Raw genomic sequence first — 56,592 nt, forward strand, 5'->3', positions numbered from 1 at the left:
GCCGCCTTTTCCCAACGCTGTGGCAACCGGCCATGGCCATCGACTTAGCCGAAAACGACCTGTTCATAGGTAAACGGGCCATCGCGACAATCTGCCCTTGCCGCCACCCGGACGCCCTACCAGAATCGGCTCACGACCACGCTCCCTGAACAAGGATAAGAGTCATGATGCACGCGGATCTGATTGACCAGGACGACCTGCTGGGACAACTCCGGGCACTGGGTTTCGAAATGCCCGCAGGCGCCAGCGCCGAGCAGGCCTGCGAATGTGCGGTAAGGGGCTTGAGCGATGCACGGGCCAAGGCGCTCAAGGGCATGGTCGAGCAGATGCTCACCGGCAATGCGACCATCCTGCCTGCCGTACGCCAGGCCATCGACCGCCAACTACTGCCGGCCCTGGCCGAGTACCAGCAGCAAAAACGCGCGTGAACGCCCCCGGGGCCCGGGCGGGTTGCTAAAGTGGGTTTCCTCCACAAACCACAGGCCCGCTCATGACCCCCATTGAACCTGGTTCATCCGCCAACGCTGGCGGGTGGCTGCAATTGCGCCAGGGCCTATGGCCCGATTGCCCGCAGGATGAACACCAGGCCGAAATCCAGCAGATTCTGGCCGAGCCCCAGCGCTACGGCTGCTGGCTGGCCTGCACCGAGAACGGTGAGGCCGTGGGCCTGGCCGAGGCTGCATTGCGCCACGACTACGTCAACGGCACCGACAGCTCCCCCGTGGTCTTTCTTGAAGGCATCTATGTGGCCCCCGGGCATCGTCGCCAGGGCATTGCCCAGCGCCTGATCGAGCAGGTCGCCTATTGGGGGCAACAACGGGGATGCGTGGAAATGGCCTCGGACACCAGCCTCGACAACCTGGCCAGCCAGGATCTGCACCACGCGCTGGGTTTCGAGGAAACCGAGCGCGTGGTGTATTTCAAGAAACGCCTGTGACTACAGGCGCACGCTGGCGAAGGTCGATTCGTTGCGTGCCTGGCTCAGGGCCGACAATGGCCCGGACAGCGGCGCCAAAACCATGGCTTGCGGCAACGGCATCATCGCCACCTGCTGGGTGGTGTTGGAACCGATGCGCTCGTCACGCGGTGGAATGCCGAAGTACTCGCGGTAGCACTTGGAGAAGTGCGGCGTGGAGACGAAACCACAGACCGACGCCACTTCGATGATCGACATGGGAGTCTGCTTGAGCAGTTGCCGGGCGCGGATCAGCCGCAGCTTGAGGTAGTAGCGCGACGGCGAGCAATGCAGGTACTTCTGGAACAGCCGCTCCAGCTGTCGCCGGGACACGGCGACGTACACCGCCAGTTCATCGAGGTCGATCGGCTCTTCGAGGTTGGCTTCCATCAGGGCGACGATTTCCTGCAGCTTGGGCTGGTTGGTGCCCAGCATGTGCTTGAGGGGTACGCGCTGGTGATCCTGCTCGTTGCGGATGCGCTCGTAGACGAACATTTCCGAGATCGCCGCCGACAGCTCGCGGCCATGATCGCGGCTGATCAGGTGCAGCATCATGTCCAGCGGCGCGGTGCCGCCGGAGCTGGTGAAGCGGTTGCGGTCGAGGGTGAACAGGCGGGTGCTCATGGCCACCCGGGGAAAGGCTTCCTGCATCGACGCCAGGCATTCCCAGTGCACGCTGCAATCGAAGCCGTCCAGCAGGCCGGCGCACGCCAGGGCCCAGCTGCCGGTACACACCGCGCCCAGACGGCGCGACTGGCGGGCCTGGCTCTGCAGCCAGGACACATGTTCGCGGGTGACGGTGCGCTGAATGCCGATACCGCCGCAGACAATCACGGTATCGAGGCTGGGGGCTTTGTGCATCGCGGCATCGGGGGTGATCTGCAGACCGTCACTGGCCCAGACCTGGCCACCATCGACGCTGAGGGTGGTCCAGCGATACAGCTCGCGACCGGACAGTTGGTTGGCCATGCGCAGGGGTTCGACTGCGGAGGCCAGGGAAATCAGCGTGAAATTGTCCAGCAGCAGAAAGCCGATGGATTGAGGCGCACGGTTCTGGGGTTGGGCCCCGGAGTTGAACGACGTCATCGCGATATCTCCTCACACAAAGCGGGTGATGGCCTCAGGCGGAGGCTCTTTTTATGTGCCCTGTTCCTCAAGGGAGACGGGCTTGATATTCACAGAGCAATTGCCATGCCTAAAGTTGAATGGGCATTCAATAACTCCTGAAAACGACGTCGCGACGTGTCTACATAGCCCTTGTCAATGTGCGGATAAGAAGCACCGCCGTCGGCGTGCGGTGGCCAGGCCCAGAGAGCTGTGAGCAGTTAGGTAGCACTTGCGCGGCAGGCACTTCGCACAGGGGCGGGCGAGTGTCACTCAAAGCACAACCGGGCCACGGGCACGGGGGCTGCCCGGCCCGGTTGGCGACTTGTCTATTCACGACGCGCTAAAAGGTGGCGCGCCCCTGGGCATGTGAGCGATTTGTGCGCGCCGGCAATCAGCACTCCACGGCGCTGACCGCCAGGCCGCCACGGGAGGTTTCCTTGTATTTGTCGTGCATGTCGGCGCCGGTATCACGCATGGTGCGAATCACCCGGTCCAGGGAAATGAAATGCTGGCCATCGCCGCGCAAGGCCATTTGCGCGGCATTGATCGCCTTCACCGCGGCAATCGCATTGCGCTCGATGCACGGCACCTGCACCAGCCCGCCCACCGGATCACAGGTCAGGCCGAGGTTGTGCTCCAGGCCGATTTCCGCGGCGTTGCACAACTGCTCCGGGGTCGCCCCGAGAATTTCCGCCAGCCCGGCCGCCGCCATGGCGCAGGCCGAACCCACTTCACCCTGGCAGCCGACTTCGGCACCGGAGATGGAGGCGTTCTTCTTGCACAGGATGCCGATGGCCGCCGCGCCGAGAAAGAAATCCACCACGTTGGCGTCGGTGACGTCTTCGCTGAATTTCATGAAGTAATGCAGCACCGCCGGAATGATCCCCGCCGCGCCGTTGGTGGGGGCGGTGACCATGCGCCCACCGGCAGCGTTCTCTTCGTTCACCGCCAGGGCAAACAGGTTGACCCACTCCATGGCGCTAAGGGTGGAGCCGATCACATTGGGCTTGTTCAGTTCCTGCAAGCTACGGTGCAACTTGGCCGCGCGGCGACGCACGTTGAGCCCGCCAGGCAGGATGCCCTCGTGCTTGAGCCCCTGCTCCACGCAGTCCTGCATGGCACGCCAGAGCGCCATCAGGCCGCTGCGGATTTCCTCTTCCGAACGCCAGACTTTCTCGTTGGCCAGCATCAGTTCGGCAACCCGCAGGTTGTGCTTCTGGCACAGGCCCAGCAGTTCCACCGCACTGGAAAAATCGTAAGGCAGCTCGCTGCGGTCCAGGTCCGCCACACCGCTGTCGGCCTGGGCCTGGTCGACGACAAAACCGCCGCCCACCGAATAGTAGGTATCGCGGTGCAGCTCACCCTCTTCGCCCGCGGCCACCAGGGTCATGGCGTTGGGATGGAATGGCAGGTTGCGGTCCACCAGCTGCATGTCCCGGGCCCAGATGAAAGGCACTGGCAGCCGCCCGTCCAGCAACAGGGTGTCGGTTTCCCGCAGCAGCTCAATGCGCGTGCCGATCAGCGACGGGTCGATCGCGTCCGGCCACTCCCCCATCAGCCCCATGATCACCGCGTTGTCGCTGCCATGGCCGATGCCGGTGGCGGACAGCGAACCGAAGAGCTGCACCTCGACCCGGCGTACCTGCTCCAACAGTTGCCTTTCCTTTAATACCTGGACGAACAAAGCCGCTGCGCGCATGGGCCCGACCGTGTGGGAACTGGAGGGGCCGATGCCGATCTTGAACAGGTCGAAAACACTGATAGCCATTGCTGCGTAACTCCTGGTTGAGCACTGTCCGGGCGCCGGAAACGCCCTCTGACGGAGCTGCTACGCTCAAGCTGCAATCCGCCGAGAAGGGCGCATCATCAGGCTTTTGCCAAGGCCCGCGACGTCTGACACCGACTCACTCATGCCCACTAACGCCGCCAGGCGCAACGCAGGGGTTTTGGGCGTTTTTTGCGGCTCAGTTGTAGGAAAAATCGCTCGAAAACACTGTAAGCGACCTCACCGACACTGGATGCGACCCTCCCTGTACTGGATACGACGCACCCTGTAGGCGACAGATTTTCACTGGTACATGATCAGTCTCGACTCGATTGCAAGGCACGGTGGTAGAGCTGTTCCCGACACACCAACCGCCACACTTATAAGCGCGGTCCAAACGCCGCCAAAAAAACATCCAGGAGTCCCCCCTATGAAAGGTTCCCCGTCGTTGTTGTTGGCCGCCATGCTGAGTCTGCCGCTTCTGGCACAAGCCGCAGAACCGGCACAATGCAGCACCGTAAACTTCTCCGATGTCGGCTGGACCGATATCACCGTGACCACCGCCACCACCAGCGTCGTGCTCAACGCCCTGGGCTACAAGACCAAGACCACCATGATTTCCGTGCCCGTGACCTACAAGTCCCTGGCCGACGGCAAGAACATGGACGTGTTCCTCGGCAACTGGATGCCGACCATGGAAAACGACATCAAGCCCTACCGCGACGCCGGGACCGTGGCCACCCTGCGGGCCAACCTGGAAAACGCCAAATACACCCTGGCGGTGCCCGAGTCGCTGTACGACAAGGGCCTGAAGGACTTCGCCGACATCGTCAAGTTCAAGAAGGAACTGGACGGCAAGATCTACGGCATCGAGCCGGGCAACGACGGCAACCGCACCATCCAGACCATGATCGACAAGAATGCCTTCGGCCTGAAGGACGCCGGTTTCAAGGTGGTGGAATCCAGCGAGGCAGGCATGCTGTCCCAGGTCGAGCGCGCACAGCGCCGTGACACTGCGGTGGTGTTCCTGGGCTGGGAACCGCACCCGATGAACACCCGTTTCAAGATGAAGTACCTGACCGGCGGCGACGAGTTCTTCGGCCCCAACTTCGGCCAGGCCACCATCTACACCAACACCCGCAAGGGCTATGCCGAAGAGTGCAGCAACGTCGGCCAGTTGCTGAAGAACCTGTCGTTCACCCTGAACATGGAAAGCACCCTGATGGGCAACGTGCTGGACGACAAGATGAAGCCTGAGGCGGCCGCCAAGGCCTGGCTGAAGCAGAACCCTCAGGTGCTCGATACCTGGCTCGCCGGCGTGACCACCATTGACGGTAAACCTGGCCTGGAGGCCGTGAAAGCCAAGCTTGCACAAGCTTCAAATTAAGTAGTGCGCTTACGCCGGGCGGGCTCGCCCGCCCGGGCTGTTTTTCCCTTGCATGCGGACGTTCAATACCATGCTCACTGATCAGAAAATCCCCCTGGGCCAGTACATCGCGGCTTTCGTCGAGTGGTTGACGAAGCACGGCGCCAGCACCTTCGACGCGATCGCTACCACCCTGGAAACCATGATCCACGGCGTGACGTTCGCGCTGACCTGGTTCAACCCCCTGGCCCTGATCGGCCTGATTGCCCTGCTGGCGCACCTGATCCAGCGCAAATGGGGCCTGACCGCCTTTGTCGTGCTGTCCTTCCTGCTGATCCTCAACCTGGGGTACTGGCAGGAAACCATGGAAACCCTGGCCCAGGTGCTGTTCGCCACCCTGGTCTGCGTGCTCATCGGCGTACCGCTGGGCATAGTCGCAGCGCACAAGCCGCTGTTCTACACCATGATGCGGCCGGTGCTGGACCTGATGCAGACCGTGCCCACCTTCGTCTACCTGATCCCGACCCTGACCCTGTTCGGCCTGGGGGTGGTGCCCGGCTTGATTTCCACGGTGGTGTTCGCCATCGCCGCGCCGATCCGCCTGACCTACCTGGGCATTCGCGATGTTCCACAAGAGTTGATGGACGCCGGCAAGGCCTTTGGCTGCTCGCGCCGTCAGTTGTTGTCGCGCATTGAACTGCCCCACGCCATGCCGAGCATCGCCGCCGGCATTACCCAATGCATCATGCTGTCGCTGTCGATGGTGGTGATCGCCGCCCTGGTGGGCGCCGATGGCCTGGGCAAGCCGGTGGTCAACGCCCTCAATACCGCGGATATCGCCCTGGGCTTCGAAGCCGGCCTGGCCATTGTGCTGCTGGCGATCATGCTCGACCGCATCTGCAAGCAACCTGAAGCCAAAGTAGGAGGTGACGCATGAGCATTATCCGCTTCGACAAGGTCGACGTGATTTTCTCCAAGGATCCGCGCGAGCCCCTCAAGCTGCTGGACCAGGGCATGACCCGCAACGAGATCCTGAAGAAGACCGGGCAGATCGTCGGCGTCGAGAATGCCAGCCTGGACATCGAGAAAGGCGAAATCTGCGTGCTGATGGGCCTCTCCGGTTCCGGCAAGTCGAGCCTGCTGCGCTGCATCAACGGCCTGAACACCGTGAGCCGCGGCAAGCTGTTCGTCGAGCATGAAGGCAAGCAGATCGACATCGCCTCCTGCAGCCCCGCCGAGCTGAAGATGATGCGCACCAAGCGCATCGCCATGGTGTTCCAGAAGTTCGCCCTGATGCCCTGGCTGACCGTGCGCGAAAACATCAGCTTCGGCCTGGAGATGCAGGGCCGCCCGGAAAAGGAACGGCGCAAGCTGGTGGACGAGAAGCTTGAGCTGGTGGGCCTGACCCAGTGGCGCAACAAGAAGCCCGACGAACTCTCCGGCGGCATGCAGCAGCGCGTGGGCCTGGCCCGTGCCCTGGCCATGGACGCCGATATCCTGCTGATGGACGAACCCTTCTCGGCCCTCGACCCGCTGATCCGCCAGGGCCTGCAGGACGAACTGCTGGAGCTGCAGCGCAAGCTGAGCAAGACCATCGTCTTCGTCAGCCACGACCTGGATGAGGCCCTGAAGCTGGGCAGCCGCATCGCCATCATGAAAGACGGACGGATCATCCAGTACAGCAACCCGGAAGAAATCGTGCTCAACCCGGCGGACGACTATGTACGGACTTTCGTTGCCCACACCAACCCACTGAACGTGCTGTGCGGGCGCAGCCTGATGCGCAGCCTGGACAACTGCAAGCGGGTCAACGGCTCGGTATGCCTGGACCCGGGTGGCGATTCCTGGCTCGACCTGGCCGAAGGCAACACCATCAAGGGCGCACGCCGCAACGGCTCGCAGCTGGACCTGCAGAACTGGGTTCCGGGGCAAGCCGTGGAAGAACTGGGCCGACGCCCGACCCTGGTGGACTCCAGCATCGGCATGCGCGATGCCCTGCAGATCCGCTACCAGACCGGCAACAAACTGGTGCTCCACGACAACCAGAAAGTGGTGGGCATCCTTGGCGACAGCGAGCTCTACCACGCGCTGCTCGGCAAGAACCTGGGTTAAGCAGCAGACACAAAAACGCCGCGAGCAATCGCGGCGTTTTGCTTTGACGACACACCACCTTCTGCAGGAGCTGGCTTGCCAGCGAACAGGCCCTGAAGCCTTGCAGCGCCCTTGAGGACGCCTTCGCCGGCAAGCCGGCTCCTACAAGGATGGGGCCGTTTTCACTCAGCTATAGACACGGCCAAGGAGCTGCCGATGGCTTTCGAACTGATCGAGCACATCCCGGGTGATCTGCTCCTGGGTGAAGCCCATCAAGTCGTATTCCTGGCTGCCGTTGTGCAGATACACCTCGGCGCGGTAGAAACGGCTGCGCACTTCGCTGTCGGCCCCTTCCGGCTGGGTCGATTCGCTAGGCGTCGCCAGGTAGCCGTCCAGGCTCACTTCATAGACGAAGGGATTGCCTTCATCCATTTCCACGCGAAGGCCCAGCAGGTTCTTCGACTTGCCCAGGTTGGTCTGCACTTCCAGGCTCAGGTTGCGCAACTGCGCCGCCGCTTCCTGCAAGGCCGGGCTGACGTGCTTGTCCATGTAGCGCTGCACCACCGACTGGGTCGGTTGCAGGTCCAGCTGGCTCAGGCGCTCGCTGAAACCGCGGCGGCCACGCTCGGCCAGTTGCGCCTGCTCCTGTTCGATCTGCACGTCCTGGCGCATGGCCTTGTGCAAGCCGAACATGAAGCAGATCAGCACCACCGAGAACGGCAGGCCGGCCAGCACCACCATGGTCTGCATGGCTTCGAAGTTGCCGGCGAACAGCAGGCCGATGGTCACCAGGGTGATCACCACCGACCAGAAGATCCGCAGCCAGTGCGGGGCGTCTTCGTCGACGTTGCCGCCCTTGCACGAAAGGTTGGCCATCATCACCGCCCCGGAGTCGGCGGGGGTCAGGAACAGCACGAAGCCGACGAAGATCGACACACCGATGACAATCTTCGAGGCCGGGTAGTGCTCGAGCAGTTGGTAGATCGCCATGGACGGCTGTTCCAAAGCCGTCTTGCCCAACTCCACGGCTCCCTGATTGACCACCAGATCCAGAGCCGAGTTACCGAAGATCGACAGCCAGGCCAGGGTGAAGCCCAGGGGAATCAGCAATACGCCGGCCACCAGTTCACGCACGGTGCGACCACGGGAAATACGCGCGATGAACATGCCTACAAATGGCGCCCAGGAAATCCACCAGGCCCAGTAGAACAGGGTCCACAGGCCCAGCCAGCGATCGGACTTGGCGCTGTCGCCCTCATACACATAGAGGTCGAAGGTCTTGAGCACTACACCGTTCAGGTAATCGCCGATGTTCTGCACGAAGCCGTTGAGCAGGTGCAGGGTCGGGCCAAACAGCAGGACGAAGATCAGCAGGCCGCTGAACAGCACGATGTTCAGGTTGGACAGGCGGCGGATGCCGTTTTCCACACCGGACACCGCAGCGATGGTGGCCACCGTGCTCATGACGATGATCACGATCAGCAGGTTGGTGTTGCTGTGCTCCATGCCGAACAGGTTTTCCAGGCCGGAAGACACCTGCATCGAACCAATCCCGAGGTTGGTCACCAGGCCCAGCAGGGTCACGAACATGCCGAAACCGTCCACCGCGTGGCCGGCCGCGCCCTTGACCCAGCGCTCGCCCACCAGCGGGTACAACGCCGAACGCAGTGCCAGTGGCTGGTTATGCCGATAGGCGAAGTACGCCACCGCCAGGCCCACCAGGGCATAGATGGCCCAGCCGTGCAGGCCCCAGTGCAGGAACGTCAGCTGCAGCGCCTGGCGGGCCGCCAGGTTGCTGCCCGGTACGCCTTCCGGCGGGTTGAAGTAGTGGTCCAGGGGCTCGGAAGCACCGAAGTACAGCAACGAGATGCCGATGCCGGAGGAAAACAGCATCCCCGCCCAGGCGCCGTAGCTGAAGTCCGGGGTGTCCTGCTTGGTCCCCAGCCTGAGCTTGCCGTAGGAGGAGAACGCCAGGCCCACCACGAACACCAGGTAAGCGGCGATCACCACCATGTAGTACCAGCCGAAGCTGCGGGACAACCAGGCCTGGGCAATGCCCAGCAGTCGGCCGGCCTCTTGCGGGGCGATGATCAGAATGGCGGTCAACAACAGGATCAGCGCGGTGGAGGTGTAGAACACCCAACCGTTGACCCGCACCTTCTCCGGTGGGGTCTTTATAAGAGAGGCAGAACTCATTGCGCAGATGCTCCGGGCAGTGCGAGAGAAGGACACAAGGCAACACGGCACCCGACCAATCGGTTAGTTGGCAGCCGATCATCGGGTGTTATAAAGACACCCCGAAAACACCCGAAACCGCAAAAGCCGCGTTGCGCAACCGCATCCGGGGCCGGTGACGAACCTGCAGTTCGTCGCCTGGAACCCGGAGCGTCCTGCCCCTTCAACACGTGTGCTCTCTTGCCGGTCCACGCTATGCCGCGTGTAAGTTTCGGGCATTTTCGGAGGTCGTTTTTCCGCCATCTGCGAGCAGGAGAAACTCCCCAGGCAGCGACGATTTGTCGCAGATCTTATTCTTTGTTGATTGAACGTTCAATCAAAACAAAATAGACTGGCCCACAAGTCGACGGGCGTAATACGCCAATCGACAGGCCTAAGGAGAGGTATCAGATGCCCAAGGTCGGTATGCAACCCATACGCCGCCAGCAATTGATCGAAGCCACGCTGCAAGCGGTCGATCAGGTCGGAATGGGGGACGCCAGCATTGCGCTGATCGCCCGTTTGGCCGGTGTCTCGAACGGCATCATCAGTCACTACTTTCGGGACAAGAACGGCCTGATCGCAGCGACGATGGGTTACATCATGAGCATGCTCAACGAAGGCGTCAGAGCACGCCGCCAGGCCCTGACGGACGACAGCCCGCGCGCTCATCTGAAAGTGATCATCGAGGGCAACTTCGATGCCAGCCAGGTGAACGGCCCGGCAATGAAAACCTGGTTGGCCTTCTGGGCTTCCAGCATGCACCAGCCCGATTTGCACAGGTTGCAGCGGATCAACGACCACCGCTTGTATTCCAACCTGTGTTGCCAGTTCCGCCGTGCCCTGCCGCTCTACCATGCGCGCAAGGCAGCCCGCGGCCTGGCGGCCTTGATCGACGGTTTGTGGCTGCGTGGTGCCTTGTCGGGTGATGCATTCGACACCGACCAGGCGATACGGATCGCTTACGAATACATGGATCTACAACTGGCTAAGCAGGAGCGCTAGAGCACAAAAGAGACGCTCGGCCCCTGAACCGCCACTGATCAGCGCGCCCCGAACTTAGGGGCATGCCCGGTGGTCAAGCCCACTACTTAATGCACTTGCGAGGACACTATGGCCCGTTTCGAACTGCAAAAACTCTACATCGACGGCGGCTACACCGATGCCGGCAGCGACGCCACTTTCGATGCCATCAACCCGGCCAACGGTGAAGTTCTCGCACAAGTGCAGCGTGCGACCAAGGAAGACGTGGAACGCGCCGTGGTCAGCGCCGAGAAAGGCCAGAAGATCTGGGCCGCCATGACCGCCATGGAGCGTTCGCGCATCCTGCGCCGCGCCGTGGAAATCCTCCGCGAGCGCAACGACGAACTGGCCGCCCTGGAAACCCTGGACACCGGCAAGGCCTTCTCCGAAACCAAGTACGTGGACATCGTCACCGGCGCCGACGTGCTGGAATACTACGCAGGCCTGGTACCGGCCATCGAAGGCGAGCAGATCCCGCTGCGCACCACTTCCTTCGTCTACACCCGTCGCGAGCCCCTGGGCGTAGTGGCCGGTATCGGCGCGTGGAACTACCCGATCCAGATCGCCCTGTGGAAATCCGCACCGGCCCTGGCGGCCGGTAACGCGATGATCTTCAAGCCGAGCGAAGTGACCTCGCTGACCACCCTGAAACTGGCCGAGATCTACACCGAAGCCGGCCTGCCGGATGGCGTGTTCAACGTCCTGACCGGCAGCGGCCGCGAAGTCGGCACCTGGCTGACCGAGCACCCGCGTATCGAGAAGGTCTCCTTCACCGGCGGCACCGACACTGGCAAGAAGGTCATGGCCAGCGCTTCCAGCTCCTCGCTGAAAGACGTGACCATGGAACTGGGCGGCAAGTCGCCACTGATCATCTTCGACGACGCCGACCTGGATCGCGCCGCCGACACCGCCATGATGGCCAACTTCTACAGCTCCGGTCAGGTCTGCACCAACGGCACTCGCGTGTTCGTGCCGAGCCACCTGAAAGCCGCTTTCGAAGCCAAGATCGCCGAGCGCGTTGCACGCATCCGCATCGGCAACCCGGAAGACGAAAACACCAACTTCGGCCCGCTGGTCAGCTTCGCGCACATGGAAAGCGTGCTGGGCTACATCGCCAAGGGTAAAGAAGAAGGTGCCCGTGTACTGTGCGGCGGCGAGCGCCTGACCGACGGCGAATTCGCCAAGGGCGCCTTCGTTGCACCGACCGTGTTCACCGACTGCACCGACGACATGACCATCGTCCGTGAAGAAATCTTCGGCCCGGTCATGGCGATCCTGACCTACGAAACCGAAGAAGAAGTGATCCGCCGCGCCAACGACACCGACTTCGGCCTGGCTGCCGGCCTGGTCACCAAGGATCTGAACCGCGCTCACCGCGTGATTCATCAGCTCGAAGCCGGTATCTGCTGGATCAACGCCTGGGGCGAGTCCGACGCCAAGATGCCGGTTGGCGGCTACAAGCAGTCGGGCGTGGGCCGTGAGAACGGCATCAGCTCGCTGAACAACTTCACCCGCATCAAGTCGGTGCAGGTCGAGCTGGGCGACTACGCCTCGGTGTTCTAAGCAGCCGCTAGCAGCCAGCTACAAGCGGCAAGCCAAGGCAACAGCCTGGCTTGCCGCGTGCTCCTCATTCAATGCCAAGCCCGCTTCGCTGCCTTCTCTTGCAGCTTGAAGCTTGAGGCTTGCAGCTCTCCACGGAGGCTCCAATGGCCCAAGAATTCGATTACATCATCATCGGTGCCGGCTCAGCCGGTAACACCCTGGCGACCCGTCTGACTGAAGACGAAGGCGTCACCGTCCTGCTGCTGGAAGCCGGCGGCCCGGACTATCGTTTCGACTTCCGTACCCAGATGCCGGCGGCACTGGCCTTTCCACTGCAAGGCCGTCGCTACAACTGGGCCTACGAGACCGATCCAGAGCCACACATGAACGGTCGTCGCATGGAGTGCGGTCGCGGCAAGGGCCTGGGCGGCTCGTCGCTGATCAACGGCATGTGCTACATCCGCGGCAACGCCATGGACTACGACGGCTGGGCCAAGCTGCCAGGCCTGGAAGACTGGACCTACCTGGATTGCCTGCCGTATTTCCGCAAGGCGGAAACCCGTGACATCGGCCCCAACGACTACCACGGCGGCGAAGGCCCGGTCAGCGTGACCACGCCCAAGGCCGGCAACAACCCGCTGTTCCACGCCATGGTCGAAGCCGGCGTGCAGGCCGGTTACCCGCGTACCGAAGACTTGAACGGCTACCAGCAGGAAGGCTTCGGCCCAATGGACCGCACCGTGACCCCCAAAGGTCGTCGCGCCAGCACCGCCCGCGGTTACCTGGACACCGCGAAAAAGCGTTCGACCCTGACCATCGTCACCCACGCCCTGACCGACAAGATCCTCTTCGAAGGCAAGCGCGCCGTGGGCGTGAGCTACCTGCAAGGCAGCACTGAAGAGCGCGTGGAGGCCCGTGCGCGCAAGGAAGTCATCGTCAGCTCCGGCGCCATCGCCTCGCCGCAATTGCTGCAACGTTCCGGCGTAGGCCCCCGCGCCCTCCTGGAAAGCCTGGACATCCCGGTGGTTCACGACCTGCCGGGCGTGGGCGAGAACCTTCAGGACCACCTGGAACTGTACCTGCAGTACGCCTGCACCCAGCCGGTGTCGCTGTATCCATCGCTGCTGTGGTGGAACCAGCCGGCCATCGGTGCCGAGTGGCTGTTCAACGGCACCGGCATCGGCGCCAGCAACCAGTTCGAAGCCGGCGGTTTCATCCGTACGCGTGAAGAGTTCGAATGGCCGAACATCCAGTACCACTTCCTGCCGGTAGCGATTAACTACAACGGCAGCAATGGTGTGAAAGAGCACGGCTTCCAGGCGCACATGGGCTCCATGCGCTCGCCGAGCCGTGGCCGCGTGCAGCTCAAGTCCAAGGACCCGCGCCAGCACCCGAGCATCCTCTTCAACTACATGGCCACCGAGCAGGACTGGCAGGAATTCCGCGACGGCATCCGCCTGACCCGTGAAATCATGCAGCAGCCGGCCCTGGATCCTTTCCGCGGCCGCGAGATCAGCCCGGGCATCGAGGTGCAGACCGACGAGCAACTGGACAAGTTCGTCCGCGAGCACGCCGAGACCGCCTTCCACCCATCCTGCTCGTGCAAGATGGGCACCGACGACATGGCTGTAGTGGATGGCCAGGGTCGCGTGCATGGCATGCAAGGCCTGCGCGTGGTGGATGCCTCGATCATGCCGATCATCACCACCGGCAACCTCAACGCGCCGACGATCATGATGGCCGAGAAAATCGCCGACAAGATCCGTGGCCGCCAGCCACTGCCACGCAGCACCGCGGCCTACTACGTAGCCGGTGAAGCCCCGGTACGTGGCAAGCCGATGCGCGATGTGACTCCCGCCGCGCAGTAAGCCTGACGGGCGCCGACCGCAAGGGTCGGCGCCCTTTTTCTCTTCCCTTCATTCCCTCAGAACTACTTCCTTGATCGCAGCCTTCGGCAGCGGCTACAGTTCTGCAACTTGCACATCCCCTTTCGCCCCCGCGCCCATCAGCACCTATACCTGTAGGAACCGCCGGGCGGTGTTCCGTTTGCTGGCGAAACGCGTCGACCCGCTATCGCGCCTCACAAGGAGGTCCTCCATGTTCGACTTTCACCCCCAGCTCAAGCAGCGCTTCGCTGCCTTGCGCGCGGGCGCCGAATTCTTTTCCCTGCGTTATGTCCGCGAATCGGACCAGTACCTGTCGGTGCGCAAGAACGTCGCCGAGCCGCCGAGCCTGGGCCGAGACGAAGGGGCGATGCTGACCGTGCGGGTGCGCGGCGTGGAAGCCTACGCCGCCACCAACGACCTGTCGCAAAGCGGCCTGCAGGCCGCCCTGGAGCGCGCCGAGCAGCAGGCCCGGGTCATCGCCGCCCATGCCCTGCTGGACCTGCGTGAGCAACCGGTCTCCAGCCACCGCGCCGACTATTTCTCGCCCAACCTGGAGCAGCCCTTCCCCTCCCTCAGCGACTGCTATCAGCTCCTGGGCGATGAGTCGGCCTCGGTGCCCAAGGATGAACGCCTGGTGAACTGGCAGGTGGGCATCGGCGTGACCCAGGTCGAACAGATCTACCTCAACAGCGCCGGCGCCGAGCTGCGCCAGGCCCAGCGTTTCGTCTACCCGGGCCTGGACGTGACCGCCTACGACGGCAGCGACAGCCAGACCCGCAGCCTCGGCCGGGAGAACTTCGGCCAGCAGGGCGCCGGCGATGTGATCAGCCGCTGCGGCCTGCTGGGGGCCGCGCCGCGGGTCGCCGACCAGGCCCTGCAACTGCTGCTGGCGCCCAATACCCCCCAGGGCCCGCGGGACCTGCTGCTGATGCCGGACCAGATGATGCTGCAGATCCACGAATCCATCGGCCATCCCCTGGAGCTGGACCGCATTCTCGGCGACGAGCGCAATTACGCCGGCACCAGCTTCGTCAAACAGCAGGATTTCGGCCGCCTGCAATACGGCTCCTCGCTGCTCAACGTGACTTTCGACCCGCAGATCCCCGAGGAACTGGCCAGCTACAGTCACGACGACGACGGCACCGCGGCCAGCAAGCAGTTCCTGATTCGCGAGGGCCTGCTGGTACGCCCCCTGGGCAGCGCCCTGTCGCAATACCGCAGCGGCCTCGACGGCGTTGCCAACAGCCGCGCCAGCAGTTGGAACCGTGCACCGATCGACCGCATGGCCAACCTCAACATCGAGCCCGGCGACCAGCCCCTGGAGCAACTGATCGGGCACATCGAGCACGGTATCCTGATGTCCACCAACCGTTCCTGGTCCATCGACGATGCGCGCAACAAGTTCCAGTTCGGCTGCGAATGGGGCCAGTTGATCGAGAACGGCGAACTCCGCGGCGTGGTCAAGAACCCCAATTACCGGGGGATTTCCGCGCAGTTCTGGCGCAACCTCAGCGCGGTCGGCGACCGCAGCACCTTCCAGGTGCTGGGCACGCCCAACTGCGGCAAGGGCGAGCCCAACCAGGTGATTCGCGTCGGCCATGCTTCGCCGGCCTGCGTATTCAGCAAGATTGATGTATTTGGAGGAGACGCCTGATGACCAGGACAGCCGATCAGGCCCAGCCATTCAAGGCCTTGGTGCAGTGGCTCAAAGACGCGCTGCGCGAGACCGAGCAGTTCACCCTGAGCTACGCCGCCGAGGCCTCGGAGTTCATTCGCTTCAACCACGCCAAGGTGCGCCAGGCCGGGCAGGTGCAACAGGCCAGCGTGCATTTCAAGCTGATCGACAATGGCCGCCACGCCGACCTCAGCATCACCCTGAGCAATGACCCCGAGGTGGATCGCCAGCGCCTGGCCGATGGCCTGCAACAACTGCGCGAGACCCTGCCGCTGCTGCCGGCCGATCCGTACCTGATGCTCAACCACACCCATTGGCAAAGCCATCACGTGCAGGACCAGCCGCTGCCCGGCAGTGAGCAGGTGGTGGAAGAAATCGGTCGCGCCGGCGCCGGCCTGGACCTGGTGGGCATCTACGCTGCCGGCCCCATCAGCCGTGGCTTCGCCAGTTCCGGCGGGGCCTTCGGCTGGCACCAGGCCAACAGCTTCAACTTCGATTTCAGCCTGTTCCACGAAAACGGCGAGGCGGTGAAGGCCAGCTACGCCGGGCACGCCTGGGACAGCCAGGCCTTCGCCCTGCGCTTCCAGCAGGCCCGGGAGCAGCTGGAGTTCCTTGGCCAGCCACTGCGCACGCTGGCGCCCGGGCAGTACCGGGCCTACCTGGCGCCGGCAGCCCTGGAGGAGATCATGGGCATGCTGGCCTGGGGCGGCTTCTCGGCCCAGTCGATCGCCAGCAAGCACAGCCCGCTGCAGAAGCTCTATGCCGGTGATGCCGCGCTGAACCCGCTGGTGTCGCTCGACGAACAGGTCAGCGGTTCCCTGAGCCCGGCGTTTTCCGACGAAGGCTATCCGCGCAGCGACCTGTCACTGATTGCCGCGGGCAGCGCCAATGCCCAACTGATCAACTCCCGCAGCGCCGCCGAATACGGCCTGACCACCAATGGTGCCGGCAGCGGCGAGTACCCCAGCGCACTGAACATGGCCGCGGGGCGGTTGTCCCAGCAGGAGATCCTCAAGCAGCTGAGCACCGGGCTGTACATCAGCAACCTGTGGTACCTGAACTACTCGGACCTGCCCGCGGCGCGCCTGACCGGCATGACCCGCTTCGCCACCTTCTGGGTGGAGAACGGCGAGATCCAGGCGCCGGTGAGCACCATGCGCTTCGATGACAGCGTCTACAGCCTGCTGGGCTCGCAGCTGGAGGCCCTGACCGAGCAACGCGAGCTGCTGCTGTCGGCCAGTACCTACGGCCAGCGCCAGACCGCTTCGATGCACTTGCCCGGAGCGCTGGTCAGCCGCCTGACCCTGACCCTGTAGAAACCGCCCTCAAACCTGAACTCACCCAGAGGTCCCATGCCCGAACGCGCGCCACTCGATGCCACCACCGCCCGCTGGCTGCCCTGGGTGGTGGCCATCGCCTTCTTCATGCAGTCCCTGGACGGCACCATCCTCAATACCGCCCTGCCGGCCATGGCCCAGGACCTGGCGGAAAACCCGCTGCGCATGCAGGGGGTGATCATCGCCTACATGCTCACTGTGGCCCTCTTGATCCCGGCCTCGGGCTGGATCGCCGACCGCTTCGGCACCAAGCGGATCTTCTTCGGCGCCATCTTGCTGTTCAGCATCGGTTCCCTGCTCTGCGCCCTGTCCAACACCCTGACCCAGCTGATTGGCGCCCGGGTGATCCAGGGCCTGGGCGGTGCGCTGATGCTGCCGGTGGGACGGCTGGTGGTGCTGCGTGCCTACCCGCGTTCGGAACTGGTGCGGATCATGGGCTTCATCACCATTCCCGGGCTTCTGGGGCCGCTGATCGGCCCGACCATGGGCGGCTGGATGGTGCAGTACCTGACCTGGCACTGGATCTTCCTGATCAACCTGCCGGTAGGCGCCGTTGGCTGCTATGCGGTGTGGCGTTTCATTCCCGACCTGCGCGGCAGCGAGCGCACACGCTTCGACAGCCTGGGCTTTGTGCTGTTCGGCGCGGCGATGGTGCTGATCACCATCGCCATGGAAGGCCTGGGGGAACTGCACCTGCCGCACTTGCGGGTGATGTTGCTGCTGTTCGGCGGGCTGGCCTGCCTGGCGGCCTACTGGCTGCGGGCCGTGCACACCGACAACCCGCTGTTCGCCCCGTCACTGTTCAAGGTGCGGACCTTTGCCGTGGGCATTCTGGGTAACCTGTTCGCCCGCCTGGGCAGCGGCGCCCTGCCGTTCCTGGTGCCCCTGCTGCTGCAAGTGGCCCTGGGCTATTCACCGTCCCAGGCGGGGATGAGCATGCTGCCCCTGGCGGCCGCGGCAATGCTGGCCAAATCCATCGCCCGGCCACTGATCGAGCGCCTGGGCTACCGCATCGTGCTCACCGGCAACACCCTGGCCCTGGGCATCATGCTGGCCAGTATGGGGCTGGTCAGCGAACAGACGCCCTACCCGCTGCTGCTGGGCATGCTGGCGGTGCTGGGGGCGATCAACTCGCTGCAGTTCACGGCGATGAACACCGTGACCCTGATCGACCTCGACGATGCCGCCGCCAGCAGCGGCAACAGCCTGCTGTCGGTGGTGGCGCAACTGTCCCTGAGCCTTGGGGTGGCCTGTGCCGGCGCGCTGCTGGGCGGCTTTACCGCTGAGTTGGGCAACGATGGCGTGGACACCGTGCTCGGCGCCTTCCAACTGACCTTCCTCACGGTAGGCATCATGGCGATGCTGGCGGCGGCGATCTTCCTCCAGCTGTCGCCCAACGATGGCCGGCGCACGCGCAAGCTCGAGGAGCAGCACATCGAACACTGAACCCACGCACCTCCCCCCGTAGGAGCCGGCTTGCCGGCGAAGAGGCCCCCGAGCCCTGCGCCAACCTCGCGGCCGCTTTCGCTAGCAAGCCAGCGCCTACACAAAACCGCCCCTGCACAGCTGCTCGTCCAGAATTTGCAGGTTGTGGGAGCGGGACTGATACACTGCGCGACATTTTGTTTTGCAGGCCAGTCCCGTGACCACCATTGCCACCGCTTTTAATACTTTGCCCCTGTCTCCCGCCATGCTGGCTAACCTCGACTCCCTCGGTTATGCCCAGATGACGCCGATCCAGGCGCAGAGCTTGCCGGTGATCCTCAAGGGCATGGACCTGATCGCCCAGGCCAAGACCGGCAGCGGCAAGACCGCGGCCTTCGGCATCGGCCTGCTGAACCCGATCAACCCGCGCTACTTCGGCTGCCAGGCCCTGGTGATCTGCCCGACTCGCGAGCTGGCCGACCAGGTGGCCAAGGAAGTGCGCCGGCTGGCTCGCGCCGAAGACAACATCAAGGTCCTGACCCTGTGCGGCGGCGTGTCGTTCGGGCCACAGATCGCCTCCCTGGAGCACGGTGCGCATATCATCGTCGGCACCCCAGGGCGTATCCAGCAGCATCTGCGCAAGGGTTCGCTGGTGCTCGACGGCCTGAACACGCTGGTGCTCGACGAAGCCGACCGCATGCTCGACATGGGCTTCTACGACGCCATCGAAGACATCATCGAAAAGACCCCGTCGCGCCGCCAGACCCTGCTGTTCTCCGCCACGTATCCGGTGGGCATCAAGCAACTGGCGTCGAAATTCATGCGCGATCCGCAAACGGTGAAAGCCGAAGCGTTCCACGACGATACGCAGATCGAGCAGCGCTTCTACGAGATTTCACCGGAAGAGCGCATGAGCGCAGTGACCAAAGTCCTGCACCACTTCCGCCCGGCCTCCTGCGTGGCGTTCTGCTTCACCAAGCAGCAAGTGCAGGAAACCGTCGATCACCTGACCGCCAAAGGCATCTCCGCTGTCGGCCTGCACGGCGACCTGGAGCAGCGTGACCGCGATCAGGTGCTGGCGATGTTCGCCAACCGCAGCACATCGGTACTGGTCGCCACCGATGTCGCCGCCCGTGGTCTGGACATCGATGCGCTGGACATGGTGATCAACGTCGAGCTGGCCCGCGATTCGGAAATCCACATTCACCGCGTTGGCCGTACCGGTCGCGCTGGCGAGAAAGGCATCGCGGTCAGCCTCGTCGCACCGTCCGAAGCACATCGCGCGCAAGCCATCGAACAACTGCAGAAAGCCCCGTTGAACTGGGATCAGGTCGATAACCTCAAGTCCCAGGGCGGCGCCCCGCTGCAGCCACCGATGAGCACGTTGTGCATCGCCGGCGGGCGCAAGGACAAGGTACGTCCGGGGGATATTCTCGGCGCACTGACCGGCGACGCCGGCATCCCGGGCGCCCAGGTCGGCAAGATCGCGATCTTCGACTTCCAGTCGTATGTGGCGGTTGAACGCACCGTGGTCATGCAGGCGCTGCAGCGCCTGAACAACGGCAAGATCAAGGGCCGTTCGCTGCGCGTGCGTGTTTTGTAACTGATCTTCCATCCAAAGGAGATCCCCTGTGGGAGCGAGCCGGCTCGCTCCCACAGTTTGTTTTGTCGCGCCCCACCAAGAGGACACCGTTTTGCGTTCTACCGAAGTCGTGATCATTGGCGCTGGCGCCGCAGGCTTGATGTGCGCGCTGACCGCGGCCGGCCGCGGACGCCAGGTGCTGTTGCTGGACCACGCCAACAAGGCCGGCAAGAAGATCCTGATGTCCGGCGGTGGCCGCTGCAATTTCACCAACATGTACACCGAACCGGCCAACTTCCTGTCGCAGAACCCGCACTTCTGCAAATCGGCCCTGGCGCGCTACACCCAGTGGGACTTCATCGGCCTGGTGGCCAAGCACGGCGTGCCCTACCACGAGAAGAAACTCGGCCAGCTGTTCTGCGATAACAAGTCCAGCGACATCCTCGGCATGCTGCTCGACGAGTGCGATCAGGTCGGCGTGGAGCTGCGCCTGGACACCTCGATCCAGATCATCGAAAAGATCGAAAGCGGCTACCTGCTCGACACCACCCTCGGCCAGGTTCAGTGCCAATCGCTGGTGATCGCCACCGGCGGGCTTTCGATCCCGACGCTGGGCGCCACCGGATTCGGCTATCAGGTGGCCAAACAGTTCGGCCACGAACTGCTGCCGACCCGCGCTGGCCTGGTGCCGTTCACCATCACCGATCAGCTCAAGGAACTGTGCAGCGAGCTGTCGGGGACCTCGGTGGATTGCCTGGTGAGCTGCAACGACCAGAGCTTTCGCGAGAACATCCTGTTCACCCACCGCGGCCTCAGCGGCCCGGCGATCCTGCAGATTTCCTCCTACTGGCAGCCCGGCGACAGCGTCGAGATCAACCTGCTGCCGGACCACGACGCCCTGGGCTGGCTGCAACAGCAGCAGGCCGAGCGCCCCAACAGCGAGCTCAAGACCCTCTTGGGGGAGATCTTCACCAAGAAGATGGCCGGCCTGCTGGCCGACCACTGGTTCGTCTCCAAGCCGATGAAGCAGTACACCCCGGCGGAGCTGGCGGACGTAGCGCAGAAACTCGGCAGCTGGCAGTTGGTACCGGCGGGCACCGAGGGCTACCGCACCGCGGAAGTGACCCTGGGCGGCGTCGACACCCGTGAGGTCTCGTCCAAGACCATGGAATCGCTGAAGAGCCCGGGGCTGTATTTCATCGGTGAAGTGCTGGACGTCACCGGCCACCTGGGCGGCTTCAACTTCCAGTGGGCCTGGGCCTCGGGCTACGCGGCGGCGCAGTACGTCTGAGCCTGTGGCCAGGGCGCCGTAGGAAGGAGGAACAGATTTTGCTCAAGGATGTGACGACGGCATTGCGCCGTCGTCAATACTGGCTCAATTTAGCTGCATCGCCCCGGAAGGCCTGCCCTACTCCATGTCATCGACCTCTTTTCGTCAGTCCCTGCGCCGTCTCTGGGCGCTGGATAAATTCAGCTACAGCGTGCGGGTGTTCATCGCCCTGACCGGCAGCATGGCGCTGTGCTGGTATCAGGATGAAATGGCCCTGCTGATCCCGCTGTTCCTCGGCATCATCGCCAGCGCCCTGGCGGAAACCGACGACAGCTGGCAAGGCCGGCTCAATTCCCTGGCCGTGACCCTGGTGTGCTTCAGCATCGCCGCGCTGTCGGTGGAACTGCTGTTCCCCTACCCCTGGATCTTTGCCATTGCCCTGGCCCTGGCCAGCTTCGGCCTGACCATGCTGGGGGCGCTGGGCGAACGCTATGGCGCTATCGCCTCGGCGACCCTGATCCTCTCGGTCTACACCATGATCGGCGTCGACCAGCGCGGCGGCGCGGTGATCGATTTCTGGCACGAGCCACTGCTGCTGGTGGCCGGCGCCGCCTGGTACGGCCTGCTGTCGGTGCTGTGGCAGGCGCTGTTTTCCAACCAGCCGGTGCAGCAGAGCCTGGCCCGGCTGTTTCGCGAACTGGGTTACTACCTCAAGCTCAAGTCCTCGCTGTTCGAGCCCATCCGCCAGCTGGACGTGGAGGCTCGGCGCCTGGAACTGGCCAAGCAGAACGGCAAGGTGGTGGCGGCCCTCAACGTTGCCAAGGAAATCATCCTGCACCGGGTGGGCAACGGCCGGCCGGGGTCGAAGGTCAGCCGCTACCTGAAGCTGTACTTCCTGGCCCAGGACATTCACGAGCGCGCCAGCTCTTCCCACTACCCGTACAACGCCCTGACCGAGGCGTTTTTCCACAGCGACGTGCTGTTCCGCTGCCAGCGCCTGCTGCGCCAGCAGGGCAAGGCCTGCCGTGCCCTGGCCGAATCCATCCAGTTGCGCCAGCCGTTCGTCTATGACGCCACCTTCGCCGAGGCCCTGGGCGACCTGCACGCTTCCCTGGAACACCTGCGGATCCAGAGCAACCCGGCCTGGCGCGGGCTGTTGCGCTCATTGCGAGCCCTAGCGGCCAACCTCGGCACCCTCGACCGCCTGCTCAGCGACGCCAGCAACCCCGACGCCCTGGCGGACGCCACCGACAGCAGCTTGCTGGACCGTTCGCCACGCAACTTCAAGGATGTCTGGACCCGCCTGCGCACCCAGCTGACGCCAACCTCGCTGCTGTTCCGCCATGCCCTGCGCCTGCCCCTGGCGCTGAGCATCGGCTACGGCATGGTGCATTTGATCCACCCTTCCCAGGGTTACTGGATCATCCTCACCACCCTGTTCGTCTGCCAGCCCAACTACGGCGCTACCCGGCGCAAGCTGGGCCAGCGGATCATCGGCACCGCCATCGGCCTGACCATTGCCTGGGCGCTGTTCGACCTGTTCCCCAGCCCCTTGGTGCAGTCGCTGTTCGCCATTGCCGCCGGGGTGGTGTTCTTCACCAACCGCACCACCCGCTACACCCTGGCCACGGCGGCCATCACCCTGATGGTGCTGTTCTGCTTCAACCAGGTGGGCGACGGTTATGGGCTGTTCCTGCCGCGGCTGTTCGATACCCTGTTGGGCAGCCTGATCGCCGGGCTGGCGGTGTTCCTGTTCCTGCCGGACTGGCAGGGCCGGCGCCTGAACAAGGTGCTGGCCAACACCCTGACCTGCAACAGCATCTACCTGCGCCAGATCATGCAGCAGTACGCCGCCGGCAAGAGCGACGACCTGGCCTACCGCCTGGCCCGGCGCAACGCCCACAACGCCGACGCCGCGCTGTCCACCACCCTGGCCAACATGCTCATGGAACCCGGGCATTTCCGTAAGGAAGCGGACGTGGGCTTCCGCTTCCTGGTGCTGTCCCACACCTTGCTCAGCTACCTCTCGGGCCTGGGCGCACACCGCGAGACCCGGCTGCCGGACGAGGTTCGCGAGCACTTGATCGAAGGCGCCGGGGTCAGCCTGGCGGCCAGCATCGACGAGATTGCCCAGGGTCTGGCCAACAAGACCCCGATCGATATCCAGAGCGATGCCGAAGAAGCCCTGGCCAATGAGCTGGAGCAGATGCCCGACGAGGTCGACGAAGGCCAGCGCCTGGTGCAGACCCAACTGGCGCTGATCTGCCGTCAGCTGGGCCCGTTGCGGACCCTGGCGGCGCATCTGATCAAGGACACCAGCGACAACGCAAAACCGTAGGAGCCGGCTTGCCGGCGAAAGGGGCCGCAAGACTCATGCACGGTCCGGAGTCGCTTTCGCTGGCAAGCCAGCTCCTGCATCTTCGGTTACATGCCGTGCTGGCGCAGCAGGCGGTCGTAGCTGCCGTCAGCTTTCATGGCAGCGATTTCCTTGTCGAACCTGGCCACGATCTGCGCATGCTCGGGGTTCTTCAGGCTGACCAGGATATGCAGGCTGTTCTCGCTCAGGGGCTTGGGCAGGAACTCCACCGCATTGCGTACCCGCGGTGACTCCCGGGCCAAGTAGTAGCGGGCCACGTATTCGTCCTCCAGGGTCAGCTTGACCCGATCCGCCGCCAGCATGCGCACCGCCATGGCGAAGTTGTGCACCGGCACCTTCTGCAGGTCGGGGTCATTGTCGAATTCGGGGGAATAGGCGTAGCCACGCACCACTGCCACCGGGTACTCATGCAGCTGCTTGAGGTTGCTGTATTCCAGCGGCGCGTCCTTGCGCTTGATGAAGCGCACGCGGTTGACCATGTATTCCGCGGAGAACTGCCCCAACTGGGTGCGCTCTTCGTTGTACCAGGCATTCACCAGCACGTCGTAGCGCCCCTCGCCGATGCCCAGCAGGGCCCGGGCCCAGGGCACCTGCTCGAATTCGCTGGAATAGCCGGCGCGGGACAGGGCGGTGCTGACAATGTCGGTGGCCACGCCGCCATTGACCAGGGTCGCGTCGGTAAAGGGTGGCCAGGCATCGGCGACCAGCCGCAGCCTTTCGGCAAAAGCGCTCTGGCCCAGCAACAGCAATCCGATCAAAGCCAAAGCTCGATGCAGTCGCAGCATGCTAATAGATCCTTAGCGGGCCCTGGGCCCAGCGCGTTCCAACCCATACCCCAGGGTCGCGGCCTGTGCGGCACAGGTCGGCCCAGCTCCTAACATTAGCTCATCAGAACCCATGCACAGGTCTTGAAAACAGATTACACAAAGAAGACAAATACCAGTGATCTCAGTAGTGGCATTTTGACCCATCTCACAGAAACAATCTCTGCGTGACAACCGGCAAGACATCCCGTGGCGATGTGCTTACTATTTCGCGCAGCACTCAATACAGGATATGAAGATGACCATCGAATGGGTCTGCAAACACCACACCGACCTGGGCAAGGAACAGTTGTACGCGATTCTGCAATTGCGCACCGAAGTCTTCGTGGTGGAACAGAAATGCCCTTATCAGGAAGTCGACGGCCGCGACCTTGAAGGCGATACCTGCCACCTGATGGCCTGGGACGGCGACCAGTTGCTGGCCTACCTGCGCCTGCTGGACCCGACTTCCCAGGGCGGCGACGTAGTCATCGGCCGCGTGGTCATCGCTGAACAGGCCCGTGGCCAGGGCCTGGGCCACACCCTGATGGAGCAGGCGCTGAAGCAGGCCGAGCGACACTGGCCGCAAACGCCGATCTACCTCTCGGCCCAGGCTCATCTGCAGGCCTATTACGGCCGCTACGGTTTCGTGGTGGCGGGCGAAGCATACCTGGAGGACGGTATTCCTCACATCGGCATGCGTCGCTCCTGAGCCTCAGGGATAGCCCAGCACGGCCTTGATCTGCCGCAGGTTGGGCTCGATCCAGCCCTTGTCGATGGCGCCCCAGTTGTGGATCCGGTAACGCCCGGCATGGTTGCGCGCGCCGTCCTGCTGCTCGAACTCGCAGAGGATGTCCAGGTCCGCCAGGGCCGCGATGGTGTCCTGGGCGGTGCGCCGCGGCATGCCGGTGACCTCGGTCAGCGCCGGCACGCTGCTGGCCAGGCCGCTGTCGATCAGGTACGCCACATACAGGCGGCGGTAGAAACTGCTCTTGGTCTTGCTCACATCCATCGCCCACTCCTTGCCTTCAGGGGTTAATCCGGCGCTCCCGCCTTGCCTTGCAGGTCGCGCCAGGTCAGGTAGACCCGCAGGTCGAACTCCAGCTGGTGATAGCCCGGCAGCATATGCTCGCAGAGCTTGTAGAACGCCTTGTTGTGATCCGACTCCTTGAAGTGGGCCAGCTCGTGCACCACGATCATCCGCAAGAATTCCGGCGCCGCCTCCTTGAACAGCGAAGCGATGCGGATCTCTTTCTTGGCCTTGAGCTTGCCGCCCTGCACCCGGGAAACCGTGGTATGCAGGCCCAGGGCACGGTGGGTCAGGTCCAGACGGTTGTCGAACAGCACCTTGTCGATGGCCGGCGCATTGCGCAGGTATTCCTGCTTGAGCTCCAGAGCGTAGCTGTACAGCGCCTTGTCGCTCTGTACAGCGTGCCGGCCCGGGTAACGCTGGCTCAGGTAGTCGCCCAGGCGCTGTTCATCGATCAACTGGCGCACTTGCTGCTGCAAGGCAACGGGATAGGCCTGGAGGTATTTGAGTGCGGTCATGAAGGGGCAACGCAGGGCATAAAAGGCGCCAGTGTAGCGAATTCAGGCCTGTAGCGCGCTCCAGTCAAAGGGCTGGGCAAACTGGCTGGCGATACTGGCGGTCAGCGGCCGAGCCACCAGGAAACCTTGCACATACTCGCAGCCATTGGCCTTGAGCCACTGGTATTGCTCGAGGGTTTCCACGCCCTCGGCGATCACCAGCAGGTCGAACTGCTTGCACAGGTCGATCACGCAGCGGGCAATGGCGGCATCCCTTGGCGAGGTCAGCAGGCGGGCAATCAGGTGGCGATCGAGCTTGAGGGTGTCCAGTTGCAGGTCACGCAGGTAGGCCAGGCAACAACTGCCCGAGCCGAAATCGTCCAGGGCCACCCGCACCCCCAGCTGACGCAGGAGCTGCAACTGTTTGCGGGTGTCATCCAGGTTCTGGGTCAAGGCGGCCTCGGTAACCTCCACCTCCAGTTGGCGCGGTTGCAGGCCATGGCGCGACAGCACCTGACGCAGCTCGGCCACCAGGTTGGGCATGTTGAACTGGGTGGCACTGAGGCTGACGCCCAGCACCAGGTCGGGGCTGAACACCTGCTCCCAGTCCTTGCGCTGGGCCGCGCCCTGTTGATAGATCCAACTGCCCAGGCGGCTGATCAGCCGTGCCTCCTCAAGCAGGGGCAGGAACAGCCCCGGAGGCACGTCGCCCACACTCGGATGACGCCAGCGCAGCAAGGCTTCGAAACCGCGCAGGCGCCCGTCGGCAATGGCCACCTGGGGCTGGTACACCAGGGTGAATTCCTTGCGCTCCACGGCGCTGCGCACGCTTTCCTCGAGCATCAGCCGCGAACGGGCGCGGCCATTCATCTCGTGATCGTAGTAGCGGTACTGCTGGCGGCCGGCGCGCTTGGCTTCGTACATGGCAATGTCCGCCGCCCGCAACAGGCCGTCCAGGTTGGAGCCGCAGTCGGGGTAGATGGCGATGCCGATACTCGCCCCCAGCACCACCTCCAGGCCATCGATCTGCTGGTTGATGGACAGGCGTTCGATCAGTTTCTCGGCGATCTTCGCCGCTTGCTCGGGGAAGCTCAGCTCCAGCAGCGCGGTGAATTCGTCGCCGCCCATGCGCCCGAGAATGTCGAAGGAGTGCAGGCAGTCCTTCAATTGCTCGGAAACCCAGCGCAGCACCCGGTCGCCGGCGTCGTGCCCCAGGGAGTCGTTGACCCGCTTGAAGCCGTCGAGGTCCAGGTAGAGCAGGACCAGGGACTTTCCCGAGCGGTCGCTGCGCAGCAGGATGTTTTCCACCGTCTGATAGAAACCGCGGCGGTTGAGCAGGCCGGTCAGCGGGTCGGTCACGGCCTGGTATTCCAGTTGCTGGTGCAGGTGACGCACTTCGGACATGTCCAGCAGGGTGACCACCATTGCTTTCTGGTCACTGGGCAAGGGCGCACAGGACAAGGCCACGCTGATCAACTGGCCGGGCACGGTGCGCATCTGAGCGTCGTGCAGGCGATAGGTTTCGCCCCGGCGATAACAGGCGTAGAGCTCGGAGCCGCTCCAGTCGGGAACGTGGGGCTTTTGCAGGTAGTCGAGAAAGGGCGAGCCTTCCAGTTCCTTGACCTGGGCATTGAGCAGGCGCGAGACCGCCGGATTGGCGAAACGCACGCACCCGCCCTCGTCCACCACCAGGATGCCCTCGGCAGCGTTGTCCAGCACCGAGGCATTGAAGGCCCGTGCCACCTCCAGGTCGTGGCTGAGGTGCTGCAGGGCCCGGCGGTTGCGCTGATGCTCCAGCAGGGCCTGGACCTTGGGCTTGAGAATCTGTGGGTCGAACGGCTTGAACAGGTAGTCCACGGCGCCACTGGCATAGCCCTTGATCACAGCGTCCTGAGACTGTTCGTTGGCGGTGAGAAAGATGATCGGGGTCAGCCGGGTACGTTGGCTGCCACGCATCAGGCGGGCGACTTCGAAGCCATCCATGCCGGGCATCTGTACATCCAGCAACACCAGGTCCACTTCATGTTCGAGCAGCAGGCCCAGGGCCTCGACCCCCGAGGCGGCGGTCATCACCTGCCAGTCCTGGCGCTGCAACAGAGCACGCATGCTGAGGAGGTTTTCAGGATAGTCATCGACGATCAGAAGAGTGGAGTGGCCTTCGGCTGGCTCTGGTTGCACGCATTCCATGCTGCTTCTCTTGTCTGTAATAAGACTGAACGGGTGTAAAAACCCGGTAAAACCTAAGGTTTCACTCTAGACCCGGATCCTCAAAAGCAGAAGCTGCCAACACGCCATCACTTCGCCAATGGGCACGACTCCCGACTAACGGTCACAGAGTTGCCGCATAAAAACCGGGATAGATGGCATTTCGACATTTTGCTGACGCCATATATCCGCCATACGGGCCTCGCCAAGCACCGCTTCTGCGCTATAAAGACCCCCTAAGAAGCGCAGGCTAAAGCCTTCGGCCACCTGCATCAGTCATGCCTTGCGGAAAACCACCATGATCGACCTGGCAACCTGGAACCTCAGCGTTCCCGTCGGCAGCCCGCCGGCGACCATCGACACCCCGACACTGGTCAAGGGGTTCAAGGACCAGTATTTCCACTCCGATACCGGCACCCTGTTCTTCTGGTCGCCGGTGACCGGCTCGAAAACCGAGAACGCCATCTACCCGCGCACCGAGCTGCGCGAGACCTACTCCAACGGCACCTTGCGCAACTGGACCTACCCCGAAGCGGACAACCTGCTGTACGCGACCCTGGCGGTGAACCAGGTGCCCTCCTCGGGCAAGATCGTCATCGGCCAGATCCACGCCTACAACAGCACCAAGCCGCTGGTGAAGGTCGAGTACCAGTACAAGACCAGCAAGGGCAGCGGCAACATCGTGGCCAAGGTGCGCCTGCACCCGGACGACGAGGAAGGCCGTGTCATCACCATTGCCGAGAACGTGCCCATGGACCGGGAGTTTTCCTACCTGATCCACCTGAGCCCGGGTGGCGCCCTGGGCGTCAGCGCTGCCGGCTATCAGTGGGACAGCCAGTTGAGCGCGACCTGGCGCGACAAGCCGCTGTACTTCAAGGCCGGGGTTTATGTGCAGGACAACACCGGCTATACCAGCGAAGGCGGCAAGGTGACCTTTTCCAAGCTGGACATCGACCACAACAAGACCTGACCCCCCTCCCTGCGTAGGAGCCGGCTTGCCGGCGAAGGCAAGAGTTCCGGATACAAAAAAGCCCGCATCGCTGCGGGCTTCTTCGTTTGACGCTTAGGCTCAGTTGACCTTGGCGTTCAGCTCACCCTTGAGGTAACGCTGGAACATGGCTTCCAGAGAGATCGGCTTGATCTTCGAGGCGTTGCCGGCGGTGCCGAAGGCTTCGTAACGGGCGATGCAGACATCGCGCATGGCGGTCACGGTGGCGCCGAAGAACTTGCGCGGGTCGAACTCGCTGGGGTTGGTGGCCATCAGGCGGCGCATGGCACCAGTGGACGCCAGGCGCAGGTCGGTGTCGATGTTGACCTTGCGCACGCCGTACTTGATGCCTTCGACGATTTCTTCAACCGGCACGCCGTAGGTTTCCTTGATGTCGCCACCGTACTGGTTGATGATCGCCAGCCACTCTTGCGGCACCGAAGAGGAACCGTGCATCACCAGGTGAGTGTTGGGGATGCGCTTGTGGATTTCCTTGATACGGTCGATGGCCAGTACGTCGCCGGTAGGCGGCTTGGTGAACTTGTAGGCGCCGTGGCTGGTACCGATGGCGATGGCCAGGGCATCCACCTGGGTCTTCTTGACGAAGTCCGCGGCTTCTTCCGGGTCGGTCAGCATCTGGCTGTGGTCCAGCACGCCCTCGGCGCCAATACCGTCTTCTTCACCGGCCATGCCGGTTTCCAACGAACCCAGGCAGCCCAGTTCGCCTTCTACCGACACGCCGCAGGCGTGAGCCATGGCTACGGTTTGCTGGGTAACACGGACGTTGTATTCGTAGTCGGTCGGGGTCTTGCCGTCTTCACCGAGGGAGCCGTCCATCATCACCGAGGAAAAGCCCAGTTGGATGGAGCGCTGGCAGACGTCAGGGCTAGTGCCGTGGTCCTGGTGCATGCACACCGGGATATGCGGAAACTCTTCGATGGCAGCCAGAATCAGGTGACGCAGGAAAGGCGCGCCGGCGTATTTGCGGGCGCCGGCCGAAGCCTGGACGATCACCGGGGAGTCAGTCTTGTCAGCGGCTTCCATGATGGCGCGCATCTGCTCAAGGTTGTTGACGTTGAAAGCTGGAACGCCGTAGCCGAACTCGGCTGCGTGGTCCAGCATCTGGCGCATGCTGATGAGTGCCATTGTGTGTATCTCTCCCGGTCGAGGGTCGTTAATCGTGCAAGCCTGCCGTAGCGGCGACTGCTATTCAAGTGATTGCAGATCGGGGGTCAACCCGCTCTGTTCCATCCGTTAAAACCAAATTTCTACAGCCATGCAGGAGCCGGCTCGCCGGTGAAAGGGGCCTTGAACCTTGCACAGGTCTGGAGGCCGCCTCCGCTGGCAAACCAGCCCCTACATGGCCTTGCAGCCGCGGCCGATCAGGTCATTGGTAGCGACCCAGTAGACCAGGCCTTCCTCACCCTTGACGTGAAACGCCAGCATGTCGTCGCTGTACAGCGAGCCCGAACCGCTGGGCTCAAGCTTCAGGCGGCGTACCTGGTCGTCGCCCCCCAGGCGCACGTCGACGGCCTTGCGGCTGTCGTCGGTGTAGCGCCAGAGCACCTGGGCCTGGCTGTCGCAGGTCCAGGTAGTCCAGTTGTCAGTGGTCGGCGACTGGAGCAGGTTCAGGTTGGCACAACCTGCCAACAAGCCCAGCATCGCCACGGCGATCAAACCTTTCATCAATGTTCCTCGGCGGGCGGCCAACAGGCCCCGGCGCGTTGCGTTAACCCATCTGACCCGTCAAGGGCAACCCTGTTCCCTGGCCTTTGACGGCGTCTCGTACTTCTCCAGGCCCTCAGGGCCCAGGCGCTTGTTGATCACCGGAGCCGTCTCGGCCTGCCAGTCAGCCTGGTAGCAGCCTTTCTGCACCTCGCCGGCATCCTCCGCAGGCGTTGCCTTGGGGGCACTGGAGCAGCCCGCCAGCAACGCCACGGCGATCAACAGTGGCAACGTCTTGACCATCAGAACACTCCTTTGCCCGGCCAATCGAGGCCTCAGGCCTTGGCCCGGGCTTCCAGGACTTCAACCGCCGGCAGCACCTTGCCCTCGACGAACTCGAGGAAGGCGCCGCCACCGGTAGAAATGTAGGAGATCTGCTGGGCTACGCCATATTTGTCGATGGCTGCCAGGGTGTCGCCGCCGCCGGCAATGGAGAACGCAGCGCTGTCAGCGATGGCCTGGGCCAGGACCTTGGTGCCATTGCCGAACTGGTCGAATTCGAACACGCCCACCGGACCGTTCCAGAGGATAGTCCTGGAGGATTTCAGCAGTTCGGCGAACTGCGCGGCAGTCTGCGGGCCGATGTCGAGAATCATGTCGTCATCGGCCACATCGGCGATCAGCTTGACGGTGGCCGCAGCGCTCTCGGCAAACTCCTTGGCCACCACCACGTCCACCGGCAGCGGTACGCTGACCTTGGCGGCGATGGCGCGAGCGGTGTCCAGCAGGTCCGGCTCGTACAGCGACTTGCCCACCGGATGCCCGGCAGCGGCGAGGAAGGTATTGGCGATGCCGCCACCGACGATCAACTGGTCGCAGATCTGGCTCAGGCTGTTGAGCACGTCCAGCTTGGTCGACACCTTGGAGCCGGCAACGATGGCCGCCATCGGCTTGGCCGGGTTGCCCAGGGCCTTGCCCAGCGCGTCCAGCTCAGCGGCCAGCAAAGGACCAGCAGCAGCCACTTTGGCGAACTTGGCCACGCCATGGGTCGAACCCTCGGCGCGGTGCGCGGTGCCGAAGGCGTCCATCACGAACACGTCGCACAGGGCAGCGTATTGCTGGGCCAGCTCGTCGGCGTTCTTTTTCTCGCCCTTGTTGAAGCGCACGTTCTCGAACAGCACGATGTCGCCGGCCTTGACCTCGACACCACCCAGGTAGTCGGCCACCAGCGGTACTTCGCGACCCAGGGCGCGGCTCAGGTAGTCGGCTACCGGCTTGAGGCTGTTCTCGGCGGAAAACTCGCCTTCGGTCGGGCGGCCCAGGTGCGAGCAGACCATCACTGCCGCGCCTTTTTCCAGGGCCAGCTTGATGGTCGGCAGCGAAGCCAGGATTCGCGCATCGCTGGTGACAACACCGTCCTTGACTGGGACGTTGAGGTCTTCACGGATCAGCACGCGCTTACCTTGCAGATCGAGGTCGGTCATCTTCAACACGGTCATGGGTCGCAATTCCTGGGTTACTGTTCTTCAGAAACAGAGAGTTGAGTGTCAGTGCGTGGAGCGGCTGTGTGCAGGTAGTGCCCAGCTACGTCCAGCATTCGGTTGGCAAAGCCCCATTCGTTGTCGAACCAGGCCAGGATGTTCACCAGCCGGGGGCCGGAAACACGGGTCTGACTGGCATCGACGATCGCCGAATGGGGATCATGATTGAAATCACAGCTGGCATGCGGCAGCTCGGTGTAGGCCAGCAGGCCCTTGAGCGGACCGCTGGTGGCGGCCTCGCGCAGGATCCGGTTGACCTCGGGGGCGTCGGTATCGCTCACGGTCTGCATGGTGATGTCCAGGCAGGACACGTTCACCGTCGGCACCCGCACTGCTTTGGCCTGAATTCGCCCGGCAAGTTCCGGCAACAGGCGCTCGATACCCCGCGCCAGACCGGTGGACACCGGGATCACCGACTGGAAGGCCGAACGGGTACGCCGCAGGTCTTCATGGTGATAGGCGTCGATCACCGGCTGGTCGTTCATTGCCGAGTGAATGGTGGTGATCGATACGTACTCCAGGCCAATGGCCTGATCCAGCAGGCGCAACAGCGGCACGCCACAGTTGGTGGTGCAGGAGGCGTTGGACACCAGCCGTTCGTCGCCGCTCAGGCAGTCCTGGTTCACCCCATAGACGATGGTGGCGTCGACATCCGCCTCGCTGGCCATCGGCTGGGAGAACAGCACCCGCGGCGCGCCGGCGTCGAGGAAACGCTGGCCGTCTTCGCGGGTGTGGTAGGCACCGGAGCATTCCAGCACCAGATCGACGCCCAGGGACGCCCAATCGATGCCTTCGGGGGTGGCACTGCGCAACACTTTCACGCAGTTGCCATTGATATGCAGACAATCGCCATCGACCTTCACCTCACCGGGAAAACGCCCGTGGGTGGAATCGAAGCGTGTCAGGTATTCAACGCTGGCCATGTCGGCCAGATCGTTGATGGCAACGATCTCGAACCCGGCCGCAGCCCCTCGCTCGAACAGAGCACGCAAGACGCAACGACCAATCCGGCCGTAGCCGTTGAGTGCAACTTTGTAGGGACGCGGTTGAGGCATGGGGTTCTCAATGACCGGTGGTGAAACCATCAGCTTCGTGCTGCCTGCGCCATCGTCATCGCGAGCAAGCTCGCCCCCACAAGGACGGTATACATCCCTGCAGGAGCGAGCTTGCTCGCGATTGCGTCAGTACAGACAACCCGGCTTCCGGGTTTAGTCTTCCAGCAACTCTTCGGCCTGGCCCAGGATGTTGTCCAGGGTGAAGCCGAACTCTTCGAACAGTGCCGAAGCCGGAGCCGATTCGCCGTAGGTGGTCATGCCGATCACGCGACCTTCCAGACCCACGTACTTGAACCAGAAGTCGGCATGAGCCGCTTCGATCGCGATACGTGCGCTGACCTGCAGCGGCAGAACCGATTGCTTGTAGCCAGCGTCCTGAGCATCGAACACGCTGGTGCAAGGCATGGAAACCACGCGCACCTTGCGGCCTTGCTCGGTCAGTTTGTCGTAGGCCTGAACGGCCAGGCCGACTTCCGAACCGGTGGAGATCAGGATCAGTTCAGGCTCGCCTGCGCAGTCCTTCAACACATAGCCACCGCGGCTGATGTCGGCGATCTGGCCGGCATCGCGGGTTTGGTGCTGCAGGTTCTGACGCGAGAAGATCAGCGCCGAAGGGCCGTCTTTACGCTCCAGCGCGTTCTTCCAGGCCACCGCCGATTCAACGGCATCGGCCGGGCGCCAGGTGTCCAGGTTCGGCGTGGTACGCAGGCTGGTCAGTTGCTCGATCGGCTGGTGCGTCGGGCCGTCTTCGCCCAAACCGATGGAGTCGTGGGTGTAGACATGGATCACACGCTTCTTCATCAGCGCCGACATGCGCACTGCGTTGCGGGCGTATTCCATGAACATCAGGAAGGTCGCGCCGTAAGGCACCAGGCCGCCGTGCAGGGCAACGCCGTTCATGATGGCGGTCATGCCGAACTCGCGCACGCCGTAGTACATGTAGTTGCCGCTGGCATCTTCAGCGCTGACACCCTTGCAACCTTTCCACAGGGTCAGGTTGGAACCGGCCAGGTCGGCCGACCCACCAAGCACTTCCGGCAGCAGGGGGCCGAAAGCATTCAGGGTGTTCTGGCTGGCTTTGCGGCTGGCGATGGTTTCGCCCTTGGCGGCCACTTCGGCGATGTAGGCGTCGGCCTTCTCGGCGAAGTCGGCAGGCAGGTCACCGCTCAGGCGACGTACCAGTTCGTTGGCTTCGGTTGGGAAGGCAGCGGAATAGGCCGCGAAACGCTGGTCCCACTCGGCTTCGGCGGCGCGACCTTTTTCCTTGGCATCCCACTCGGCATAAATGTCGGCCGGGATTTCGAACGGACCGTAGTTCCAGTTCAGCGCCTGGCGGGTCAGGGCGATTTCCGCGTCGCCCAGTGGGGCGCCGTGGCAATCTTCCTTGCCCTGCTTGTTCGGCGAACCGAAACCGATGGTGGTCTTGCAGCAGATCAGGGTCGGCAGCGGGCTCTTGCGCGCGGTGTCGATGGCGGTCTTGATCTCTTCCGGATCGTGGCCGTCGACGTTGCGGATCACTTGCCAGTTATAGGCTTCGAAACGCTTGGGCGTGTCGTCGGTGAACCAGCCTTCGACTTCGCCGTCGATGGAGATGCCGTTGTCATCGTAGAAGGCGATCAGCTTGCCCAGGCCCAGGGTGCCGGCCAGGGAAGCGACTTCGTGGGAAATGCCTTCCATCATGCAGCCATCACCCAGGAACACGTAGGTGTGATGGTCGACGATGTTGTGGCCTGGACGGTTGAACTGCGCCGCCAGGACTTTCTCCGCCAGGGCAAAGCCCACAGCGTTGGCCAGGCCCTGGCCCAGCGGGCCGGTGGTGGTTTCCACGCCTGGGGTGTAACCGAACTCCGGATGGCCCGGGGTGCGGCTGTGCAGTTGGCGGAAGTTCTTCAGGTCATCGATCGACAGGTCATAGCCGGTCAGGTGCAGCAGCGAGTAGATCAACATCGAGCCGTGGCCATTGGACAGCACGAAGCGGTCGCGGTCGGCGAAGGATGGGTTGCTCGGGTTGTGCTTCAGGTAGTCACGCCAAAGTACTTCGGCGATATCCGCCATACCCATAGGGGCACCTGGATGGCCGCTGTTGGCTTTTTGCACGGCATCCATGCTGAGGGCACGAATGGCGTTGGCACGCTCACGACGGCTTGGCATCGCTGATCTCCTGGGGATTGAATAAAACGAAACGGAAAAAAGGCCTGCATTTTCCCTCAGGCGTCAGGCGGGGGCAATGACAGATAGTCACTCAGGCATGTTTTTCCCCTGTTGAAGACACAATCCATTGATGAAACCCCTTCGCCGCTCGTTGACTGTAGAAGCAGAGGCTCTGGAAAAGCCCCTACAGGCACCAATATCAAAACTTTTTGATATTGGCCTTGCGAGCATTTGCGGGCATCTCTAGACTGCTGCCCCATGAACCTGCCCGCGCCTGCCATCAGCCATGACGATTGCGACGAACTGGCGGCCCTGTGCAAGGCCGGCGGCGACCCCCTGCGGCTGAATGTATTGCGCGCGCTGAGCAACGATTCGTTTGGTGTGCTGGAGCTGGCGCAGATCTTCGCCATCGGCCAGTCGGGCATGAGCCACCACCTGAAGGTCCTGGCCCAGGCCAGCCTGGTGGCGACCCGCCGTGAAGGCAATGCGATTTTCTATCGCCGCGCCCTGCCCCATACCGGGCTCCTGGGCGGCAAACTGCACGCAGCCTTGCTGGAAGAGGTCGACCAACTGAACCTGCCGGGCGAGGTACAGGCCCGGATCAGCCTGGTGCACCGGCAGCGGGCTGCAGCCAGCCAGGACTTCTTTTCCCGGGTGGCGGAAAAATTCCGCGCCCAGCAGGACCTGATCGCAGGACTGCCCCAGTATCGCGACAGTGTGCTGGCGCTGCTGGACAAACTGAGTTTCGACCCAGTGGCCACGGCCATTGAAGTCGGCCCCGGCGACGGTGGATTTCTCCCCGAGCTGGCCCGACGCTTTGCCCGGGTTACCGCGCTGGACAACAGCCCGGCGATGCTGGAGCTGGCACGCCAGCTGTGCGAACGCGAAACATTGGCTAACGTCAGCCTGCAATTGGCCGATGCACTGAACGGTGTACAGCTGCAGGCCGATTGCGTGGTGCTGAACATGGTCCTGCACCATTTCGCCGCGCCGGCCGAGGCCCTCAAGCAGATGGCCCAATTGCTGCAACCAGGCGGCAGCCTGTTAGTGACAGACTTGTGCAGCCACAACCAGAGTTGGGCCAAAGAGGCTTGCGGCGATCTCTGGCTAGGGTTCGAACAAGATGATTTGGCCCGTTGGGCCACCGCTGCGGGACTGACTCCCGGGGAAAGCCTGTATGTAGGCTTACGTAATGGTTTCCAGATCCAGGTTCGCCATTTTCAGCGACCGGCTGGCGACACTCACCATCGGTAAATTTAGGAAACCTTCAAGATGAGCGAATACTCCCTTTTCACCTCCGAGTCCGTGTCTGAAGGGCATCCGGATAAAATCGCTGACCAGATTTCCGATGCGGTGCTGGACGCCATCATTGCCCAGGACAAGCACGCCCGCGTAGCGGTCGAGACCCTGGTCAAGACTGGCGTGGCCATTGTTGCCGGCGAAGTCACCACCAGCGCCTGGGTCGACCTGGAACAGATCGTTCGCGATGTGATCTGCGATATCGGCTACACCAGCTCCGACGTCGGCTTCGACGGTGCTACCTGCGGCGTGATGAACATCATTGGCAAGCAGTCCCCCGACATCAACCAGGGCGTCGACCGCGCCAAGCCGGAAGATCAGGGCGCTGGCGACCAGGGCCTGATGTTCGGCTACGCCAGCAACGAAACCGAGGTGCTGATGCCGGCGCCGATCACCTTCTCGCACCAACTGGTCCAGCGCCAGGCCGAAGCCCGCAAATCGGGCCTGCTGCCTTGGCTGCGCCCGGACGCCAAATCCCAGGTCACCTGCCGCTACGAAGGCGGCAAGGTGGTCGGTATCGATGCCGTGGTGCTGTCGACCCAGCACAACCCCGAGGTGTCCTACAACGACCTGCGCGAAGGCGTGATGGAGCTGATCGTCAAGCACGTGCTGCCTGCCGAGTTGCTGAGCAAGGACACCCAGTTCCACATCAACCCGACCGGCCAGTTCATCATCGGTGGCCCGGTAGGTGACTGCGGCCTGACCGGCCGCAAGATCATCGTCGACAGCTACGGCGGCATGGCCCGTCACGGCGGTGGCGCGTTCTCCGGCAAGGATCCATCCAAGGTCGACCGTTCCGCCGCTTACGCCGGTCGCTACGTGGCCAAGAACATCGTTGCCGCCGGCCTGGCCGAGCGCTGCGAGATCCAGGTGTCCTACGCCATCGGCGTGGCCCAACCGACCTCGATCTCGCTGAACACCTTCGGCACCGGCAAGATCAGCGACGACAAGATCATCAAGCTGGTACGCGAAGTGTTCGACCTGCGCCCCTACGCAATCACCACCATGCTCGACCTGCTGCACCCGATGTACCAGGAAACCGCCGCCTACGGTCACTTCGGCCGGGCTCCGCAAACCAAGACCGTGGGTGACGACACCTTCACCACCTTCACTTGGGAAAAGACCGACCGCGCCGACACCCTGCGCGCCGCTGCCGGCCTGTAAGCTTCACCTGGCAACATCCAAAGCCCCGCCCGGCTCGCCCGGCGGGGCTTTTTTGTCGCCTGAGGTTTCTTGCTCATCCCGCAAACCGCTGCTGGTACGGGGCCGAGCGAGCAAGGACACAGGTGTTCCCTGACGGGGAAACACCTCGCAACCACCTTCGTCCCGGCCGTCAGCCAATCCCCTCTAGCCTTTAGCGCATGACCCATAGAGCAAGGATGCTCCCCATGCTGCCAAGAGCCGTTGTGCTGCTGAGCCTCACTCCATTCTTCGCCCAGGCCGCCTGCCCCGACTGGCCTGTTCCCCGTGCCACCGATGAAATCACCGCCCTGCAGCAGCAACTGCAGCGCTGGGATAGCAGCTACTACCGTGACGGCCGATCACTGGTGGCGGATGAGCTCTACGATCAGGCCCGCCAGCGCCTGCTCACCTGGCGCCAGTGCTTCCCTCAGGCTCCCCGGGCAATGGACCAGCCCCTGCTCGGCGCCGGGGGCAGCATCCGCCACCCCATCCCCCACACAGGAGTGGAAAAACTCGCCGATGCCAATGCCGTGACGGGGTGGCTCAAGGGCCGCGACGACATCTGGGCGCAACCCAAGGTCGACGGCGTAGCGGTGACCCTGATCTACCACCAGGGGCAGTTCCAGCAAGCACTCAGCCGTGGCGACGGCGTGCATGGCCATGACTGGACCCGTGCAGCCTGGCAAATCGAGGCCATACCCAAACGACTGTCACGGCCCGTCGACCTGTTGCTGCAAGGAGAGCTCTATCTGCGCCTGGAGCAGCATGTCCAGGCTCGCTCCGGCAGCCTCAAGGCGCGCAACCGGGTGGCAGGCTGGATGGCTCGCAAACAGCTGACAGCGGCGGAGGCCGCGCAGATCGGGCTGTTTGTCTGGGACTGGCCCCAGGGCCCGGCTACATTGAGCGAACGCCTGGAACAACTGGCAGCCCTGGGTTTTGCCGAACCCCGCGAGTACAGCCGACCCATAGGCGGCTTCGCCGATGCACAACAGTGGCGGGCCCGCTGGTATCGCTCGCCACTGCCCTTTGCCAGTGACGGCATCATCCTGCGGCAAAGCCGGCGTCCCGCCGCCGAACGCTGGCAGGCCAAGGCCCCATACTGGATTGCCGCCTGGAAGTATCCCTACGCCCAGGTGCTGGCCAGCGTTCGTCAAGTCGATTTTCGTATCGGCCGCACGGGGCGCATCACGCCCCTGCTGGAGATCGAGCCGGTGACCCTGGACGACCGGCAGATCCGCCGTGTCAGTCTCGGCTCACTGCAACGCTGGCGATCCCTGGATATCGTTCCCGGCGATCAGGTAGCCATCAGTCTCGCCGGGTTGAGCATCCCGCGCCTGGATGAAGTGGTACTCAGAAGCACCCTGCGCCAGAGCATCCAGCCTCCGCGAGAAGCCGACTTTCACTTCCTGAGTTGCTGGCAGCCATCACCCGGCTGCGAGGAACAATTTCTGGCCCGACTGACCTGGCTCAGCAGCAAACAAGGCCTGAACCTGCAGAATATCGGCAGCCGGACCTGGGCCCGGCTGGTTGAAACAGGCCGTATCAAAGGCCTGCTGGATTGGCTGACCCTGGATCAGGCAGAGCTTGCTAACATTGCCGGCTTTGGTGATCGCAGCAGCAAGCGTTTGCTCGAGAGCCTGCACAACGCCAGGCAACAGCCCTTCCCTCGCTGGCTCAAAGCCCTCGGCATCCCGCCCAGTGGCTCGGCCGACCTGAGCGGGCCATGGCAGGCCCTGGCCATGAAAAGCAGCCTGGACTGGCAGAATGAAGCCGGTATCGGAGCGGAGCGGGCCGCACAACTGGTGGCGTTTTTTCGCGCTCCAGAGGTCCTGGCCTTGCAAGGCGCCCTGAACAGCGCCGGTATCGAAGGTTTTTAGCCCGATGGCACGTGGAACCACCCAAGCCGGAATACGCTCCAACAGCCCATTCCCGGTACAACAGTCAGTATTTTTATTGGTTATTTCTTGATCTTTTTCACCTGGAGCCTTCAATGAAACTTTTTCCATCGCTCGCCACCCTGACCCTCTGCAGCCTGATGAGCGCGCCACTGCTGGCCGCCGAGCAGGCCCCCGAGTTGACCGGCTGCGCCGCCAAGCGCCAGGCCATCATGAACCAGATAGAACAGGCCAAGGCCCACGGCAACAGCAATCAGCAGGCCGGCCTGGAGCGCGCCCTGAGCGAAGTGACCGCCCACTGCACCGACGCCTCGCTGAAGAAAGAGCGGGAAAACAAAGTGCTTGAGGCCAAGCATGAGGTCAGCCGGCGCCAGGCCGACCTGGAAAAAGCCATGAAGAAAGGTGACTCGGAGAAGATCAACAAGCGCAAGGACAAGCTTGCCGAGTCCCGCAAGGAACTGCAGCAAGCCCTGGACGAACTGGACAAGTAAGCAACCTGATGCCGCGGCCCTGCTCAGCAGAGCCGCCAATCAGTGATTGCGAAACTCTTTGTGGCAGGCGCTGCAAGCATCCTCGACCTTCTGCACCGCCGGCCCCAGATTGCTGGCCTTGTAGGGCTGGACCTGGCTGATCGTCACCAGCTCACCGGTGGCGGCTTCCAGGGTGCGGGCCAACTCCTGGAAACGCGCCTGCTTGCGCCAGACGTCATCGGTGGCGCTGCTGTGATCCTCTTCCTTGACCTCGGGGAAGTGCTTCCACGGCTCATGGGACAGGCTGTCGAGTTTCACCGCGCCTTCGGCAAAGCGCGCGCCGTCGAAAGGAATCCGCCCACGCAGCATGCCCCCCAGGTCCTCGCCGGTCTTGAGCATCTGCTTGAAGATCGCCTTGCGCTGGCCCAGGGGAGAATTGGGATCGACACCGCCACAGGCGGAAAGCGTCAGGCAGGCCAGCAATACAACAGAAAGTCTTTTTAGCGTCATGGTGGCTTCAGGTCTGGTCACGGAAACGGCGGCCAGTATCCTCGCCTCCCCGGCAAAGACCAATAGCCCTATTAATAATATGGGTTGTCCCCCATCACCAATGCGGCGGGCAGCCTCTCAAGGAAATACAGCATGAACCCGAGCCCGCTCCGCTGGCCTCGCCATCTGCTCTGGGCCCTGCCGGCCCTGGCGCTGCTCGCTGGCTGCAACGGCGGCGACAATACCAAGCCAGCCCCCACCCACGCCCTGGCCACCTACAACAGCGCCACCTGGGACGCCCTGCCCAGCGTCGCCGACAACGACCTGCTGGCCGGTTTCGGCTCCTGGCGCAGCGCCTGCACCCGCCTCAAGGCCGACCCGGTGTGGGGCGCCACCTGCGCGGCAGCCACAGCGGTGCCGCAAACCCCCGAGGCCATCCGCGGCTTTCTCAAGGAGCACCTGCAGGTCTACGGCCTGCGCTCGGGCAACGGCAGCAGTACCGGCCTGATCACCGGCTACTACGAGCCGGTCTATCCCGGCAGCCTGACCCAGACCCAGGTGGCCAATGTGCCGGTATACGGCGTGCCGGAGGACATGATCATCGTCGCCCTGGACAGCCTCTACCCGGAGCTCAAGGGCAAGCGCCTGCGTGGCCGGCTCGAAGGCCGGGTACTCAAGCCCTATGACGATGCGGCGACCATCGAAAGCAAGGGAACCAAGGCCCCGGTGATTGCCTGGCTGACCGACCCCATGGACCTGCAATTCCTGCAGATCCAGGGTTCCGGGCGAATCCAGCTGGATGACGGGCGCCAATTGCGGATCGGCTATGCCGACCAGAACGGCCACCCCTACCGTCCCATCGGCCGCTGGCTGGTGGACCAGGGCGAGCTGAAGAAAGAGGACGTGACCATGGGCACCATTGCCGCCTGGGCCAAGGCCCACCCGGCACGGATTCCCGAGCTGCTGGGCAGCAACCCCAGCTACGTGTTCTTCAACCGCAACCCGGATAGCAATGAAGGCCCGCGGGGCTCGTTGAACGTACCGCTGACGTCAGGCTATAGCGTGGCCGTGGACCGCAAGGTGATCCCCCTGGGCAGCCTGCTGTGGTTGTCCACCACCCGCCCGGATGGCAGCAGCCTGGTACGGCCGGTAGCCGCCCAGGACACGGGCGGCGCAATCACCGGTGAAGTGCGCGCCGATCTGTTCTGGGGCACGGGCGATGCGGCGGGGCAACTGGCCGGAGACATGAAGCAGCAGGGCCAGATCTGGATGCTCTGGCCCAAGGGCGTAGCGCTGCCCAAGGTGCCGGAAGTGCCCGACGCCCCTTGAGCCCCTGCAGGAGCCGGCTTGCCGGCTCCTGCAAAAGGGTGTCTCAGACTGAAACGAAGAAGAAACTGGCGATCAGGCCCATGCCCACGAACCACACCAGGGACCGCAGGATCGCCCAGTCCGCCAGGTAGCAGATCATGTACAGCAGGCGGCTGGTGATAAACAGCACCGCCAGCACGTTGATCGTCACCAGCTCGGCGTTACCTGCTACATGGGCGATGATCACCGCCGCAGCGAATGCCGGGGTCACCTCGAAACCGTTGAGCTGCGCGTTGTGGGCACGCTTGGGCAACCCTTCCAGAGTACTCAGGAACGCCCGTGGGTCATGGTTGTAGCGAAGCCCGTATTTGCCGGCGCCCTTGGCGATGGCAGTACAGAGATAGGGCAGGATGATTGCAATCAACACACACCAGAAAGCGACAGTCATGGAGCAAATCCTTTTTTAGAGTTTTTAGGGAGCCTTCAGAACTTCATCACCAACATGCCAATCAGCACCAGTCCACAGGCTAAGAGCCGTGCCCGGCCGAAAGGTTCTTTCAGGTAGCGCATGCCGAACAGCACCACCAGGATCACACTGATTTCACGCAACGCAGCCGCTTCGGCGATCGATCCCAGTTGCATGGCCCAAAGCACCAGAGCGTAGCTGAACAACACGCAAAACCCGACGCTCAGCCCGAGGCGCCACTGCTCGCGCCAGAACAGGGCAAAGGCCGGGCGCTTCCAGACCACCGCCACCAGCGGAAAGGGCCAGGCGCTGAGCAGCGTGACCCAGGTCAGATAATCCAGCGGGTGCGACCAGCGGCGCAGCGCCTGGCCGTCAATATAGGTGTAGCAACCGATGCACAGGCCGATCAGCGCCACCACCGGCAGCATCGACCAGGGCAACCGTGCCCCACCGCCGCCCTGCCAGAGCAGGCAGAGCATGCCGAAGGGAATCAGCAGAATGCCTAGGACCTGCTGAGTGCTCAGCGCCTCGCCGGCGAAGACCAGGGTCAACGCCAGCACCACCAATGGCGAAAGTCCGCGCATCAACGGGTACACCAGCCCGAGATCCCCCACGCGATAGGCCTGGATCAGCAAATATCGATACAAGAGCTCGAATGCCGCCGAGGCGATGATCCAGGGCCAGATCTCCAGTGGTGGGGATTCGAGAAAAAACAGCATGATGGCCACGAACAGCAGGGCCACGGTGTCCATGCAGGCCACCACCAGCAGTCGCTCGCCACTAAACTTGATCAGGGTGTTCCAGGCTGCGTGCAACAACGCCGCCACCAAAACCAGACTTGTCGCCAGCACCTTGCACTCCCTGCTTGCCTGAAAAAGCCGGATACCGCACATCCGGGCAGAAGCCGGGAATCCTCGCATGCCTGCGGCCCTGCTTGCACGGGCTACCGGCGCATTTGGCAGTGCCAGCAGCCAATTCGGCAACATGGGCATGTTCGAGGTACTTTTCCCCAAGTGCCTGCAACGTCGGGTCGAGGCTGTGGTCAATGGCTGCGGTCAGGCGACGATGGCGAAAACTGTGTCCCTCGCCGACGCCGATACATCAAACCCTTAGCCTGAAAGCATTCAGGTCGCTTTTTCTGTAATCATCCAAAGGAGTCCGGATGCTTGAACTTGTCGCTGCCTTTATCTGCCTGACGACGCTGCTCACCTACGTCAACTTCCGCTTTATCGGCTTGCCACCGACCATCGGCGTGATGGTCACCGCCCTGCTGTTCTCGCTGCTGCTGCAAGGCCTGAGCTACCTGGGCTACCCCGGCCTGGAAGAACATGTGGAAGAATTGATTGGCAAGATCGACTTCGGCGATCTGCTGATGAACTGGATGCTGTCGTTCCTGCTGTTCGCCGGCGCCCTGCACGTCAACCTCAACGACCTGCGCAGCTACCGCTGGCCCATCGGTCTGCTGGCCACGGTTGGCGTGCTGATCGCCACCTTCGTCATCGGCAGCCTGGCCTACTGGATCTTCGGCCTGTTCGGCTGGCACGTCAGCTTTCTCTACTGCCTGCTGTTCGGCGCGCTGATTTCCCCCACCGACCCGATTGCCGTGCTGGGTGTGCTGCGTACCGCCAACGCTTCCAAGCCACTGAAGACCACCATCGTCGGCGAATCGCTGTTCAACGACGGCACCGCGGTAGTGGTGTTCACCGTGCTGCTGGGCATCGCTCAACTGGGGGAAACCCCGACCGTGGCTGCCACGGCCTGGCTGTTCGTGCATGAGGCCATTGGCGGCGTACTGTTCGGCGGGCTGATCGGCTACCTGGTGTATCTGATGATCAAGAGCATCGAGCAGCACCAGATCGAAGTGATGCTGACCCTGGCCCTGGTCATCGGTGGTTCGGCGATGGCCAGCGAGCTGCATGTCTCGGCGCCGATTGCCATGGTGGTGGCCGGCCTGATCATCGGCAACCTGGGACGCAACCTGGCGATGAACGACATGACCCGGCGCTACCTGGACGGTTTCTGGGAGTTGCTCGACGACATGCTCAATGCCCTGCTGTTCGCCCTGATCGGCCTGGAGCTGTTGCTGCTGCCATTCAACTGGCTGCACCTGGCGGCTGCCAGCCTGCTGGCCGTGGCCATCGTGCTCTCTCGCGTGCTCACCGTGGCCCCGGCAATCCTCCTGTTGCGGCGCTGGCGCAGCGTGCCCCGGGGCACTATCCGCGTGCTGACCTGGGGCGGCTTGCGCGGTGGCGTCTCGGTGGCGCTGGCGCTGGCCCTGCCCCTGGGGCCGGAGCGTGACCTGGTGCTGAGCATCACCTACATCGTGGTGTTGTCGTCGATCCTGCTGCAGGGTCTGACCATCGGCAAACTGGTGCGCCATGTCACCCAGGATGCCCCGGCGGCCAAGGCCGAGGCCCACTGATCATTTCTTGATCTGCCGCGGATCGGGCGCCGGTGCCCGGTCCGCGTTCCTGTTCGGCTTGCCACTTTCACTACGCACCTGGGCATGGCTGATCAGGGCGAAGATGAAACTGCCTCCAATGATATTCCCGGCCAGGGTCGGCCCGGCGAACACCATCCAGAAATCCCGCCACGGCAACTCGCCGGCAAATACCAGGTAGGACACTTCCGCCGAGCCCACTACGATGTGAGTGAAATCCCCCAGCGCCATCAGATAGGTGATCAGGATGATGATCCACAGCTTGGCGCTCTCCATGGACGGGATCATCCAGACCATGGTGGCAATCATCCAGCCGGAGATGATGCCCTTGGCGAACATCTGCGCTCTGTCGTTCTCCATGACCTTGCGGCCGATTTCCAGAAAAGCCTGATCGGTCTTGCCGTCGAAAATCGGTAAGTGCAGCATCACATAGGCCACCAGCAGGGTGCCGCACAGGTTGCCCACCAGCACCACGCCCCACAAGCGCAGCAAGCGCCCGAAGTTGTTCAGGCTCGGCTTGCTCATCACCGGCAGCAGGCAGTCAGGGTGTTTTCCGTGAACAGTTGCTGGCGCGCCAGAATCACCGCCAGAAAGCCCGCGCAGTAGCCAAAGCTGGCAATGACCTTGAAGGCCTCGCCGTCGGGCAGGCGGGAGTTGAGCAGGCCCATGCCCATCAGCGACAGGCCCATGGTCAGGCCGGCAGCCAGGGCCGACCACCAGAGGGCCGCGACACTGCGCTCCAGTTCCTGGTCGCCCTGGGTGCGGATGATTTCATGCAGGACCGCAGCTCGGGGCGGCTGGTTATGGTCGACCTCATGCTGCTCTTGAGCAGAGAGGCCGGGGGTCTTGCCATCTTTTTGCGCGTCCATAAGGCTCCTGAACCAGGCGGGTCATTTAGCTACGACACGCTGGGCTCAGAGCTGTTCCTTTCTGCGCAAGGCATCAGGCGTCGCAAGCGTCATCCTTGAACTGGTCTTTGACGTATTTGATTTCGGTGCGGCCGTGAGGCGCCGGCAGGCCGTCTTCCCCCAGGTTGACGAAGACCATCTTCTCCACCGTGAGAATGGATTTGCGAGTGATCTTGTTGCGCACTTCGCACGTCAGGGTGATCGAGGTGCGACCGAACTCGGTGGCGGTGATACCCAGCTCGATGATGTCGCCCTGGCGCGAGGCGCTGACGAAGTTGATTTCCGAGATGTACTTGGTCACGACTCGCTGGTTGCCCAGCTGGACAATGGCGTAGATCGCCGCTTCTTCGTCGATCCAGCGCAACAGGCTGCCGCCGAACAGCGTGCCGTTGGGGTTGAGGTCTTCGGGTTTTACCCACTTGCGGGTGTGGAAATTCATATGCACTCCTGACCGTCCTGCCAATTGATGCCCGGCATAATGGCAGACCGGGCAGTCATGCTCTATGCAACATCGACTATGGTCGCGATTAACGATCTTCATCCAGGTGACATAAACACTTTTGGAAGTCTGGCTCAGGCGGCTATAATCGCCACCGTTTCAAAACGGTCATCTGCACTTGATACCGTTTTCCCGCCACCTGTCCGAGGGGCGCTGCAGCAGGCATGGCCTGTCAGGCTCGGATGGGGCGTTGTTGGTACAGGGCTCCCTGTATGGACACTAAACGCACAACGGCGCCCATTCGCACACTACGAATGGAGGCTCTTGATGAGCGCTGTAAACACGCCTGCAGGTTTTACCGACTACAAAGTCGCCGACATCTCCCTGGCTGCCTGGGGTCGTCGCGAAACCATCATCGCCGAATCGGAAATGCCGGCCCTGATGGGGCTGCGCCGCAAGTACCTGGCTGAACAGCCACTCAAGGGCGCCAAGATCCTCGGCTGCATCCACATGACCATCCAGACCGCCGTGCTGATCGAAACCCTGGTTGCCCTGGGTGCCGAAGTACGCTGGTCGTCCTGCAACATTTTCTCGACTCAAGACCAGGCCGCAGCCTCCATCGCCGCTGCCGGCATTCCTGTGTTCGCCTGGAAAGGCGAGACCGAGGAAGAGTACGAGTGGTGCCTGGAGCAGACCATCCTCAAGGATGGCAAGCCTTGGGACGCCAACATGATCCTCGACGACGGCGGCGACCTGACCCAGCTGCTGCACGACAAGTACCCACAGGTACTGGACCGCGTTCACGGCGTGACCGAAGAAACCACCACCGGCGTGCACCGCCTGCTGGACATGCTGGCCAAGGGCGAGCTGAAGGTTCCTGCGATCAACGTCAACGACTCGGTGACCAAGAGCAAGAACGACAACAAGTACGGCTGCCGTCACAGCCTGAACGACGCCATCAAGCGCGGCACCGACCACCTGCTGTCCGGCAAGCAAGCGCTGGTCATCGGCTACGGTGACGTGGGCAAGGGCTCGGCCCAGTCCCTGCGTCAGGAAGGCATGATCGTCAAGGTTTCGGAAGTGGACCCGATCTGCGCCATGCAAGCCTGCATGGATGGTTTCGAGCTGGTTTCGCCGTTCATCGACGGTATCAACCACGGCACCGAAGCCAGCATCGACAAAGCCCTGCTGGGCAAGATCGACCTGATCGTGACCACCACCGGTAACGTCAATGTTTGCGACGCAAACATGCTCAAGGCCCTGAAAAAGCGTGCCGTGGTCTGCAACATCGGCCACTTCGACAACGAAATCGACACCGCTTTCATGCGCAAGAACTGGGCATGGGAAGAAGTGAAGCCACAGGTGCACAAGATCCACCGCACCGGCCCTGGCGATTTCGATGCACAGAACGACGACTACCTGATCCTGCTGGCCGAAGGCCGCCTGGTGAACCTGGGCAACGCCACCGGTCACCCAAGCCGCATCATGGACGGTTCGTTCGCCAACCAGGTCCTGGCACAGATCTTCCTGTTCGGCCAGAAGTACGCCGACCTGTCGCCGGCCCAGAAAGCCGAGCGCCTGACTGTTGAAGTACTGCCGAAGAAACTCGACGAAGAAGTGGCCCTGGAAATGGTTCGCGGCTTCGGCGGCGTGGTCACTCAACTGACCAAGCAACAGGCTGAATACATCGGCGTAACCGTCGAAGGCCCGTTCAAGCCAGACGCCTACCGCTACTAAGAGCAGCTGCAGGCGGCAAGTTATCAGCGGCAAGCAAGGAGCCAAAAGCTCTGCTTGCTGCAACTGACCTGGTGCTTGTCCTAATCGCTATAGCAGTTTCAAGCAGCAGGCTGCAGGCACAAGAAACCAGCGCACCTCCGCTTTTTCTTGGCGCTTGCCGCCTGTTACTTGCAACTGGAGGTCCCCTCCATGTCCCAAGATCGTCGCTACAGCTTCGAGTTCTTCCCCACCAAGACCGATGCTGGGCATGAAAAACTGCTCGCCACTGCCCGTCAGCTGGCCGGCTACAACCCCGATTTCTTCTCCTGCACCTACGGTGCCGGCGGCTCGACCCGTGATCGCACAGTCAACACCGTGCTGCAACTGGAGAGCGAAGTTAAAGTCCCTGCGGCGCCGCACCTGTCCTGCGTCGGCGACAGCAAGGACGACCTGCGCGGCCTGCTGCAGCAGTACCAGGCAGCCGGCATCAAGCGCATTGTCGCCCTGCGTGGCGACCTGCCTTCGGGCATGGGCATGGCCAGCGGTGAACTGCGCTACGCCAATGACCTGGTGAGCTTCATCCGCGAGGAAACCGGCAGCCACTTCCATATCGAAGTCGCCGCCTACCCGGAAATGCACCCGCAAGCGCGCAACTTCGAGGAAGACCTGGTCAACTTCGTGCGCAAGGCCAATGCCGGTGCCGACAGTGCGATCACCCAATACTTCTTCAACGCCGACAGCTACTTCTACTTCGTCGAGCGCGTGCGCAAGATGGGCGTGAACATCCCGATCGTGCCGGGCATCATGCCCATCACCAACTACAGCAAGCTGGCGCGCTTCTCCGACGCCTGCGGCGCAGAGATTCCGCGCTGGATCCGCAAGCAGCTGGAAGCCTATGGCGATGACAGCGCCAGCATCCAGGCCTTCGGTGAACAGGTAATCAGTGACATGTGCGAACGCCTGCTCCAGGGCGGCGCACCCGGGCTGCACTTCTATACCTTGAACCAGGCCGACCCGAGCCTGGCGATCTGGAACAACCTCCAGCTGCCACGCTGACAGGCTGCAACCCAAGCTCCGGGCCCTGGTGAAAACCGGGGCCTTTTTGTTTGCAGCAGCCTTGAGCTAGAGCGTCCGGAACTGCCTCTAGCAATTGCATGATCTCTCGTCGTAATCTCCAGCAATGTCCGTCATAGCCCGGTTGCTGACCGCCCTTCTCTGCACTTGCCTGAGCCTTGCCGCCCATGGCGAGAAGCTGCGCATTGTCACCGAACCCTGGGCACCCTATGTCTATGAGGAAAATGGCACGGCCAAGGGCCTGGACTACGAAACCACCGCCATTGTCTTCCAGCGCCTGGGCATAGAGGTGCAGTGGCAGTTCCTGCCCTGGAAACGCTGCCTGGCGATGCTGGAAACCGGCCAGGCCGATGGCGCCCTGGACATCTTCCACAGCGACCAGCGCGACGGCACCCTGCTCTACCCCAACGAACCGCTCTCGGACGTGGAGTTCGTGATGTTCTATGCCAACCAGCGCCCATACCCGTTCAAGCGCCTGAACGAACTCAAGGGCCTGACCATCGGCACTTCCCCCGGCTATCTGTACAGCGACGATTTCAGCAACTCGACCCTGTTCAACCGCGAACCGGCCCCCACCCACGAAGCCAATTTCGGCAAGCTGCTGCTGGGGCGGATCGACCTGCTGATTACCGACAAACGGGTCGGCCAGCACCTGCTGGACAGTCTGGGGCTGCGTGACCAGGTCAGCCAGAACCCCACTGTCATCAGCCGCCAGAGCCAATACCTAGCCGTGCGCCGCAATGCCGGCATGGACCTGCTGGTACAGCGCTTCGGCGCCGAACTGAAGCGCTTCAAGCGCGAACCGGCCTACGCCCAACTTAGTGCCAAGTACGGTGCTGAACCTGCTCTGCCGCCGGTCAGGTCTTCATCAACCCGCGAGTCAGAAAAAACCGTTGAGCAGCAGGAAAGCAGCGCACACTGATTGCTCTGTTATACTCCGGCCTCCCGCCAGGCTCACGCCCGGACGCTGGACCCTGTTCAAGGCCTCTCCACCCCGCTACGGCGCAGCCAACCGGCCCGCGCGAGCCGCCGGTGAATGACCCTTCAGGCCAGCAGGACCGGACGGGATAGCGTCCTCTTAAACGCCATTCACGCCCGGCAAGATTATCCCTTTGGGCCAAGCCCTCACTAAAACAGGATTACTCATGTCCTTTGCTTCCCTCGGTCTCTCCGAGGCTTTAGTCGGCGCCATCGAAGCCGCCGGCTACACCCAGCCTACTCCGGTGCAACAGCGGGCCATTCCCGCCGTGTTGCAAGGTCGCGATCTGATGGTCGCGGCACAGACAGGTACTGGTAAAACCGGCGGTTTCGCCCTTCCGATCCTGGAACGGTTGTTTCCCAACGGTCATCCGGACAAATCCCAGCGTCATGGCCCGCGCCAACCCCGCGTACTGGTCCTGACCCCCACTCGCGAGCTGGCCGCGCAAGTGCATGACAGCTTCAAGCTGTACGCCCGCGACCTGAAGTTCGTCAGCGCCTGCATCTTCGGCGGCGTCGGCATGAACCCGCAGGTTCAGGCCATGGCCCGTGGCGTCGATGTGCTGGTGGCGTGCCCCGGCCGTCTGCTGGACCTGGCTGGCCAGGGCAGCGTCGACCTGTCCCACGTGGAAATCCTGGTTCTCGACGAAGCCGACCGCATGCTCGACATGGGCTTCGTCCATGACGTCAAGAAAGTCCTCGCCCGCCTGCCCGCCAAGCGCCAGAACCTGCTGTTCTCCGCGACCTTCTCCAAGGACATCACGGACCTGGCCGGCAAGCTGCTGCACAACCCCGAGCGCATCGAAGTGACCCCGCCGAACACCACGGTGGAGCGTATCGAGCAGCGGGTCTTCCGCCTGCCGGCCAGCCACAAGCGTGCCCTGCTGGCGCACCTGATCACCGCCGGCGCCTGGGAACAGGTCCTGGTGTTCACCCGGACCAAGCACGGCGCCAACCGCCTGGCCGAGTACCTGGACAAGCACGGCCTGAGCGCTGTGGCGATCCACGGCAACAAGAGCCAGAACGCCCGTACCAAAGCGCTGGCCGACTTCAAGGCCGGCGAAGTGCGGATCCTGGTCGCCACCGATATCGCCGCCCGCGGCCTGGATATCGACCAACTGCCTCACGTGGTCAACTTCGAACTGCCTAACGTCGACGAAGACTACGTGCACCGTATTGGCCGTACCGGCCGTGCCGGTCGCTCCGGCGAAGCCATCTCCCTGGTGGCTCCGGACGAAGAGAAACTGCTGAAAAGCATCGAGCGCATGACCAAGCAGAAGATCGCCGACGGTGACCTGATGGGCTTCGATGCCAGCGCAGTGGAAGCCGAGAAGCCGGAAGTGCGCGAGCGTCCGGATGTGCGCAACCCGCGCAATCCCCGTGGCCCACGCGGCGATGGCCCGAACGGCGGTGGCGGTGGTGGCGGTCGCAAGGACAAGGGCAAGGACAAGGGCGGCAAGGAAAAACCCGCCCGTGGCGAACGCCCGGCCCGCGAGCAGAAGCCTCGTGAAGGCACCCCGGCCCGCGAACAGCGTCAACCGACGCCCCGTGCCGATCGCGCACCGGACGAGTTCCTCGACGACGACGTGGACAACTTCGGTAACCGCGCTGACTACGTCAGCCCGTACCAGAACAAGAACAACCAGGGCCGCGGCCGCCGTCCAGGGGCTCCGGCCCAGGGTGCGGGCGCTGGCAATCCGCCACGCGGCGGTGCCGGTGGTGGCCAGGGTCGTTCCGGCAACCCGCGCAACAGCAACGGCAGCACCACCGGCACCGCGCCGGCCAAGCGCAGTGGCGGCCCGCGCAACGGCGCCCCTCGTGACAGCCAGGGCCGTCGCGACGAGCCGCGCAATCGCCGCCCGAACCGTGACGATCAGCCACGCCAGGAACCGGCCGTGCAGAGTCCTCGGGGCAACCAGCCGAAGATCATGCACAAGGAATCCAAGGCCGATCGTTTCCCGACGCCTGAGCAGCTGGATCAGTTGCCAAGCCGTCCACGGGGCGAAAAGCCGGCGCTGCTGACCCGCAACCGCTGAGCCTCGCGCTGAAATGAAAAACGCCCCTGGCCGCAAGGCCCGGGGCGTTTTTTATGGTGGCTGGTCGAGGGCGTTTCTGTAGCCGCTGCCGCAGGTTGCGAACGAGGGGGAACCCGGCGCGAGGATCTGACCGGCTCACCGTGTTTCATGACGGGCAATAAAAAACGCCCCCGGTTTGTGGCCGGGGGCGTTTTTTTGCCTTCGCAGGTTGCGACCAGTCCTATAAGGGCTGTGCGGGGGAGATCGCGAAGGCCCTGCGGGCCTTGTCGCAGCCTGCGGCAGCGGCTACAGACGAAGCATTACTTCGCTTTCACGCCTTCGAAGCTGATGTACAGGTCAACATTGTTGGAGGCCGGGCCCAGGTCCATCATCTTGCCGAAATCCTGGCGATTGATGCTGGTGGTACCTTCGAAGCCGGCACGGTAGCCGCCCCATGGGTCCTTGCCTTCACCCAGGAAGGTGGCCTTGACCACGACTGGCTTGGTCACGCCATGCAGGGTCAGGTCGCCGGCCACGTCAGCGGTCAGCTTGCCGTCGGCGTTCTTGCCGGTGGGCTTGACGCTGGTGGAGACGAACTTGGCGTCGGCAAACTTGCCGGCGTCCAGGAAGTCCTTGCTGGTGATGTGCTTGTCACGTTCAGCGTGGTTGGTGAACACGCTGGCGGTGCGCACGTTGACTTCGATCTTGGCGTCTTCCGGCTTGGCCGCGTCAAAGCTGAACTTGCCGTCCAGGTCCTTGAAGGTACCGGTGATGAAGCTGTAGCCCAGGTGGCTGATCTTGAAGTCGACGAAGGCATGCTGGCCTTCCTTGTCGATCACGTAGTCCGCTGCCATCACTTGACCGGCCGCCAATACAGCAGATCCGATTGCCAGAGCGGCGAGAGTCTTTTTCAACATGCTTTCTATTCCTTTTGAGTCAAGGTTGAACATCAGGCTTTGCGACCCAGCATACGGGTAAGGGTCGCATCACGATCGATAAAGTGGTGCTTCAGCGCAGCCAGGCCATGGATACCGGCAAAGATCACCAGTGCCCAGGCCAGGTACAGATGCACCACACCTGCTACATCTGCCTGGTCCGGTAGTCCGGAGATCAGGGCAGGAACTTCAAACAAGCCGAACACCGGGATACCCACGCCGTCGGCGGTGGAGATCAGGTAACCGGCAATCATGACCGCGAACAGGCCGAGGTAGAGGAACGCGTGCCCCAGCTTGGCCCCCAGGCGGGTCAGCGGCCCATGGTTGGCCGGGGCCGGCGGCGGTGGGCTGACCCACCGCCACAACACCCGCAGCAGCATGATTGCAAACAGTGTCAGGCCGATACTCTTGTGCAGGTCCGGCGCGTCTTTGCGCCAAGTGCTGTAGTAGTCGAGGCCGACCATCCACAGGCCCAGGGCGAACAGACCAAACACCGCCAGGGCCACGCCCCAGTGCAGAACAATGCTGACCCAACCATAGCGAGAAGAAGAATTACGTAACTGCATCAGTTGCATCCTGTAAGAAACGCAGATCAAGACTAGCGATTTACCTATCGAATTAAAGCGGAATTTTTTGCTTTGAAATATCGAGAAATACGATCAGTAGTCTGGACCGAGCGCGTTAAGAAAAGATTAAGCCTCCCGCCAAGCCAGCCTCCTTGCTCCCTCGTGCCGTGCCCTGGGTCTTGCAGGCGGCGTCTTTGCACCTGTCGCATCACGCCGTGGCGCGTCTTGCACAATAGGTTGTCCCGCGGCCATGCATTGCATAGGCTTGCCCGATTGTTCGCCCGCGCCGTTGGCGGGCCGCTTCCAGGAGACTGTACATGGGCCTGAATAACCAGTGGATGCAACGCGATCTTGCGGTGCTGTGGCATCCCTGCACCCAGATGAAAGACCACGAACAGCTGCCGTTGATCCCCATCAAGCGAGGCGAAGGCGTCTGGCTGGAAGACTTCGAAGGCAAACGCTACCTGGATGCGGTCAGCTCCTGGTGGGTCAATGTGTTCGGCCACGCCAACCCGCACATCAACCAGCGTATCAAGGACCAGGTGGACCAGCTGGAACACGTGATCCTCGCCGGCTTCAGCCACCAGCCGGTGATCGAGTTGTCCGAGCGCCTGGTCAAGATCACCCCCGAAGGCCTGACCCGCTGCTTCTACGCCGACAACGGTTCGTCATGCATCGAAGTGGCGATGAAGATGAGCTTTCACTACTGGATCAACCGCGGCCAACCGAACAAGAAGCGCTTCGTCACCCTGAGCAACAGCTACCACGGCGAAACCATCGCCGCCATGTCAGTGGGCGATGTGCCGCTGTTTACCGAGACTTACAAGGCCCTGCTGCTGGACACCCTCAAGGTGCCCAGCCCGGACTGCTACCTGCGTCCCGAAGGCATGAGCTGGGAAGAGCATTCGCGAAACATGTTCGCCGCCATGGAACAGACCCTGGCCGAACACCACGAAACAGTGGCCGCGGTCATAGTCGAGCCGCTGATCCAGGGCGCCGGCGGCATGCGCATGTATCACCCGGTGTACCTCAAGCTGCTGCGCGAAGCCTGCGACCGCTATGGCGTGCACCTGATCCATGACGAGATCGCCGTGGGTTTCGGCCGCACCGGCACGATGTTCGCCTGCGAGCAGGCCGGCATCCGCCCGGATTTCCTGTGCCTGTCCAAGGCCCTGACCGGCGGCTACCTGCCCCTGGCCGCGTGCATGACCACCGATGAGGTCTACAGCGCCTTCTACGACGACTACCCGACCCTGCGCGCCTTCCTCCACTCCCACAGCTACACCGGTAACCCGCTGGCCTGTGCCGCGGCCCTGGCGACCCTGGATATCTTCGAGCAGGACAAGGTGGTGGAGAACAACCACGCGCTTGCCCGGCGCATGGCCAGCGCCACCGCGCACCTGGTGGACCACCCCCACGTTGCCGAAGTACGCCAGACCGGCATGGTCCTGGCCATCGAGATGGTCCAGGACAAGGCCAGCAAGACCGCCTACCCCTGGCAGGAACGCCGCGGCCTGAAAGTCTTCCAGCACGCCCTGGAACGCGGCGCCCTGTTGCGTCCCCTGGGCAGCGTGGTGTATTTCCTGCCGCCGTACGTGATCACCCCGGAACAGATCGACTTCCTCGCCGAAGTCGCCAGTGAAGGCATCGATATCGCCACCCGCGACCAGGTCAGCGTGGCGGTGCCCAAGGACTTCCACCCCGGCTTTCGCGATCCGGGCTAGAACAGGTCGTTAGTTGTGGCGAGGGAGCTTGCTCCCTCGCCACAGAACGCTTTCCACCGATTCACATTCAACAGAGAACCCAGATGAGATTGTCCCGCTTCTTTATCGACGCCACCCTGAGCCTAGGCGAACACGAGTTGCCGGAAGCCCAGGCACACTACATCGGGCGCGTACTGCGCATGGCCGAAGGTGCTGCCCTGCAGGTGTTCGATGGCTCGGGCACCGAGTTTCGCGGGGCTCTGGTGGAAGTGGGCAAGAAGCGGGTTCGGGTCCAGCTGAATGAAAGCTTCGCCGGCCAGGAAGAATCACCGCTGCGGATTCACCTGGGCCAGGGCCTGTCCCGAGGCGAGCGCATGGACTGGGCGATCCAGAAGGCCACCGAACTGGGGGTCAGCGAAATCACCCCGATCTTCAGCGAGCGCTGCGAAGTGCGGCTCAAGGACGAGCGCGCCGATAAGCGCCTGCTGCACTGGCGCCAGGTGGCCATCAGCGCCTGCGAACAGTGCGGCCGCTCGCAGGTCCCGGTGATCCACCCACCCGTGCTGCTGGCGGACTGGATCAAGCAGGCCCGGGCCGACCTGAAGCTGGTGCTGCACCCCGTGGCCCAGCCCCTGGAAAGCCACGCCAAGCCTGCCAGCCTGGCGTTCCTCATTGGCCCTGAAGGCGGCCTGACAGACGCCGAAGTGGAGCTGTCCCACAGCGCCGGTTTCCTCCCCGCGCGCCTGGGGCCGCGGGTGCTGCGTACCGAAACCGCTCCCGTGGTGGCCCTGGCCGTGGCCCAGCAACTGTGGGGTGACTTCTAACCCTTCCTTGGTGGCTATTGCACCGGATCGCTGGTGGGCTGGGCGATGATCGCTTTGAGTTCGCTGGTCATGGGGAATTCCAGGTTCAGGCCCTTGGGCGGAATCGGCTGCTGAAACCAGCGCTGGTAAATGCCGTTGATCTCCCCGGAGCGGTACAGGTCCGCCAGGGCGCCATTGACCAGGGCCAGGAACTGCGGGTCATCCTTGCGCACCATGCAGCTGTAGATCTCCCGCGACTGTTCTTCCCCCACCACCACCCAGTTGTGCGGATCCCGGGCCTTGGCCCGCTCGCCGTACAGCAACGCATCGTCCATGTAGAACGCCGCCGCACGCCC

At 63.0% G+C, this 56,592-nt stretch carries 49 protein-coding genes, 1 pseudogene and 1 riboswitch (1 of these 51 only partly in view); of the genes and pseudogenes, 29 read left to right on the forward strand and 21 right to left on the reverse strand.

Features of this window, described 5'->3' with window-relative positions:
* Positions 1-164: 164 nt before the first annotated feature.
* Both ABCR88_RS30490 and aac(6') read left to right on the forward strand, forming a co-directional pair.
* Positions 165-428, forward strand: coding sequence for a hypothetical protein (locus ABCR88_RS30490; RefSeq protein WP_015637320.1), 264 nt, complete (start codon positions 165-167; stop codon positions 426-428).
* A gap of 62 nt (positions 429-490) precedes the next feature.
* Positions 491-937, forward strand: a complete 447-nt coding sequence (gene aac(6') / locus ABCR88_RS30495; protein WP_041120185.1) for an aminoglycoside 6'-N-acetyltransferase — start codon at positions 491-493, stop codon at positions 935-937.
* Here the strand turns inward: aac(6') and ABCR88_RS30500 are convergent, their stop codons facing one another.
* Positions 938-2,041: a GlxA family transcriptional regulator gene (locus tag ABCR88_RS30500; RefSeq protein ID WP_011063935.1), complete on the reverse strand. Its 1,104-nt coding sequence runs from the start codon at positions 2,039-2,041 to the stop codon at positions 938-940. It lies immediately after the preceding gene.
* Between the two features lie 412 nt (positions 2,042-2,453).
* Complete coding sequence (locus tag ABCR88_RS30505; protein ID WP_011063936.1) at positions 2,454-3,830, reverse strand: L-serine ammonia-lyase; 1,377 nt, start codon at positions 3,828-3,830, stop codon at positions 2,454-2,456.
* Between the two features lie 427 nt (positions 3,831-4,257).
* Here ABCR88_RS30505 and ABCR88_RS30510 point away from each other — a divergent pair, with 427 nt between their 5' ends.
* From ABCR88_RS30510 to choV, 3 genes are all read left to right on the forward strand, one after another.
* On the forward strand, positions 4,258-5,214 hold the full coding sequence (locus ABCR88_RS30510) for a choline ABC transporter substrate-binding protein (protein WP_011063937.1): 957 nt from the start codon (positions 4,258-4,260) through the stop codon (positions 5,212-5,214).
* Between the two features lie 70 nt (positions 5,215-5,284).
* Positions 5,285-6,130, forward strand: coding sequence for a choline ABC transporter permease subunit (choW, locus tag ABCR88_RS30515; protein WP_019095263.1), 846 nt, complete (start codon positions 5,285-5,287; stop codon positions 6,128-6,130).
* A complete protein-coding gene (choV, locus tag ABCR88_RS30520; RefSeq protein WP_011063939.1) occupies positions 6,127-7,305 on the forward strand; it encodes a choline ABC transporter ATP-binding protein in 1,179 nt (392 codons plus the stop codon). Before choW ends, choV begins: the two co-directional genes overlap by 4 nt.
* A gap of 165 nt (positions 7,306-7,470) precedes the next feature.
* Here the strand turns inward: choV and ABCR88_RS30525 are convergent, their stop codons facing one another.
* Positions 7,471-9,423 carry a BCCT family transporter gene (locus ABCR88_RS30525; RefSeq protein WP_350404917.1) on the reverse strand — a complete coding sequence of 651 codons (1,953 nt, stop codon included), beginning with the start codon at positions 9,421-9,423 and terminating at the stop codon, positions 7,471-7,473.
* Between the two features lie 486 nt (positions 9,424-9,909).
* Here ABCR88_RS30525 and betI point away from each other — a divergent pair, with 486 nt between their 5' ends.
* From betI to yccS, 9 genes are all read left to right on the forward strand, one after another.
* Complete coding sequence (gene betI / locus ABCR88_RS30530) at positions 9,910-10,503, forward strand: transcriptional regulator BetI (RefSeq protein ID WP_011063941.1); 594 nt, start codon at positions 9,910-9,912, stop codon at positions 10,501-10,503.
* A gap of 108 nt (positions 10,504-10,611) precedes the next feature.
* A complete protein-coding gene (gene betB, locus ABCR88_RS30535) occupies positions 10,612-12,084 on the forward strand; it encodes a betaine-aldehyde dehydrogenase (protein ID WP_041120187.1) in 1,473 nt (490 codons plus the stop codon).
* 143 nt (positions 12,085-12,227) lie between these two features.
* Positions 12,228-13,931 carry a choline dehydrogenase gene (gene betA, locus ABCR88_RS30540; protein ID WP_041120189.1) on the forward strand — a complete coding sequence of 568 codons (1,704 nt, stop codon included), beginning with the start codon at positions 12,228-12,230 and terminating at the stop codon, positions 13,929-13,931.
* Between the two features lie 229 nt (positions 13,932-14,160).
* Positions 14,161-15,603, forward strand: a complete 1,443-nt coding sequence (locus tag ABCR88_RS30545) for a TldD/PmbA family protein (RefSeq protein WP_350403805.1) — start codon at positions 14,161-14,163, stop codon at positions 15,601-15,603.
* Positions 15,603-16,940 carry a metallopeptidase TldD-related protein gene (locus tag ABCR88_RS30550; RefSeq protein ID WP_350403806.1) on the forward strand — a complete coding sequence of 446 codons (1,338 nt, stop codon included), beginning with the start codon at positions 15,603-15,605 and terminating at the stop codon, positions 16,938-16,940. The genes ABCR88_RS30545 and ABCR88_RS30550 overlap by 1 nt, the downstream gene beginning before the upstream one ends.
* A gap of 36 nt (positions 16,941-16,976) precedes the next feature.
* Positions 16,977-18,407, forward strand: a complete 1,431-nt coding sequence (mdtD, locus tag ABCR88_RS30555) for a multidrug transporter subunit MdtD (RefSeq protein WP_041120194.1) — start codon at positions 16,977-16,979, stop codon at positions 18,405-18,407.
* Between the two features lie 244 nt (positions 18,408-18,651).
* Positions 18,652-19,989, forward strand: coding sequence for an ATP-dependent RNA helicase DbpA (gene dbpA, locus ABCR88_RS30560; RefSeq protein WP_230493580.1), 1,338 nt, complete (start codon positions 18,652-18,654; stop codon positions 19,987-19,989).
* Positions 19,990-20,080: 91 nt separating this feature from the next.
* The gene (locus ABCR88_RS30565) at positions 20,081-21,259 is read left to right on the forward strand and encodes an NAD(P)/FAD-dependent oxidoreductase (protein WP_041120196.1); all 1,179 of its coding nucleotides are present in this window, start codon (positions 20,081-20,083) and stop codon (positions 21,257-21,259) included.
* A gap of 124 nt (positions 21,260-21,383) precedes the next feature.
* Entirely contained in the window at positions 21,384-23,576 is a 2,193-nt protein-coding gene (yccS, locus tag ABCR88_RS30570) for a YccS family putative transporter (protein ID WP_019095267.1), read from the forward strand.
* Between the two features lie 86 nt (positions 23,577-23,662).
* On the opposite strand, the gene ABCR88_RS30575 is transcribed toward yccS, so the two are convergent.
* Positions 23,663-24,400, reverse strand: coding sequence for a transporter substrate-binding domain-containing protein (locus ABCR88_RS30575; protein WP_011063950.1), 738 nt, complete (start codon positions 24,398-24,400; stop codon positions 23,663-23,665).
* Positions 24,401-24,677: 277 nt separating this feature from the next.
* Here ABCR88_RS30575 and ABCR88_RS30580 point away from each other — a divergent pair, with 277 nt between their 5' ends.
* On the forward strand, positions 24,678-25,130 hold the full coding sequence (locus ABCR88_RS30580; RefSeq protein ID WP_212805760.1) for a GNAT family N-acetyltransferase: 453 nt from the start codon (positions 24,678-24,680) through the stop codon (positions 25,128-25,130).
* 3 nt (positions 25,131-25,133) lie between these two features.
* Here the strand turns inward: ABCR88_RS30580 and ABCR88_RS30585 are convergent, their stop codons facing one another.
* From ABCR88_RS30585 to ABCR88_RS30595, 3 genes are read right to left on the reverse strand one after another with little or no spacing between them, the layout of a single operon-like run.
* Complete coding sequence (locus ABCR88_RS30585; protein ID WP_011063952.1) at positions 25,134-25,430, reverse strand: winged helix-turn-helix domain-containing protein; 297 nt, start codon at positions 25,428-25,430, stop codon at positions 25,134-25,136.
* A gap of 23 nt (positions 25,431-25,453) precedes the next feature.
* On the reverse strand, positions 25,454-25,966 hold the full coding sequence (locus ABCR88_RS30590; RefSeq protein ID WP_011063953.1) for a M48 family metallopeptidase: 513 nt from the start codon (positions 25,964-25,966) through the stop codon (positions 25,454-25,456).
* A gap of 42 nt (positions 25,967-26,008) precedes the next feature.
* Positions 26,009-28,132, reverse strand: a complete 2,124-nt coding sequence (locus tag ABCR88_RS30595) for an EAL domain-containing protein (RefSeq protein WP_011063954.1) — start codon at positions 28,130-28,132, stop codon at positions 26,009-26,011.
* Positions 28,133-28,448: 316 nt separating this feature from the next.
* On the opposite strand from ABCR88_RS30595, the gene ABCR88_RS30600 reads away from it, so the two are divergent.
* Positions 28,449-29,120, forward strand: a complete 672-nt coding sequence (locus tag ABCR88_RS30600) for a polysaccharide lyase family 7 protein (RefSeq protein WP_011063955.1) — start codon at positions 28,449-28,451, stop codon at positions 29,118-29,120.
* A gap of 99 nt (positions 29,121-29,219) precedes the next feature.
* On the opposite strand, the gene fba is transcribed toward ABCR88_RS30600, so the two are convergent.
* From fba to tkt, 6 genes are all read right to left on the reverse strand, one after another.
* Positions 29,220-30,284, reverse strand: a complete 1,065-nt coding sequence (gene fba / locus ABCR88_RS30605) for a class II fructose-bisphosphate aldolase (RefSeq protein WP_003229012.1) — start codon at positions 30,282-30,284, stop codon at positions 29,220-29,222.
* A gap of 210 nt (positions 30,285-30,494) precedes the next feature.
* Positions 30,495-30,824: an MliC family protein gene (locus ABCR88_RS30610; protein WP_232643767.1), complete on the reverse strand. Its 330-nt coding sequence runs from the start codon at positions 30,822-30,824 to the stop codon at positions 30,495-30,497.
* Between the two features lie 60 nt (positions 30,825-30,884).
* Complete coding sequence (locus ABCR88_RS30615; RefSeq protein ID WP_011063957.1) at positions 30,885-31,106, reverse strand: hypothetical protein; 222 nt, start codon at positions 31,104-31,106, stop codon at positions 30,885-30,887.
* Positions 31,107-31,138: 32 nt separating this feature from the next.
* On the reverse strand, positions 31,139-32,302 hold the full coding sequence (locus tag ABCR88_RS30620; RefSeq protein WP_011063958.1) for a phosphoglycerate kinase: 1,164 nt from the start codon (positions 32,300-32,302) through the stop codon (positions 31,139-31,141).
* 17 nt (positions 32,303-32,319) lie between these two features.
* A complete protein-coding gene (gene epd, locus ABCR88_RS30625) occupies positions 32,320-33,399 on the reverse strand; it encodes an erythrose-4-phosphate dehydrogenase (RefSeq protein WP_041120207.1) in 1,080 nt (359 codons plus the stop codon).
* Positions 33,400-33,552: 153 nt separating this feature from the next.
* Complete coding sequence (tkt, locus tag ABCR88_RS30630) at positions 33,553-35,550, reverse strand: transketolase (RefSeq protein ID WP_011063960.1); 1,998 nt, start codon at positions 35,548-35,550, stop codon at positions 33,553-33,555.
* 258 nt (positions 35,551-35,808) lie between these two features.
* On the opposite strand from tkt, the gene ABCR88_RS30635 reads away from it, so the two are divergent.
* The 4 genes from ABCR88_RS30635 (at position 35,809) to ABCR88_RS30650 (ending at position 40,417) form a co-directional block, all read left to right on the forward strand.
* Positions 35,809-36,804, forward strand: a complete 996-nt coding sequence (locus ABCR88_RS30635) for a metalloregulator ArsR/SmtB family transcription factor (RefSeq protein WP_011063961.1) — start codon at positions 35,809-35,811, stop codon at positions 36,802-36,804.
* A gap of 18 nt (positions 36,805-36,822) precedes the next feature.
* Positions 36,823-38,013 (forward strand): methionine adenosyltransferase, encoded by a 1,191-nt coding sequence (gene metK / locus ABCR88_RS30640; protein ID WP_015637335.1) that lies wholly within the window; start codon positions 36,823-36,825, stop codon positions 38,011-38,013.
* 224 nt (positions 38,014-38,237) lie between these two features.
* The gene (gene ligB, locus ABCR88_RS30645) at positions 38,238-39,908 is read left to right on the forward strand and encodes an NAD-dependent DNA ligase LigB (RefSeq protein WP_041120209.1); all 1,671 of its coding nucleotides are present in this window, start codon (positions 38,238-38,240) and stop codon (positions 39,906-39,908) included.
* Between the two features lie 113 nt (positions 39,909-40,021).
* Positions 40,022-40,417 carry a DUF1090 domain-containing protein gene (locus ABCR88_RS30650; RefSeq protein WP_011063964.1) on the forward strand — a complete coding sequence of 132 codons (396 nt, stop codon included), beginning with the start codon at positions 40,022-40,024 and terminating at the stop codon, positions 40,415-40,417.
* A gap of 39 nt (positions 40,418-40,456) precedes the next feature.
* Here ABCR88_RS30650 and ABCR88_RS30655 read toward each other — a convergent pair whose 3' ends face one another.
* Entirely contained in the window at positions 40,457-40,906 is a 450-nt protein-coding gene (locus ABCR88_RS30655) for a cytochrome c (protein ID WP_011063965.1), read from the reverse strand.
* 132 nt (positions 40,907-41,038) lie between these two features.
* Between ABCR88_RS30655 and ABCR88_RS30660 the strand changes: the two genes are divergently transcribed.
* Positions 41,039-42,214, forward strand: a complete 1,176-nt coding sequence (locus ABCR88_RS30660) for an MltA domain-containing protein (protein ID WP_041120211.1) — start codon at positions 41,039-41,041, stop codon at positions 42,212-42,214.
* A gap of 43 nt (positions 42,215-42,257) precedes the next feature.
* Here the strand turns inward: ABCR88_RS30660 and ABCR88_RS30665 are convergent, their stop codons facing one another.
* Both ABCR88_RS30665 and ABCR88_RS30670 read right to left on the reverse strand, forming a co-directional pair.
* The gene (locus ABCR88_RS30665; protein WP_011063967.1) at positions 42,258-42,641 is read right to left on the reverse strand and encodes an MAPEG family protein; all 384 of its coding nucleotides are present in this window, start codon (positions 42,639-42,641) and stop codon (positions 42,258-42,260) included.
* A gap of 35 nt (positions 42,642-42,676) precedes the next feature.
* Positions 42,677-43,510 carry an EamA family transporter gene (locus tag ABCR88_RS30670; RefSeq protein ID WP_041120213.1) on the reverse strand — a complete coding sequence of 278 codons (834 nt, stop codon included), beginning with the start codon at positions 43,508-43,510 and terminating at the stop codon, positions 42,677-42,679.
* A gap of 67 nt (positions 43,511-43,577) precedes the next feature.
* On the opposite strand from ABCR88_RS30670, the gene ABCR88_RS30675 reads away from it, so the two are divergent.
* A complete protein-coding gene (locus ABCR88_RS30675) occupies positions 43,578-43,772 on the forward strand; it encodes a hypothetical protein (RefSeq protein WP_041120215.1) in 195 nt (64 codons plus the stop codon).
* A gap of 49 nt (positions 43,773-43,821) precedes the next feature.
* Positions 43,822-45,081 (forward strand): sodium:proton antiporter, encoded by a 1,260-nt coding sequence (locus ABCR88_RS30680; protein WP_011063969.1) that lies wholly within the window; start codon positions 43,822-43,824, stop codon positions 45,079-45,081.
* Here the strand turns inward: ABCR88_RS30680 and ABCR88_RS30685 are convergent.
* Together ABCR88_RS30685 and ABCR88_RS30690 are read right to left on the reverse strand one after the other, a co-directional pair.
* Positions 45,082-45,968, reverse strand: a pseudogene (locus ABCR88_RS30685) (formate/nitrite transporter family protein).
* Positions 45,969-46,041: 73 nt separating this feature from the next.
* Positions 46,042-46,446, reverse strand: a complete 405-nt coding sequence (locus ABCR88_RS30690) for a hotdog domain-containing protein (protein WP_041120217.1) — start codon at positions 46,444-46,446, stop codon at positions 46,042-46,044.
* A gap of 199 nt (positions 46,447-46,645) precedes the next feature.
* Positions 46,646-46,752: riboswitch (S-adenosyl-L-homocysteine riboswitch) on the forward strand.
* 21 nt (positions 46,753-46,773) lie between these two features.
* On the opposite strand from ABCR88_RS30690, the gene ahcY reads away from it, so the two are divergent.
* The 4 genes from ahcY to ABCR88_RS30710 all read left to right on the forward strand — a co-directional run bounded on the left by ahcY (position 46,774) and on the right by ABCR88_RS30710 (position 52,250).
* Entirely contained in the window at positions 46,774-48,183 is a 1,410-nt protein-coding gene (gene ahcY / locus ABCR88_RS30695) for an adenosylhomocysteinase (RefSeq protein WP_011063972.1), read from the forward strand.
* Between the two features lie 189 nt (positions 48,184-48,372).
* A complete protein-coding gene (metF, locus tag ABCR88_RS30700) occupies positions 48,373-49,218 on the forward strand; it encodes a methylenetetrahydrofolate reductase [NAD(P)H] (protein WP_015637341.1) in 846 nt (281 codons plus the stop codon).
* A 124-nt stretch (positions 49,219-49,342) separates the two neighbouring features.
* A complete protein-coding gene (locus ABCR88_RS30705; RefSeq protein WP_015637342.1) occupies positions 49,343-50,158 on the forward strand; it encodes a transporter substrate-binding domain-containing protein in 816 nt (271 codons plus the stop codon).
* 223 nt (positions 50,159-50,381) lie between these two features.
* Positions 50,382-52,250: a DEAD/DEAH box helicase gene (locus ABCR88_RS30710; RefSeq protein ID WP_041120219.1), complete on the forward strand. Its 1,869-nt coding sequence runs from the start codon at positions 50,382-50,384 to the stop codon at positions 52,248-52,250.
* 299 nt (positions 52,251-52,549) lie between these two features.
* Here ABCR88_RS30710 and ABCR88_RS30715 read toward each other — a convergent pair whose 3' ends face one another.
* Together ABCR88_RS30715 and ABCR88_RS30720 are read right to left on the reverse strand one after the other, a co-directional pair.
* The gene (locus ABCR88_RS30715) at positions 52,550-53,146 is read right to left on the reverse strand and encodes a YceI family protein (RefSeq protein WP_011063976.1); all 597 of its coding nucleotides are present in this window, start codon (positions 53,144-53,146) and stop codon (positions 52,550-52,552) included.
* A 32-nt stretch (positions 53,147-53,178) separates the two neighbouring features.
* Positions 53,179-53,730, reverse strand: a complete 552-nt coding sequence (locus tag ABCR88_RS30720) for a cytochrome b (RefSeq protein ID WP_011063977.1) — start codon at positions 53,728-53,730, stop codon at positions 53,179-53,181.
* A gap of 317 nt (positions 53,731-54,047) precedes the next feature.
* Between ABCR88_RS30720 and ABCR88_RS30725 the strand changes: the two genes are divergently transcribed.
* Together ABCR88_RS30725 and ABCR88_RS30730 are read left to right on the forward strand one after the other, a co-directional pair.
* Positions 54,048-55,454, forward strand: coding sequence for an adenosylmethionine--8-amino-7-oxononanoate transaminase (locus tag ABCR88_RS30725; protein WP_041120221.1), 1,407 nt, complete (start codon positions 54,048-54,050; stop codon positions 55,452-55,454).
* 83 nt (positions 55,455-55,537) lie between these two features.
* The gene (locus ABCR88_RS30730; protein WP_015637345.1) at positions 55,538-56,257 is read left to right on the forward strand and encodes a 16S rRNA (uracil(1498)-N(3))-methyltransferase; all 720 of its coding nucleotides are present in this window, start codon (positions 55,538-55,540) and stop codon (positions 56,255-56,257) included.
* A gap of 14 nt (positions 56,258-56,271) precedes the next feature.
* Here the strand turns inward: ABCR88_RS30730 and ABCR88_RS30735 are convergent, their stop codons facing one another.
* On the reverse strand, positions 56,272-56,592 hold the end of the coding sequence (locus ABCR88_RS30735) for a transporter substrate-binding domain-containing protein (RefSeq protein WP_015637346.1). Its footprint extends 582 nt past the window's final position; the window shows 321 of its 903 coding nt (coding positions 583-903); its start codon lies beyond the right edge, outside the window — the gene reads right to left on this strand; it ends in the stop codon at positions 56,272-56,274.

It is taken from the genome of Pseudomonas sp. W17, assembly GCF_040268305.1.
Taxonomy (GTDB): domain Bacteria; phylum Pseudomonadota; class Gammaproteobacteria; order Pseudomonadales; family Pseudomonadaceae; genus Aquipseudomonas; species Aquipseudomonas protegens.

What these genes read in the sequence shown, in the direction of transcription:
- ABCR88_RS30490 (WP_015637320.1), top strand. Translation starts at nt 165, where the DNA reads ATGATGCACGCGGATCTGATTGACCAGGACGACCTGCTGGGACAACTC.
- ABCR88_RS30500 (WP_011063935.1), bottom strand. Translation starts at nt 2,041, where the DNA reads ATGACGTCGTTCAACTCCGGGGCCCAACCCCAGAACCGTGCGCCTCAA.
- ABCR88_RS30505 (WP_011063936.1), bottom strand. Translation starts at nt 3,830, where the DNA reads ATGGCTATCAGTGTTTTCGACCTGTTCAAGATCGGCATCGGCCCCTCC.
- ABCR88_RS30510 (WP_011063937.1), top strand. Translation starts at nt 4,258, where the DNA reads ATGAAAGGTTCCCCGTCGTTGTTGTTGGCCGCCATGCTGAGTCTGCCG.
- choW (WP_019095263.1), top strand. Translation starts at nt 5,285, where the DNA reads ATGCTCACTGATCAGAAAATCCCCCTGGGCCAGTACATCGCGGCTTTC.
- choV (WP_011063939.1), top strand. Translation starts at nt 6,127, where the DNA reads ATGAGCATTATCCGCTTCGACAAGGTCGACGTGATTTTCTCCAAGGAT.
- betI (WP_011063941.1), top strand. Translation starts at nt 9,910, where the DNA reads ATGCCCAAGGTCGGTATGCAACCCATACGCCGCCAGCAATTGATCGAA.
- betB (WP_041120187.1), top strand. Translation starts at nt 10,612, where the DNA reads ATGGCCCGTTTCGAACTGCAAAAACTCTACATCGACGGCGGCTACACC.
- betA (WP_041120189.1), top strand. Translation starts at nt 12,228, where the DNA reads ATGGCCCAAGAATTCGATTACATCATCATCGGTGCCGGCTCAGCCGGT.
- ABCR88_RS30545 (WP_350403805.1), top strand. Translation starts at nt 14,161, where the DNA reads ATGTTCGACTTTCACCCCCAGCTCAAGCAGCGCTTCGCTGCCTTGCGC.
- ABCR88_RS30550 (WP_350403806.1), top strand. Translation starts at nt 15,603, where the DNA reads ATGACCAGGACAGCCGATCAGGCCCAGCCATTCAAGGCCTTGGTGCAG.
- mdtD (WP_041120194.1), top strand. Translation starts at nt 16,977, where the DNA reads ATGCCCGAACGCGCGCCACTCGATGCCACCACCGCCCGCTGGCTGCCC.
- dbpA (WP_230493580.1), top strand. Translation starts at nt 18,652, where the DNA reads ATGCTGGCTAACCTCGACTCCCTCGGTTATGCCCAGATGACGCCGATC.
- yccS (WP_019095267.1), top strand. Translation starts at nt 21,384, where the DNA reads ATGTCATCGACCTCTTTTCGTCAGTCCCTGCGCCGTCTCTGGGCGCTG.
- ABCR88_RS30575 (WP_011063950.1), bottom strand. Translation starts at nt 24,400, where the DNA reads ATGCTGCGACTGCATCGAGCTTTGGCTTTGATCGGATTGCTGTTGCTG.
- ABCR88_RS30580 (WP_212805760.1), top strand. Translation starts at nt 24,678, where the DNA reads ATGACCATCGAATGGGTCTGCAAACACCACACCGACCTGGGCAAGGAA.
- ABCR88_RS30585 (WP_011063952.1), bottom strand. Translation starts at nt 25,430, where the DNA reads ATGGATGTGAGCAAGACCAAGAGCAGTTTCTACCGCCGCCTGTATGTG.
- ABCR88_RS30590 (WP_011063953.1), bottom strand. Translation starts at nt 25,966, where the DNA reads ATGACCGCACTCAAATACCTCCAGGCCTATCCCGTTGCCTTGCAGCAG.
- ABCR88_RS30595 (WP_011063954.1), bottom strand. Translation starts at nt 28,132, where the DNA reads ATGGAATGCGTGCAACCAGAGCCAGCCGAAGGCCACTCCACTCTTCTG.
- ABCR88_RS30600 (WP_011063955.1), top strand. Translation starts at nt 28,449, where the DNA reads ATGATCGACCTGGCAACCTGGAACCTCAGCGTTCCCGTCGGCAGCCCG.
- fba (WP_003229012.1), bottom strand. Translation starts at nt 30,284, where the DNA reads ATGGCACTCATCAGCATGCGCCAGATGCTGGACCACGCAGCCGAGTTC.
- ABCR88_RS30610 (WP_232643767.1), bottom strand. Translation starts at nt 30,824, where the DNA reads ATGAAAGGTTTGATCGCCGTGGCGATGCTGGGCTTGTTGGCAGGTTGT.
- ABCR88_RS30615 (WP_011063957.1), bottom strand. Translation starts at nt 31,106, where the DNA reads ATGGTCAAGACGTTGCCACTGTTGATCGCCGTGGCGTTGCTGGCGGGC.
- ABCR88_RS30620 (WP_011063958.1), bottom strand. Translation starts at nt 32,302, where the DNA reads ATGACCGTGTTGAAGATGACCGACCTCGATCTGCAAGGTAAGCGCGTG.
- epd (WP_041120207.1), bottom strand. Translation starts at nt 33,399, where the DNA reads ATGCCTCAACCGCGTCCCTACAAAGTTGCACTCAACGGCTACGGCCGG.
- tkt (WP_011063960.1), bottom strand. Translation starts at nt 35,550, where the DNA reads ATGCCAAGCCGTCGTGAGCGTGCCAACGCCATTCGTGCCCTCAGCATG.
- ABCR88_RS30635 (WP_011063961.1), top strand. Translation starts at nt 35,809, where the DNA reads ATGAACCTGCCCGCGCCTGCCATCAGCCATGACGATTGCGACGAACTG.
- metK (WP_015637335.1), top strand. Translation starts at nt 36,823, where the DNA reads ATGAGCGAATACTCCCTTTTCACCTCCGAGTCCGTGTCTGAAGGGCAT.
- ligB (WP_041120209.1), top strand. Translation starts at nt 38,238, where the DNA reads ATGCTGCCAAGAGCCGTTGTGCTGCTGAGCCTCACTCCATTCTTCGCC.
- ABCR88_RS30650 (WP_011063964.1), top strand. Translation starts at nt 40,022, where the DNA reads ATGAAACTTTTTCCATCGCTCGCCACCCTGACCCTCTGCAGCCTGATG.
- ABCR88_RS30655 (WP_011063965.1), bottom strand. Translation starts at nt 40,906, where the DNA reads ATGACGCTAAAAAGACTTTCTGTTGTATTGCTGGCCTGCCTGACGCTT.
- ABCR88_RS30660 (WP_041120211.1), top strand. Translation starts at nt 41,039, where the DNA reads ATGAACCCGAGCCCGCTCCGCTGGCCTCGCCATCTGCTCTGGGCCCTG.
- ABCR88_RS30665 (WP_011063967.1), bottom strand. Translation starts at nt 42,641, where the DNA reads ATGACTGTCGCTTTCTGGTGTGTGTTGATTGCAATCATCCTGCCCTAT.
- ABCR88_RS30675 (WP_041120215.1), top strand. Translation starts at nt 43,578, where the DNA reads ATGCCTGCGGCCCTGCTTGCACGGGCTACCGGCGCATTTGGCAGTGCC.
- ABCR88_RS30680 (WP_011063969.1), top strand. Translation starts at nt 43,822, where the DNA reads ATGCTTGAACTTGTCGCTGCCTTTATCTGCCTGACGACGCTGCTCACC.
- ABCR88_RS30690 (WP_041120217.1), bottom strand. Translation starts at nt 46,446, where the DNA reads ATGAATTTCCACACCCGCAAGTGGGTAAAACCCGAAGACCTCAACCCC.
- ahcY (WP_011063972.1), top strand. Translation starts at nt 46,774, where the DNA reads ATGAGCGCTGTAAACACGCCTGCAGGTTTTACCGACTACAAAGTCGCC.
- metF (WP_015637341.1), top strand. Translation starts at nt 48,373, where the DNA reads ATGTCCCAAGATCGTCGCTACAGCTTCGAGTTCTTCCCCACCAAGACC.
- ABCR88_RS30705 (WP_015637342.1), top strand. Translation starts at nt 49,343, where the DNA reads ATGTCCGTCATAGCCCGGTTGCTGACCGCCCTTCTCTGCACTTGCCTG.
- ABCR88_RS30710 (WP_041120219.1), top strand. Translation starts at nt 50,382, where the DNA reads ATGTCCTTTGCTTCCCTCGGTCTCTCCGAGGCTTTAGTCGGCGCCATC.
- ABCR88_RS30715 (WP_011063976.1), bottom strand. Translation starts at nt 53,146, where the DNA reads ATGTTGAAAAAGACTCTCGCCGCTCTGGCAATCGGATCTGCTGTATTG.
- ABCR88_RS30720 (WP_011063977.1), bottom strand. Translation starts at nt 53,730, where the DNA reads ATGCAGTTACGTAATTCTTCTTCTCGCTATGGTTGGGTCAGCATTGTT.
- ABCR88_RS30725 (WP_041120221.1), top strand. Translation starts at nt 54,048, where the DNA reads ATGGGCCTGAATAACCAGTGGATGCAACGCGATCTTGCGGTGCTGTGG.
- ABCR88_RS30730 (WP_015637345.1), top strand. Translation starts at nt 55,538, where the DNA reads ATGAGATTGTCCCGCTTCTTTATCGACGCCACCCTGAGCCTAGGCGAA.